The sequence below is a fragment of the Nocardia sp. CS682 genome, from assembly GCF_004634405.1.
Taxonomy (GTDB): domain Bacteria; phylum Actinomycetota; class Actinomycetes; order Mycobacteriales; family Mycobacteriaceae; genus Nocardia; species Nocardia ninae.
The window spans coordinates 5,724,769-5,782,439 of record NZ_CP029710.1 but is presented as its reverse complement, the minus strand read 5'-3'; the positions used below and the strand labels follow the sequence as shown (position 1 = coordinate 5,782,439).

The window sequence follows — 57,671 nt, the reverse complement described above, 5'->3', positions numbered from 1 at the left end:
GGGCGACTCGGCGGTGCCTGCGAGCAGCGAGCCGAGCATCACGGTGGACGCGCCTGCGGCGATCGCCTTGGCGATGTCGCCGGAGAACTGGATGCCGCCGTCGGCGATGACCGGGACACCGGCGGGCTTGCACGCCGCGACGGCCTCGAGGATGGCGGTGATCTGCGGCGCGCCGACACCGGCGACCACGCGGGTGGTGCAGATGGAGCCGGGACCGACACCCACCTTCACCGCGTCCGCGCCCGCCTCGACCAGCGCGGCCGCGCCGGCCCTGGTGGCCACGTTGCCGCCGACGATCTGGATCCGGTCGCCGACCTCGGCCTTGACCTTGGTGACCATCTGCAGCACCTGCGCCTGGTGCCCGTGCGCGGTGTCGACGATGAGCACGTCGACGCCAGCGTCGGACAGCGTCATGGCGCGCGACCAGGCGTCGTCGCCGACGCCGACCGCGGCACCGACCAGCAGGCGGCCGTCGCGGTCCTTGGTGGCGTTCGGGTACTGATCGGTCTTGACGAAGTCCTTGACGGTGATGAGCCCGCGCAGCTTGCCGTTGCCGTCGACGATCGGCAGCTTCTCGATCTTGTGCCTGCGCAGCAGGCCGAGCGCGGCCTCCGCGGTGACGCCTTCCTGCGCGGTGATCAGCGGCGCCTTGGTCATCACCTCTTCGACCCTGCGGTTCTGGTCGACCTCGAAGCGCATGTCGCGGTTGGTGATGATGCCCACAAGGCTGCCGACCTCGTCCACCACCGGCAGACCGGAGATGCGGAAGCGGGCGCACATGGCGTCGACCTCGGCGAGGGTGTCGTTCGGGCGGCAGGTCACCGGGTCGGTCACCATGCCTGCCTCGGACCGCTTCACGGTCTCCACCTGGGCGGCCTGATCGGCGGCGGCCAGGTTGCGGTGCAGCACACCCATGCCGCCCGCCCTGGCCATCGAGATGGCCATCCGCGCCTCGGTCACCGTGTCCATGGCCGAACTGACCAGCGGGGTCCGCAGCCGGATGTCCCTGGTCAGCTGGCTGGAGGTCTCCACAGAGCTGGGGATGAGATCCGAGGCGGCGGGCAGCAACAGCACATCGTCGAATGTGAGGCCGAGCATGGCGATCTTGTTCGGATCGTCACCACCCGTAGATGGGCGGACAGCGGTGCGTTCGCCCGATACGGGATTACTCATTCGGATCGACCCCTCCTGGACGTCGACAGCGACCGACGCCGGGGTCACCGGCGCCGCGCGCAGTTGATGGGATGGACTGGTGGCTCCGGGAATCGTGTCGGGTGCTCGCCGGGGCCTGACACCATGGTATCTGTCCCGCAAACTCATCGACGAAGTGAGCCCACCGGCGAAACTTGCGGCCTACATAGCTGGCGCAGACCACCCTGTTCTGCGTACCGTGGGGATGTGCGTGACCATCTACCACCTGGCTTGCCGCCGGATCCGTTCGCCGGAGACCCCTCCGACCCGTCCGCCGCGCTCGACGCCATCGAGCCCGGTGAGCCGCTGGATCCCCACGAGCGCCTTGCGGTCGAGGAAGATCTCGCCGACCTCGCTGTCTACGAGGCGCTACTAGCGCACCGCGGTATCCGCGGACTCGTGGTCAGCTGCGAAGATTGTCGGCAGGATCACTACCACGACTGGGACATGTTGCGCGCCAACCTACTTCAACTGTTGGTCGACGGCACCGTGCGCCCGCACGAGCCCGCCTACGATCCGACGCCGGAAGCGTATGTCACCTGGGACTACTGCCGGGGATACGCGGATGCCTCGATGAACGAGGCCTTCCACGGCGACGGATTCGACGGATTCGACAACTGAGGTTCGAGCCACCGAACCGATGACGCGTCCCCTTCGGGGCTCGCGCACTGCGGCATACAACGCTGTGATTTTCGCCGCACCGTCACGGGGGCGTGACACCCGGACAACAGAAAACCGACTGCCCGTTGGCAATCGGTTCGCGTCCTGTTGGAAAAGTTTCTCGGTGGTTGCCGGTGTCGTCGGCTAACTGGTGGTCCCCGCGCCGCCGGACCCGGTGGGTACGACGAACGTGGTGCCCGGATTGCCTTGCGTCGGTACCCGAGTCGGCGCGCCGCCGTTGTCCGAGGTCGGCTGAACCGCCGTCGGGTCGGCCACGGTGGTCGGGGTCTGCGGCGGCTGGGTGACGGTCGGCTCCACCGTCGGCGGCGGTGTGGTCACCGTCGGCGGCAGAGTCGGCTTGTCGTTGGTCGGGGTCGGCGGATCGGTGGGGTCGGTCGGCTGGTCGCTCGGATCGGCAGGCTTCGTCTGCTGCACCGGCGGCAGCGTGGCGTCGACCGGCGGTACCGGCTTCGGCTTGGCGCTGGTGCTGGTCACCGGGCCGGTCGGCTTGGTCGAGGTGCCCTGGTCCAGCTGATCGGCCAGGTCGTTGTACCCCATGGCACGCAGTTGGCTGACGAGTCGCTTCCACTCCAGCATCAACTGGTCGTGCTTTTCGGGGCTGTCGACCTGATCGGCGTTCACCCGCGCCTGCTCCAGGCGTTCCTTGGCCTGAACCGGGTTCTGATTGATCAGCTTCGCCGCTTCGTCCAGATCGGTGCCTGCCCGCTGCGCCACGGTGCTCTGGGCCGCCTGATTGAAGACGACCTCCTTGACCCTCCACAGCGGATCGCCGGGCTCGGAGTTGTAGGAGAACGCCGTCATGCCGCCGAAGACCAGGGCGAGCGCCGCCGCGGCGCCGAGCAGCGGGCGAACCAGCCGCAGCCGGCCACCGCCGCTCTGTGCGCCGACGCGCACCTGACGGGCGCCGATCTCCTGGTTCACCGCGGCAACGATCGCATCCAGATCCGGCGCCGCGGTCATCGGCGGTGCGATGAGTTCGGCCCGCCAATCCGCGAGCATGGCCGCGAGTTGATATTCCTCCGCGCTGTCGGTCCGTACCGGGCCATCGCTTGCGATGGCGTCGATCAACGCATCGTCGCGGCGTACCGCGGCGATATCGACCGGGCCGGTGTCTCCGGACGCGTCGGCGTAGGGACCGCTGTTTCGCGATCCAAGCCGCGCTTTCCAGTCACCCCGACCGCGCTCGCCATCCCTAGCCATACATTTCACCTGCCCTCGCCACTTGAGACTTCAGTTTTGCGAGTGCCCTGTGCTGGGCCACTCGTATCGCCCCCGCCGTACTGCCCACGGCGACTGCGGTTTCTTCGGCTGACAAACCCATGACCAATCGCAGGATCAAGATCTCTCGATGTTTTTCGGGGAGTGTCGCGAGCAGACGGTTCATCTGCCTGCTCGTCTCCGATTCGAGAGCTCGTTGTTCCGGACCATGGTCGGTGGATATGACATCTGGTACTTCGGCCATTGCCTCCGCCTTGTTACGGGCGGCATTGCGATGGGCGTCGGCGACCTTGTGCGAAGCGATTCCGTAAACGAAGGCCATGAAGGGCCTGCCCTGGTCTTGATACCTGGGCAAGGCTGTCATCACGGCCAGACAGACCTCCTGCGCAACATCATCCGCGGAGAGCTGCCCACGCTCCGCGGCTCCGATCCGCGCGCGGCAATAACGCACCACGAGCGGGCGGATCATCTCCAGTACCTGAGCTAAAGCGGATCTGTCGCCCTGCGCAGCCGCAGCGACGGCGAGGTCCAACTCTTCGCCCATGTTCGTCATCGTCAGAGAGATTCCCGGCGTTACAAGTGGCACGGTCGTGATGACCAGTGCTTCCGCCGAAGCGGCGGAACGGAACTAACAATAGCGATACAGCGCCCGGAACAAGGCAACACGGTCACCGTTGGAACCATGGGCACCGCACAACCTGATGTAGTCGGGCTTAACGCCCCACGGCCCGCTACCCCGCCGTGCTCGGCCGGAACCGGCCGCCACGTCGAACGATGGTTGCGGCACAGTCCTCGGCCTCCGCCGCGGCGCCCGCAACGGCCAGCCCCGCACGCAGCATGGCGCTCGCCCAGCGCAGCGGCAGCAGACCGTGTTCGCGGCACTGTTCGGCAACCTCGTCGGCGAGCGCGCGTGACCGGTCGTGGTCGCCCGCCACCGCGGCCGCCGCGGCGACCAGCAATCGGGATTTGACCAGATGCCGCACCGACGGCGCGCGCTCGGCGAGCGCGAGCGCGGCCGCCGCATGTTCGGTCGCGGGCTCGACAGTGCCTGCGGCAAGCGCGGTTTCGGCGCTGACCCACTGCCTGCGGATGGCGGGCCGCCAGCCGAGCTCGGCGGCAGGCCGCACCGCCTCGCTGCGCGCGAGGAGCCGCCAGGCCAACGCCACCCGCCCGATGCCGAGCGCGTCGGCCGCGAGGCCGGTCAGCGCGTCGCTGATCGCGTCGCCCCGCTCGAACGGCAGCTCGGGTCCGACGGCATCCGTCGCGCGGTCGCCGAGCGCTCGCGCCGAGATCAGGGCCGCGGCCCGCCCGTCGCAGGCGGCGGCGCGGGCGTGCCAGCCGAGCTGGCGCAGCAGCGAACCCTCGGTGCTCGCGGCCAGCGAAAGCAGCACCGGATCGGTGCTGCGGGCGCGGACGATGCGCAATTCGGCACGGGCCGCGGCATAACGACCCTGGCCGCCGAGAATCACCGCTCGATACCAGGACCCGAGCGCGTCGGGCGTCGTCGGCAACTCGGCAGCGGCGCGGCCGGGGCGGGCGCCGAAGGCACTCTCAGCGAGGATCTCGAATCGGGTATCTCCGAGCGGAGCAGGTACGAACACGGCCGAAACTCTAGCCGGGGTGCGCTGGAGATGGCCGGGAGAAAGACCTGAGCCCACCAACCGGCAACCATTCAGCATTTCCAACACTTTGCGATGTTTCCATCAGGTAAATCTCGCCCCGGCAATCCCCGAGCGCTCACGATCGGAATTCACACGCGTTTCGCGCAATTAACCTCTGCGCCCCGTTTCCGCCATCTCGGATCTGCTCGCACCACATGCCGTCGCGTGCCACTGTGACCACCCCCACCCGGCGGCCGATGGACTCTGACCGGGCCGATGCCCCTGAAAATAGGGTCTACCAGCGGAAATAAGTCCTGCTCCGGAGCAGCGCCGAGCCATCGGCCACTGGTCAACCGATCAGTATCGCCGGAACCAATGCGAAAAGTAAACAGCTCGGAGGTTAAATTTCGCAGCCTAAGATTTGGGAAACTACTGCGCCGAACTATTGACGGAATTTCGCGGCTGGACCTAACGTAGCTCATCGCCACGGTCGGCGCCGCGCGAAATTGCAGCGACCGCAACGGGCGAGCACAGGGGCACCCGCCGACACAGCGCCGTGGCCTACCACACTTTGCAGAACAACTGCTCGACAACGCTGACGAGCTCGCACCACGAGGAGTTCACACAATGCCCATGCCGACCCACCTCCCCGGGCCGAACGCCGATGTCTGGGATTGGCAGATGCGAGGGTCCTGCCGCGGGCAGGACTCGGCCGTGTTCTTCCATCCCGACGGCGAACGTGGCCGAGCCCGTACCGCGCGCGAGATGCGCGCCAAAGAGATCTGCCGGGCCTGCCCGGTGCTGATGCAGTGCCGCAGTCACGCCCTGAAGGTCAGCGAGCCCTACGGCATCTGGGGCGGCATGTCCGAGACCGAACGCGAGATGCATGCCCGGCGCAATCGGCGCCGGATGGCGGTTTAGTTGAAGTTCTTCCCATCCATACGGCGCGGTGCGCCGAATCCCTAGCAAACAACCGGCAGGCAATACGCGGTCACCTCCGCCACGCCTGCGGCGGCGACCACCCGAAGCCGCACACCCTGTCGAGCCCTGCGTTTCGCGGTTAGCTATCGGCGTGTCACGGCGTGTCTCTTGCGCGAGCCACCCGGCGTGTCGAAGTTTTCCGCAAAGTCGCTGGGCCACAGGTGGTTTGCCGACACCCCAGCCGAAAGGAGGTTATAGCGGCACGCTACGGTGGTGACCGATGACACAGAATGGAGCGTTGTGACAACGCGGCAGCCGGCCGCAGAGGGCGACTCGTTCCGAAGAGATGCCTTCCCACCCGGTGTGGATTCTGCGGTTACGGCCCGCGCCGCCGAGAGCATCGAACTCGCCCTCCTGCTACATCGTTGCGGCGAGTCCGACCAGGAAGCCTTTGCCGAGCTATATGACCGGACGTCCGCGCGCGTCTTCGGTCTGGTGCTGCGCGTGCTGCACGACCCCGGCTATGCCGAGGAGACGACGCAGGAGGTCTACCTGCAGATCTGGCGCACCGCAGCGAGTTTCGACGCGGACAAGGGGTCGGCCGTGACGTGGTTGATGACGCTCGCCCATCGGCGCGCGGTGGACCGGGTACGCGCCGAGCAGGCGCACACCCAACGCGAGGTCGCCTACGGAATACGGGTGCTCGGTAACGAATTCGATGAAGTAACCGAAGAGGTAGAGCGAAGGCTCGAACAACAGGCCGTCCTCGAGGGACTCGCGACACTGACCGAGACCCAGCGGGAGGCCATCTCGCTCGCCTACTACGGCGGGCGGACCTACGCGGAGGTCGCGCATTACCTCGGAGTAGGGTTACCGACCGTTAAGTCCCGAATTCGGGACGGATTGACACGACTCAAAAGAAGTTTGGGGGTGACGTGAGATGAACGAACGCCAGGTCGATCTCGCGCACACCGTCGCGCTCGGATCGATCGACGACGTAGACCACCATGAGGTGCAAGAACTGCTCGACACCGAGGACCCCGCTCTACGCGCGGAGTTCCTCAGGGAGATCGGGCAGACGAGAGAAGCACTCGCCGTGCTCGCCACCGCGACGGCGACCCCACCACCCGCCACGCTGCGCACCCGGTTGCTCGCCGCCATCGCCGCCGAACAACCGCCCGTCGCCTCCTGACCTACGAAAAACGAAGGCCCCCGGACTCGATGTCCGAGGGCCTTCTCTGGTTTCGGTCCCAGCTCAGTGGCTGTGGCCGTGGTGACTGTGGTCGGGCGCCTCGTCGGCGGGCTTGTCCACAATCGCACTCTCGGTGGTGAGGATCATCCGCGCCACCGACGCCGCGTTCACGACGGCCGAGCGGGTCACCTTCACCGGGTCGACGACACCGTCGGTCAGCAGGTCGCCGTAGCTGAGGGTGGCGGCGTTGAAGCCTTCCTTGCCCTCGGCGACCTTGCTGACCACCACGGAGCCGTCCACGCCCGCGTTGGTGGCGATCCAGAACAGCGGCGCCGACAGTGCGGTCCGCACCACCTCGACGCCGACGGCCTCGTCGCCGGAGAGCGAGTCGCGCAGCTCGACCAGCTTGGCGGCCGCCTGCACCAGCGCGGAGCCGCCACCGGGCACGATGCCCTCCTCGACGGCGGCCTTGGCCGCGCTCACCGCGTCCTCGACTCGGTACTTGCGCTCCTTGAGCGCGGTCTCGGTGGCCGCGCCGACCTTGATCACCGCGACGCCACCGGACAGCTTCGCCAGGCGCTCTTCGAGCTTCTCGCGATCCCAGTCGGAGTCGGTGGCCTCGATCTCGCGGCGCAGCTGCGCGCTGCGGGCCGCGATGTCCTCTTTGGTGCCGACACCGTCGACGATGGTGGTGTCGTCCTTGGTGACGACGATGCGCCGCGCCTGGCCCAGCACGTCCAGGCCGGCCTCGCGCAGGGTGATGCCCAGGTCCGGGTTGATCACGGTGCCCGCGGTGACCACGGCCAGGTCGTCGAGGAACGCCTTGCGGCGGTCACCGAAGAACGGCGCCTTCACGGCGACGGCCTTGATCGTCTTGCGGATGGAGTTGACCACCAGCGTGGACAGGGCCTCGCCCTCGACGTCCTCGGCGATGATCAGCACCGGCTTGCCGGATTCGGCGATCTTCTCCAGCAGCGGCAGGAAGTCCGGCAGCGAGCTGATCTTCTCGCGGTGCAGCAGGATGAGCGCATCCTCCAGCACGGCCTGCTGGCTGTCGGTGTCGGTGACGAAGTAGGGCGAGAGGTAGCCCTTGTCGAACTGCACGCCCTCGGTGACCACGAGCTCGGTCTGCGTCGTCGAGGACTCCTCGACGGTGACGACGCCGTCCTTGCCGACGACGGTCAGTGCCTTGCCGACCATCTCACCGATTTCCTCGTCCCGCGAGGACACGGTGGCGACCTGGGCGATCGCCGTCTCGCCGGACACCGGGGTGGCCGCGGCGAGCAGCGACTCGGAGACCGCGTCGGCCGCCTTGGCGATGCCGGAGCCGAGCGAAATCGGATTCGCGCCCGCGGCAACGTTCTTCAGGCCGGCCCGGACCATCGCCTGGGCCAGCACGGTCGCGGTGGTGGTGCCGTCGCCCGCGACATCGTTGGTCTTGGTGGCGACGCTCTTCACCAGCTGCGCGCCGAGGTTCTCGAACGGATCTTCCAGGTCGATCTCGCGCGCGATGGTGACACCGTCGTTGGTCACGGTCGGGCCGCCGAAGGCCTTCGCGAGCACCACGTGGCGGCCGCGCGGGCCGAGGGTGACCTTGACGGCGTCGGCGAGCTTGTCGACACCGCGTTCCAGAGCCCGGCGAGCCTTCTCGTCGAACTCGATCTGCTTTGCCATAAGTCCTATTCCTTGGATTTAAGAGCTGAGACGACTCTGCCCCGGTCCCCGCTCAGGGGAACCGGGGCAGTGTCATGACGACTCGATCCCGGCGGTCGGGTGAGCATGGAACGTCACCACTCGATCCCGGCTCACGCCGGAACGACCGCGCGGAGCGCGGGTCACTTGGTGACGACGGCCAGCACGTCGCGCGCCGACAGGATGAGGTATTCCTCGCCCTGGTACTTGATCTCGGTGCCGCCGTACTTGCTGTAGATGACGGTGTCACCTTCCTTGACGTCGACCGGGATGCGGTCACCCTTGTCGGTGACGCGTCCTTCGCCGACGGCGATGACGGTGCCCTCCTGCGGCTTTTCCTTCGCCGTGTCGGGGATGACCAGGCCGGAGGCGGTCGTCGTCTCGGCCTCGTTGGCCTGGACGAGGATCTTGTCCTCGAGCGGCTTGATGTTCACGCTCGCCACGTTGAGCCCTCCACTTTCCGGGGATGTCGTCCGCAACTGTTGTTCCGGACCATCGGTATCAGGTTTTGGTGCTGACCCTGTCGCATAGCCCCGTCGTCGCGGGTGCCGGGACCCCTGCTCAGAAGTCAAAACTGCTTGGCACAAGCACAGTGCGCCGGACGGGAGAACCGGCCGTACGCGTTCAGCAGTGCCGACTAGCACTCTATACATGAGAGTGCCAGCGCTCAAGGCCGGGATGTGCCAATTTCGGATCGCACGGCTCCGCGCGTTCGCTCGCGCGAGCGCTCCGACAGACACGCGTGGCCGCCGACACGCCCAACGCACGCCCGGAGGGGTTTTCAACAGATCCGGAAAACTGTAACGTTCGGATAACGGATTGTGACAGTATTGACGACGGTCGCTGTCCGACCGCTGTGTTCGTCACGAACCAGTGCCGTCGGAGACCAGGGGTTGTCACAGAACGTACGTCGCTACAGCGCTCGGCGTCACCGAATACCTCAGCGTGATCCGAAGTTCCGGCGTCATCGAACACCCTGCGTCACAGAAGAACCAGCGTCACCCGAAGTACCCGCGCCACCAGAGCTGCATCAGAGAGCTAGCCACACGTGATCCATCGCCGGTCCCCGCGACCTATCCGGACTACGGGACCGCATCGGTTCCGCAATCCGAATCGTTCGTCGAGTACACGGCGACCGGGCAGTCCATTCGAGATGGTCGGCGACACAGAGCGCTCGCAAGGGGCAAGTGCTCGCGCCGCACAGACCATCCGCTCGAAGGGAGGTGAATGAACATGCGAACATCCCTCGGCATCTCGGCCGGGTCCGAGGTCGTGTGCTCGGCGCTGGTCGCCACCGCGTCGAACGGCGCGCAGAGCTTCGACTACCGCGTCGTCTCCGCCGACGCGGCCCACTCCGACCTCGGTGACCTCGTCGCGTCCTCGATCGAGCTGATGACCACCCAGCTGCCGACCACGCAGCTGCACGACGTCGGCTACCCCGTCGGCGCGCGCTTCGCGGGCGCGCACCCACGCACCCCGGAGCCGCCGACCAGTCGCCCGCCCACCAGCGTGGCCGTCGCGTACCGCAGCAAGGAGCAGGCGCAGGCGATCCGCTCGGCCACCGGCAAGCAGCGGGAACTGCGGCTGGTCCCGGAGGGCACCGCGGCGCTGACCTACCTGCGCCACACCGGCCTGCTCGACCGCTACGACACCGTCGCCATCGTCGATCTCGGCGCGACCGGCCTCACCGTGACCGTCGCCGACCAGGCCGACGGCACCGTGCTCCGGTCCGAGCGCACCATCGCGATCAGCGGCAACGCCATCGACGACCTCATCTACCACCACCTGGTCGACCTGCACTACGCCCGGCGCGGCACCCGCCCCAACCGCGGCATGCTGACCAACCGCGGCCGCGCGGCCAAGGAACACCTGTCCATCGCGCCCGCCGTCACCATCGACCACGTCGCAGGCCGGCCGCTCAAGCTGACCAGGGCCGACTTCGAGGAGCTGATCTCCGACCTGCTGCGCGAGACCGCCGTCTTCGCAGCGGCGGTGTTCGCGCGGGCGCCCAAGTTCCCGCAGGCGGTCACGGTGATCGGCGGCGGAGCCAACATTCCCGCCGTCGTCGACACGCTCGGCGACCAACTCGACGTGCCGGTCTTCACCGTCGAGGATCCCGACGCCGTGATCGCGAAAGGCGCCGCGCTCGTTGCCGATTCGGTGCAGCCGTCGGTGTTCCCGGTGGCCGCGCTCGGCGCCGACGCGCCCGTCGGCACGTTCACCAAGGTGGTCGGCACCCTGGCAGGCGCGATCGTGGTGGTCGGGCTGATCATCGGCTACGGCGTGAAAACCTTCGCACCCACCTCGGACGACGAGGTCTCCCCCGCGGGCACCACGAGCAGCGTGTCGCAGCTGCCGCCGGCACCGGGCAACGGCGTACCACCCACCGGGGCGGGCACCTCGACCAGCGGGCGCAATCAGGAGAGCACCAATCGCCCACCCGGCGGCAACCTTCCGCCGATCACCCAGGATCGCGGTCAGCCGTCGAACACCCCGACACCGGTCCCCGTCACCCCGCCGACCCAGCCCACGCTGCGCCCGGACCCCAACCTGCCGGTCATCCCCTTCCCCGAGCTGCTCGGCCCGCTGTTCGGCAATTCCATCGGCCCCCAGGCGGGTTCGTCCGACCAGGACAAGACCAAGCCAGGCACCCAGACACCCACCGCACCGAAGTCCGCGCCGACGCAAGCCCCGGCGCAGTCCCATCTGCCGGTGCTGCCGCGACAGAATTCGGGTTCAGTGCGTCCCGGTGGGACGAATCCGGGACCGTCCAGCGAGACCGACTGATCTCCTTCCTGCTCTCGGGAAAGACCGCAACCCCAATGCCCGGTCGGACCGAGTAAGCCGGGTACGGCAGACACCGCGCCCAGCACGGTGATCGCCGGGCTGCGGCTCAGCTGACGCGGCTGATGGAGACGGGGAGACCGGGATCGGTGGCCACGGTCAGCGCGGACGGCTTTGCGCCGCCTGCGATTACGTGGGCGCCCAGCGCGGCGATCATTACCCCGTTGTCCGTGCACAGGCGAGGCTTGGGCACGCGCAGCGTCACACCGGCGGCCGCGCAACGCTCCTCGGCCATCGATCGGATACGCGAGTTGGCGGTGGCGCCGCCGCCGAGCACCAGCGTGTCCACGCCGACGTCCTGCGCCGCGCGAACCGCCTTCATGGTGAGCACGTCGGCGACCGCCTCCTGGAACGACGCCGCGATGTCCGGGATCGGCAGATCCTCGGCGGTCAGCCCGCTGCGCTGCGCGGACTCGACATAGCGGGCGACGGCGGTCTTCAAACCGGAGAACGAGAAGTCGTAGCGCGCGTCGCGCGGACCGGTCATGCCGCGCGGGAACGCGATCGCCCGCGAATCCCCCTTGGCCGCAGCGGCATCCAGCGCGGGACCGCCGGGGAAACCGAGTCCGAGCAGCCGCGCCACCTTGTCGAACGCCTCGCCCGCCGCGTCGTCGACGGTGCTGCCGAGCTCGACGATCGGCTCGGCCAGATCGGTGACGTGCAGCAGATGGGTGTGCCCGCCGGAGACGAGCAGCGCCACGCACGGCGGCATCGGACCGTGCTCCAGCGTGTCCACCGCGACATGCCCGCCGAGGTGGTTCAGGGCGTAGAACGGCACATCCCACGCCGCCGCATAGGCTTTCGCGGCCGCGACACCGACCAGCAGCGCGCCGGCCAGGCCGGGGCCGATGGTCACGCACAGCGCATCGGGCTTGGCGATCCCCGCCACGGCGAGCGCCCGGCGCATGGCGGGCACGATCGCCTCCAGATGCGCGCGCGACGCGATCTCCGGCACCACGCCGCCGAAGCGCGCGTGCTGGTCCACGCTGGAGGCGACCTCGTCGGCGAGCAGCTCACAGGAGCCGTCGGCGTGCCTGCGCACGATGCCGACTCCGGTTTCGTCGCACGAACTTTCGATGCCCATGATGATCACGAGAGGACCTCGTCCGGGAGAGGCAGCGCGCTGAGCGCGGGCCTGCGCATGGTGTAGGCGTCGGCGCCGCTGGGATGGTAGTAGTTCTTGCGCAAGCCGATGATGTGGAAGCCGTGCTTGGCGTACAGCGCGATCGCAGGCGTGTTGTCGGTGCGTACCTCGAGGAACACGGGCCCGCCGCGTTTGCCCGCCTCGGCGAGCAACGCCTCGAGCAGCAACGTGCCGATGCCCGCGCGCAGACAGGTCGGGTCGACACCGATGGTGTGTACCTCGGCCTCGGGGTGTTCGTCATCACCGAGCAGTGCGACACCGGCGTAGCCGACCATTCGCCCGTCCCCGTCGCGGGCGGTGATGTAGCGATTGTGCGGTGCGGCGAGTTCCGACTGGAACGCCACCGCGTGCCAGGGGTCGTCCTCGGGAAACAGCAGCTGCTCGAGTTCGACGCAGCGCTCGATGTCCGCCGCGACCATCGGCTCGATTCGGATGCTCACCGGCTCACGCTCCCGTCCGGTCGAGCGCGCGGTAGCTCTTCTCGACGGCATCGGGCCTGCGCAGGTACAGCGGAACCAGTGCGGCGGGCACCGCTCGCGCGAGCACGTCGGCCGCGCCTGCCTGCGCCAGCCCGGCGGGCGAGGGTGTCTCCACCGGGAGCACGGGTAGGTCGAAGAAGTCGACGTGCGAGGCGGATCCGGCGACCACCGTGGCCTGCGCCATATCCACGTCGCTCGGCTTGGCCACGTCCGGCCCCGCGACGCGCACACCGTCGCGGTAACGCGCCCAGTACACCTCGCGGCGGCGGGCGTCGGTGACCACCAGCAGTTCACTGCCCGGTGTGAGGTCGGCCACCGCGTCGGCGGCGATCGCGTCGAGACTGCACACGCCGTACACCGGAAGACCAAGGGCATCACCGAAGGCCGCGGCCGTCGCCATGCCGACGCGCAAACCGGTGAACGGACCTGGGCCGATGCCGACTACGATCGCGTCGAGGTCGGCCCTGGAACGGTCTGCCTCGGTGAGACATTCGAGGATCTGCGGGGTCAGCACTTCGGCATGCGCCCGGGGGTCGACGCGGACGCGGGAGGCGAGCGTGCGCGCCTTCGCCGGGACGGCGGCGCCCGGTGCGGCCTGCTCCAGTTCCACCAATCCCGCTGTCACGGCGGGTGTCGCGGTGTCGACACTTAATACCAGCATGATTGACCCAACGATACCGGTTGGTAGCTGCCGTCGGTGCGGAGCTACCTGGTAGTTAATCGACCCATTCCCATTCGGCGGTGCGCACGTCCGAATCCGGTTCGCGCGAGAGCAGCACCCGCAGGTGCCGGTCGGTCAGGTGTTCCACGACCCCGCGACCCCACTCCACCACGACCACCGCTTGATGCAGATCTGTGTCGAGGTCGAGGGCGTCCAGCTCGTCCAGGTCGCCGCCGAGCCGATAGGCGTCCACGTGCACCAGCGGCACCGCGCCGTCGCGCTCGCCGGCCCGGTGCTGGCGGGCGATGATGAAGGTCGGCGAGCTGACCCGCCCCTGCACACCGAGGCCCGCGGCGATGCCCCGGGTGAGCGCGGTCTTGCCCGCACCGAGCGGGCCGTCCAGCACCACCAGGTCCCCCGCGCCGAGGCCGGCGGCGAGCTCGCGGCCGAGCGCCTCGGTGTCGGCGACGGTGGGCAGGATCCGCTGCTGCCGGTCAGCCACTTGTCACCTCCGAGACGCTGTCCTGCGTCGACTCGATCACACCCGCGCGCACGAGCAATCGGTCGAGCGCGTCGTTGACGATATCCGGGAACTGCAGGTGCGGCATGTGCGCGGCGTCGTCGAAGCGGATCAGTTCGCGATTCGGCAGCTGGCGGGCCAGGGCCAGCGAGTTGCGGAACGGGATCACCAGGTCGTGCACGCCGCCGAGTACCAGCACCGGCAGCGGCGCGATGGTGGGCAGCGCGGCCGATTCGTCGTGCAGCTCGATGGCTTTCAGGAATTTCACGACGGTCTCGACCGGCGTCCGGTCGATCATCATGGTGGTGAACCGGGACAGCGTGGGACTCACCGGGCCGTGGAACGAGCTGACGTGCAAGATCGGCGAGATCACGTGGCGCGCAGTGGTACGCCCCGCCTGGGCCAGCGCCGGTGCGGCGAGCACGGCCATTCGCACCCGATCGATCGCGGGATTGCTCAGCAACTGCGTGATGCCCGTCTCGGTGACCTCGGCGGCGGCCGTGCAGAACAGCGCGACACCGATCACCCGCTCCGCGAACAACTCCGGGAACTGTGCGGCGGCGGCGAGCACCGCCATGCCACCCAGCGAATGACCGACCAGCACCACCCGACCGGTCGGCGCGCTCGCCCTGATCACCGCGGCCAGATCGCGGCCGAGCTGGGCGACGGTGCAGCTGTCGGTCTTCGGCGTGCCCGAGCGGCCGTGCCCGCGCAGGTCGAACAGCACGATCCGCGCGCTTGCACCCCACCGCTTTTCGAGGTCGCGGCGCTGAAAGTGGAAAGACTCCATGGTGTTGCAGAAGCCGTGCACGAAGATCACGGTGACCGGTGCGTCGGTGGGCCCGCATTCCCGGGTGGCCAGGCGGACACCGTCCTCGGTGAGCACCGCGCCGGACCGGTCCTCATCGATGAGATCGAAGTTCTCGTCGCGGTATTCGTCGCGGCGAGCGGGCCAGAGCACCCGCGAGCCCATCCGGCGCAAAGCGTGCGCGCCGGCCAGCGCGCCGACCACACCCGCGGTGGCGAGGCCGCCGCGGACCGCGGTGATCCGGCGGCGGCGCTTCATCGGTCACCGCCGATATAGCGGCGGACGGCTCTGCCGCGCGGCGAGCAGACCACCTCGTAGTTGATGGTGTCGAGCCGAATCGCCCAGTCCTCGGCGCGTGGTTCGCCCTGTCCGCCGCCGAACAGGACGGCGACGTCACCCTCGCGGACGTTGGCGGCGTTGTCGCCCAGGTCGACGACGAACTGGTCCATACAGACCCGGCCGACGTTCGGGTGCCGCGCACCGCCGAGCCATACCTCGAATCGTCCACTCAGCGGCCGGAATACGCCGTCGGCATAGCCTGCCGGGATCAGCGCGACCGTGGTGTCGCGCGGGGCAATCCAGGTGTGCCCGTAGGAGACACCCTCACCCGCCGCGACACGCTTGACCTGGACGACGTGCGCTTGAAATGTCATCGCCGGCCGCAACCCGAAGTCACCGAGCTCGGGCACCGGGGACAGTCCGTAGACAGCGATGCCCGGACGGACCATGTCGAAGGCGAGATCCGGCCGGGTCAGCGTGGCGGGCGAGTTGGCCAGGTGCACCAGCTCCGGTTCCAGGCCGTGTTCCTTCGCGGCGGCGATGGCCTCCAGGAAGCGGTCGCGCTGCAGATTGTTGGTCGGGTGCTCGGGTTCGTCGCCGCGGGCGAGGTGGGAGAAGATCGCCCGGAACCGCACCGCCTGCTCGTCGACCAGCGCCCGCAGCTCCGCCAGCGCCTTCGGGTATTCCTCCGTCGACAGGCCGTTGCGGTTGAGGCCGGTGTCCACCTTCAGCGTGACCGTCGCGGTGCGGCCCGTGTACCGGACCGCCGCCTCCACTGCGCGCAACTGGGCGAGCGAGGAGACGCCGATCTCGATGTCGGCGGTGACCGCGGCGGCGTAGTCGGCGCCGGAATTGTTGAGCCAGCTCAAGATCGGCGCGGTGATCCCGCCCCGGCGCAGCAGCAACGCCTCATCGATCGTCGTGACCCCGAGCTGGGCGGCACCCGCGGCGAGCGCAGCCTTGCCGACCTCGACGGCGCCGTGGTTGTAGCCGTCCGCCTTGACCACCGCCATGACGGCCGCGTCGCCCGCGTGGTCACGGAGGACGCGCACGTTATGGGCAATGGCATCCAGATCGACGACCGTCTCCACTTGCGCGTGCATGCCCGCCTCTCTGTTCCGCCTCCCCGGGTATTCAGGCCGGACTCAGGTGCCACGATCGTGACGCCGGCGGCCGGCGGTGAGATGGTGGGTGAGGTCAGCCCGTACCCGACGAGTTACCCATGTGCTTTCGATATCAGTTGTCCCGTGGTGTTCTGTGGAGTCTATTCGCGTGGCCATGGCCGGTTGTGGTGAGTGGTCGCGGCCGTGTCCTGTGGCACAGACGGGCGCGCTGGACTATTACCCGGTGAGATCGGGTCGGGCGAGGGCGCGCAGGGTGCGGATGGCAGGGCGAAGGTGGTGCAGTAGCGGGGTCGCCGAGATCGGGGCGGCCTCGGGGTGGCCTTCGTGCGCGGCGAGGTTGGCGGCGAGGGAGTGGGCCCGGGCGGCGGCCACGGCGGCCCAGGCCGGGGTGTGGCCCGCGGCGAGCAAGGCGCCGATGATGCCGGAGAGGACGTCGCCCGCGCCCGCGGTGGCGGCCCAGGACGCGCCTGCCTCGTTGACGAGGACGGGGGCGCCAGGGGCGGCGACGAGGGTGGCTCGGCCCTTCAGCAGGACGGTGAGCCGCCAGTCCTCGGCGAGTGCGCGCGCCGCGGCCACTCGGTCCGCGCCGATCTCCGCGCCGGTCAGTCGGGCGAATTCGCCTGCGTGCGGGGTCAATACGGTCGGCGCCGAGCGGCCACGCACCAGCTCGGGTTCGGCCGCCAGCATGGTGAGGCCGTCGGCGTCCACCACGACGGGCAGGTCGGTGGCGAGGATTTCGGTGAGCCGTTTGCGGGCGTCGGCATCGGTACCGGCGCCCGGCCCGAACACCCATGCCTGCACTCGGCCGACCTCCGAGACATGCTGGGTGGCAATGACTTCCGGGAACTCGGCGAGCACGTCCGCGCTGCCGGTTCCGGCATAGCGGACCATGCCCGAGGTCGCCAGCACCGCGGCACCGGTGCACAACACCGCGGCACCCGGGTAGTCGGCACTGCCCGCGCAGACGCCGGTGACGCCCTGGGTGTACTTGTCGTCGTGCTCGTCCGGCACCGGCCAGCTCGCGCCGATCGACGCGGGCTCCAGCGCAGCCAGCTTCGGCTCCGGCAGCTGTAAACCGATGGGCACCAGTTCGATTCGCCCGCAGTGCGGCGCGGCGAGCGCGTGCACCGGCTTGTACGCACCGAACGCGACGGTGACGGCGGCGCGGACAGCCGGGCCGGTGATCGCGCCGGTATCCGGATCCACCCCACTGGGCAAATCCGCGGCAACGATCGGGGCCGCCAGTGCGGCAACGAGTTCCGCGGCGGCCGGGCGCAACGCACCGCGACCGGAGATGCCGACGATGCCGTCGATCACCAAGTCGGGCGCGCCGACCTCCTCACGCACCCGCCCACCTGCCTTGCGCAGCGCCGCAAGGCCTTTCGCATGAGCGCGGGCCGGGTTCAGCAGCACCGCGGTCACCGCGACCCCGCGGCGGCGCAGCATCGATCCGGCCCACAGCGCGTCGCCGCCGTTGTCGCCGGAGCCGACGAGCAGGGTCACCGAGCGTCCGGCGACCCCGCCGGTGCGCGCCCGCAGCTCGCCCGCGACGACGGTGGCCAGGCCGTGGGCCGCGCGCTGCATGGGGACACCGTCCGGCACCCGGGTGAACAGCTCGGCCTCGGCCGCGCGCACTTCGTCGGCGGTGAAATAGCCCCGCTGCGTGGACATGGGCGATCCTCCACTGGGTTGTTCGGTACTGCTTGTCGATCACCGCGGGTGTGCCGAGGCGCCGAGAGCGCCGCGCAGGCCCGCAACTCCAGCAGACTACGCTTGGCCATCATGTCTATGGTCAAGCGCCGTGCCAGGTCAACGCAGGTAGTCACCGGATGCGCGCTGGTAGCGGCGCTACTGGCAGCCGGGTGCGGTGGCGGCGACACGGACTCCGCCGCGACCACCACGAAGCGGTCACCGCAGTCGACGACCTCGGCCACCACGCCGCCGGGCGATACGAAACCGGCCGCCGTCACGGTCGCGGTGGACGACATGAAATTCGCCCCCGCGGAGATCACCGTCAAGACCGGCGACACCGTCACCTGGCACTTCGCCGACAAGGCCCCGCACACCGTGCAAGGCATCGGCGACAAGGCCATGGGTCTCAACAGCCCCATCATCGACAAGGGCGACTGGAGCTACACCTTCACCGTCCCGGGCACCTACCGCTACCTCTGCTCGCTGCATCCCGAGATGCGCGGCAGCATCACCGTTCAATAGTCCACGCCTGCGCCAGGTTCCGCCCGACGCCTGACCGCGCGGCCAGGCGTCGAGCAGTCCACTCCGGCAGTTCCGAGACCGTTTCGGGGCACCTGGTTGCACCACGACGCTCAGCGTCGTGCCGCCCCGATGGGTCAGACGGGACGGTACTGACGAGTGCGCGGACTGCGCGCCGAGCTGGTGTTGAGGGCTTCGACGGCCGCCACCAGCGGTGCCAGCTCGGGGTCCGCGGCGGCTTGGCCGAGGGCACTCGCGAGCGCGGCGTCGTGCGTGGGCCTGGCCTGTTCCAGCAGCGTCAGACCCGGCGGGGTGACGTCGGTATAGATGCCGCGACGGTCGTCGGGGCACAGGTAGCGTTGCAGCAATCCGCGGTCCTCCAGCCGGGTGACCAGGCGGGTCGTCGCACTCTGACTCAGCACGACCGCCTCGGCGACCTGGTTCATCCGTAGGTGACCGCCCGGGCCGTCGTGCTGACGGCTGAGCACGACCAGCAGCGAGTACTCGCGGACGCTCAGATCGTGGCCTGCCTGTAGCGCCCGTTCGATGTGCGCCTCGATCCGATCATGCAGCAGCGAGAGTGCGTACCAGCCATCGGCCAGGCCGGTCAGGGCGGCATCCGCGGTCATTGCGTTCCTTCCGCGTAGGGATTGTCCCTCCAGGATAGATGACTATCGCAATAGCCCGCGCTTGCAATTATCACGCGCTTGCAATTATTGTTGACGCCCGTAAGGCTCAGGCGCAACTTATCGTGGAGGCTCCCGCTCATGCCGCTCGCACTCCTCGCCCTGACACTCGGGGCATTCGGAATCGGCACCACCGAATTCGTCGTCGTGGGATTGCTCCCCGACATCGCCGACACCTATGCGGTGTCCATCCCCACCGCCGGGATGCTGGTCACCGGGTACGCCCTCGGCGTCGTGGTCGGCGCGCCGCTGATGACCGGGCTCGGCACCCGGGTCTCTCGCAAGCGGATGCTGCTCGGCATGCTGCTGCTCCTGGTGGCCGGTAACGTATTGTCCGCCGTCGCACCGACTTTCGGACTGATGCTGACCGGACGCATCGTGGCCTCGCTGGCGCACGGGGCGTTCTTCGGCATCGGCGCGGTCGTCGCGGGCGCCGTGGTGCGGCCGGATCGGCGCGCCGGTGCGATCGCGATCATGTTCACCGGACTCACCGTCGCCACCATGGTCGGCGTGCCGGTCGGCACCCTGCTCGGCCAGCACTTCGGCTGGCGGCTCACCTTCCTGATCGTCGCGCTGGTCGGGCTGATCGGCCTGGTCGGCGTCGCGCTGCTGGTGCCCGAACAGCCCGCACCACAGGACGCCAGGCTGCGCACCGAACTCGCCGTCTTTCGCAACCCGCAGGTGCTGCTCGCGATGGCGATGACCGTGCTCGGCTTCGGTGGTGTCTTCGCCGCGATCACCTATCTCGCGCCGATGATGACCGAGGTCACCGGTTTCGCCGACAGCTCGGTCACCTGGCTGCTGGTGCTGTTCGGACTCGGGTTCTTCGCGGGCAACCTGATCGGCGGCAAGTTCGCCGACCGCCACTTGATGCCGATGCTCTACCTGTCCCTCGGCGGCCTGGCCGTGGTGCTCGCCCTGTTCACCCTCACCGCGCACAACAAGATCGCCGCCGCGGTCACCGTCGTGCTGATCGGCGCGCTCGGCTTCGCCACCGTCCCGCCGCTGCAGAAGCGCGTGCTCGATCAGGCCTCCGGCGCACCGACTTTGGCATCGGCGGTCAATATCGGCGCCTTCAATCTCGGCAATGCCATCGCCGCCTGGCTCGGCGGCCTGGTCATCGCGGCGGGTTTCGGCTACACCGCCCCCAACTGGGTCGGCGTCGCGCTGGTGCTCACCGCCCTGGCCCTGGCCGTCTGGTCCGGTGCCTTGGAGCGCCGGTCCACCGCCGAAACTGCTCCGGCTCCAGCAGAATCCCTGGCAGTCACCCACCCCTGACCCGCATGCCGAGGGTGCCGGGTGCCGGGTGCCGGGTGCCGCACCCGAACCCCGGGTGCCGCCGGGTTCGGTGTCGTGAGCGGCCCGGGACAGCAACATCACTCGCACCGTGCCGCAGGGGCTGCGCCACGTCAGAGGAAGGCGAATCCACCCCCGAACGCGAAACGCCCCGAACCACTGGATGGTTCGGGGCGTTTCGGTGAACGGACTATTCGACGGTGACGGACTTGGCCAGGTTGCGGGGCTTGTCCACGTCGTAGCCGCGCGCTTGGGCTACCTCGGCGGCGAAGATCTGCAACGGCACCGTCGAGAGCAACGGCTGGAACAGCGTCGGCGCCGAGGGGATCTCGATGAGATCGTCGGCGAACGGGCGGACCGTGTCGTCGCCCTCCTCGGCAATCACGATGGTGCGCGCGCCGCGAGCCTGGATCTCCCGAATATTGCTGAGCAGCTTGGAGTGCAGCACCGCGCGGCCCTTGGGCGAGGGCATCACCACGATCACCGGCAGCCCCTCCTCGATCAGCGCGATCGGGCCGTGCTTGAGCTCGCCCGCCGCGAAACCCTCGGCGTGCATGTACGCCAGCTCCTTGAGCTTGAGCGCACCCTCCAGCGCCACCGGGTACCCGACGTGGCGGCCGAGGAACAGCACCGTCGACACGTGCGCCAGCTCGCGCGCGATCGCCCGCACCTGCGGCGCGGTCTCCAGCACCCGGGCCACCAGCTTCGGCATCGCCTCGAGTTCGGCGAACTCGCGGGCCACCTCGTCCGGGTACTTGGTGCCGCGCGCCTGCGCCAAGGCCAGCCCGACCAGGTAATTCGCGGTCACCTGCGCCAGGAACGCCTTGGTCGAGGCGACGCCGATCTCCGGCCCGGCCCTGGTGTAGAGCACCGCGTCGGACTCGCGCGGAATCTGCGCGCCATTGGTATTGCAGATCGCGAGCACGCGCGCCTTCTGCTCCTTGGCGTGCCGCACCGCCTCTAGCGTGTCGGCCGTCTCGCCCGACTGCGAAACCGCCACCACCAGCGTCGACCGGTCCAAAACCGGGTCGCGGTAACGGAATTCGCTGGCCAGCTCCACCTCGACGGGCAGCCTGGTCCAATGCTCGATCGCGTACTTGGCCAGCAGTCCCGAGTGATACGCACTGCCGCAGGCGACCACGAAGACCTTGTCGAAGTCGCGCAGTTCCTGATCGGCGAGGCGCTGCTCGTCCAGCACGATCCGGCCGCCGCCATCCTGATCGTGGGTGAAATGCCCGATCAGAGTGTCCGCGACCGCGGCGGGCTGCTCCTCGATCTCCTTGAGCATGAAGTAGTCGTGGCCACCCTTCTCGGCGGCGGCCAGATCCCAGTCGATGGTGAACGGGCGGGTGCGCGCTGTCGCGTCGTCGCCCGCGAAGTCGGTGACCGTGTAGCTGTCCGCGGTGATCACCACGGCCTGGTCCTGCCCGAGCTCGACCGCCTCGCGGGTGTGCTCGATGAACGCCGTGACATCGGAGGCGATGAACATCTCGCCCCGGCCGACGCCGACCACCAGCGGTGTCGACCGGCGCGCCGCGAAGATCAGATCGGGGTGATCGGCATGGGTGAAGACCAGCGTGAACGCGCCTTCCAGCCGGCGAACCACCGCGAGCGCGCTGGCCGCGAAGTCGCCTGCCGTCGGCCCCTCGGCGTAGGCCCTGGCCACCAGGTGCACGGCGACCTCGGTGTCGGTGTCGCTGCGCAGCTCGACGCCGGCTTCCTCCAGCTCGCGGCGCAGCGGGGCGAAGTTCTCGATGATCCCGTTGTGCACCACGGCGACCTTGCCGCTGTCATCGCGGTGCGGGTGCGCATTGCGGTCGGTCGGCGCGCCGTGCGTCGCCCAACGCGTGTGCCCCATTCCGGTGGTGCCCGCGAAACTCGACACCCCGATTTCGGCGAGCTCGGCCTCCAGATTGGCCAGCTTGCCTGCCTTGCGTTCCACTGCCAACGCGCCCGCGCCGTCGACGATCGCCACACCCGCGGAGTCGTAGCCGCGATATTCCATGCGGCGCAACGCGTCAACGACTACGCCGAGCGCGTCCCGGTATCCGACGTACCCCACGATTCCGCACATGGCTCACCAGAGTACTTATCGGATAACGTTCTTGTCGTGTCGGCGTCTGTGAAATCGCTCCTGAGCACCCTGACCAGCCGCGGCCCCCATCGGGTGCTGCGCGGCAATCTGGCGATCGCCGGGCAGCCGGGGGTGGTGTTCACGCCCGAATCCGGGCTCAACCTGCCCGCCGTCGCGTTCGGGCACGGCTGGCTGACCGGCGCCGCCAACTACCGTGCGCTACTCGAGCATCTCGCGTCCTGGGGTTTCGTCGCCGCCGCGCCGGATACCGAGCGCGGCCCGATTCCGTCACACCTGGGCCTGGCGACCGATCTGCTCACCACCCTGGACATCTGCACCGGCGTGCGGCTCGGTGACGGCTCGATCAGCGTGCATCCCGACCGGCTCGCCCTGGTCGGGCACGGCATGGGCGCCGGGGCCGCCGTCATCGCCGCGACCCAGCGGGAGGTCGCCGCAGTCGCAGCACTGTTCCCCGCGCCGACCGCACCGTCCGCAGAGAACCTCGCACCCGACCTCGACACGCCCGCGCTGATTCTCGCCGGTGCCACCGATCTCGCCTCGGTCAGCTCCAACGCCATTCCGCTCGCCACCGCATGGGGCGGCCCGTCGGTGTTCCGCGCGATCGACGGCGCCTCGCACAACGGCATCATCGAGGGTCGTCGCGTGCTGGCCGCCGTCGGCGCGGGCAAGCACGAATCCAAGACCGCCCGCACCACCCGAGCCCTGCTCGCGGGTTACCTGCTCGCCACCGTCACCGGCGACAAGACCTACCGCCCCTTCGCCGACCCGGAGGCGGAGATCCCGCACACGGTGGTCGTCGATCCGGAAGCCGAGGACGAGACCAAGCCGCCGAAGTTGAAGGTCGGCCAGCTCGCCAGCTTGCTCCGCCGCTAGCGCAACTCCACGTCGTCCGCGCGGGCGGCTCGTCCGCGCGGGCGGCTCGGCGGCTCGGCGGCTCGGCGGCTCGGCGGCTCGGCGGCTCGGCGGCTCGGCGGCTCGGCGGCTCGGCGGCTCGGCGGCTCGGCGGCTCGGCGGCTCGGCGGCTCGGCGGCTCGGCGGCTCGGCGGCTCGGAGCAAGCTGCCGCAAGTTCGTTCCGCACACCACCTGGCAGTCGCCGGCGACTCGATTCACCGTGTCGACACTCGGATAGTGCAACACCGCGCGATCCGCTGGACGGCCGGAGGCGACAGGCCGCAGCGTCATCCCGCACACCACATGGCAGTTGGCTGGCGGGTTAGATCAGCCAGGTTTCGCGCTGGTAGAACGCGGCTTCTTCGTCTTCCTGGTCGACCGGGAGCACGTCGCGGTTGGCTTTGCGGGCGGCGATGGAGCGGGCGACGGCTTCGCGTTGTTCGCGGGCCTCAGTTTCCAGGCGTTCTTTTTCTTCGGCCTCGGCTCGCGCCTTCTCCAGCTCGGCGGAGTGCGCTGTCCAGAACTCGCGCAGGTCGGCGGTTGACTTATCGGTGAGTTCACGGCTGGTGTCCGCGGTCTTGCGGTTGATCTCGTCGAGTTCGTCCAGCAGCTGTGCCGAGCGGCGGCGGCATTCCTCGGCGACGCGCTCGATCTCCTCGGCATAACTCACGATGTCGATTCTCCCCGATCCGCAGGTGGACATCAGCTCGCGGCTCCGCACCGCCGCTCGACCGGACCACTATCCGAGCGCACCGGGCTGACCGAGCGCTCGCTCACTTCCTGACTCGACCGCACCTCAGGCCTCCGGCTCCGCACTGCGCGGTGGCGTGCTCACAGCGGACCCGCTTCGGCCAGGTCGCCCATCGGGCCTGCCTCGGCCAACTCCGCGCCGCTGTCGAAGGGCGCCTCCGCATTCTGTTCGCCCGGCATGCGTTTGGGCGTGTGCTCGCCGTCTTCCTCGCGCCGCATGGGCGGGGCACCGGGGCGACCGCCCGGTTGGCCGGTGTTCTCCTCAGCGGCGTTGGGCCGCTCGACCGACTTCTTCTGCTCCGGCGCGGCCGGGGCGGGGTCGGCGGCCGACGACTTGTCCGCGGGCGGCACGGAGGGGCTGGCGTCGCTGGGTGACTTACCCGCGGGCGGCACCGAGTCGGTGGGTGACGGCTGCTCTGTCGATGGCGCGGGCGGGCCGGGATCGGTGGGCGACGGTTTGTCCGCAGGCGAACCATCTTTCGGCTCGCTCATCTCGAGGACCGGCATGCCGTGCTCGTCGAGCCGCAGACTGAACTCCTGCGTCTTCCCGTCGGCTTCGGACATCATCAACGTCAACTGGCCGTCCGGCCCCATCTCGAACTTCAAATGCTTACCGGCAACATCGAACTCGGCGGCGGGCTTACCGTCCGGCTTCCCGTCGTGATCCCGGTCCGCCTGGCTCGGGTCGATGACGTCCTCGACCATCTGTACCGCGCCGTCGACGCCGTCCTTGATGATCCCGGTCAGTGAGCTGATCCCCGCCTCGACGAGGTTACCGATCCCGGATGCCAACGGCGACAGCTGATTCGCCACCTGGCTGAGCGCCGGTAGTCCCTCCAGCGACGAGGTGTTCGGCACCTGCACGGTCGGCGCAGTGGGTGTCGCCGGCACGCTTGGTGTCGCCGGAGTGACCGGGCTCGACGGCGAAGCCGGAGTCGACGGCGATTCAGGTGTCGCTGGCGTAGCAGGCGCACTCGGCACCGACGGCGAAGCGGGCGACGAAGGCGTGCTCGGCGTCGGCGAGGCAGGCGCACTCGGCGCGGGCGAGGCAGGTGTCGCCGGCGTGCCGGCCGGAACGGTCGGCACCGTGGGATTCCCGGGCTGGGTGGGCACTGCGGTGTCCTTCGGCGTGCCCGCACTCTTCGGCTGCTCCGGCATCCCCGCCGGACGCGGATAAGCCGTATCGGGAACCTGATTCAGCGCACCGATGAGCGGCTCATAGACGTTCTCGACCCCTTGATCGGTCAGGTCGCAGACATCGGTGAACTTGCGCACCTTCGCCGTGTAGTCAGGCTGGAACACCTTGTCGAGCCAGTCGCGACACCGCTGCTGGATCCGATCCCGATAGTCGGTGCCCGGAATCAACAGCACGATGTCTTGCGCGACGTTGCCCTCGGCGAGTTCCGGGAAGATCCGCCACAGCTTGCTGAGCAGACTTTTCTGGGTGATGTTGCTGAAGGAGATCGACGTGCCCGAGATGATGTCGTCGACGTCTTCCGGGGTCTTCCCGTCGATCTTCACCGCCTCGCCGTGCTCCAGAATGTGCGCCACGACATCGGCTTTGATCTTCACCGCGCTGCGCAAGGCGGCGATCGAACCGGCCAGTGCCCGCCAGGCCGCCCCGGCCGTCTTCCAGTCGGCGTCGGCCCGCCCGACCTGCTGATTCAGCATGTCGATCGCGGCATCGGCGGCCTGCCCCTGCCACAGCGACGGCAGCGCCTGCGCCGAAACGCGCTGGCTGTCCACTTGCACCCCGGCGTCCTGCAGCACCTCCTGCAGCCTGGCCGAGGCGTTGTACAGCTTGTCCTCGTTCAGCCCGTTCTGCTCGTAGAAGCGCTGGTGCAGCTGCGCATAGCTCGCGAGGTCGGCGGGCGACTCACCGAAGGCGCGACGGTAGCGCGGCTCGAAATGCTCGAAGTACAACAGACTTCGGGAGCCGATGTCGAGGTACTCCTTGATCGGCGCGTGTGCGGGCACGGTGAAAACCACGGCTACTCCCCTGCCGTCGCGGTGTCGGCGTCCCGGCGCTCAGGGCTGGATGTCACGGCCGGCCTTCGCGATGTCACCGGCGGTCTCCTGCACGGTGTCGGAGTACCGGACGACCGAGGCGCCGAGTGCGTCCGCCGTGGTGATCGTCGCTTCGGCCCAGTTCTGCATCCAGTGCGCGATCCGATCGAAGCCCTGCTGGATCTGCTTGCCGTGCTCGGCGTAGTGCGCGCCTGCGTCGCCGGGTCCGAACGCGTTGTCGGTCACGTCTTTCGATCGCTGCGCCACGACCTGCCCGGATATTCGTAAATCGGCGGCGAGCCGTCCCAACTCCCCCGTCTGGACCCCGACCATGCCGCTCGGATCGCCGGTCATCTACGCCCCTCCGTGTTCGCCGAGTGCCGCCATACTTCCTTCGACGCGCGCACCCGGCGTTCGGTTCCATCGAATCCGCGGCGTCGCGACGACCCCGCCGACGGAACTACCTGCCGATCTTCCCGTGGTCGGTCCGCACCCACTCCGACGACCCGTCCGGATGCCGGTGGAATTCCCAGGCGGCGTAGTCGCCGTCCTTCTCCACGACGGTGACATGGTCCGCGAGACCGTCGTGGTCGTAGTCGGTCCACACCTGCATGGCGTCGGCACCGTTGGTGGTGATGGTGTCGAGGGTGCCGTCACCGTCGATGTCCTGGGTGGGGTGGTGCAGTTCGATCGCGCCGAGACCATCCAGCGACGAGGATGCGTCGATGCCGGGCAGTTCCAGACCCGGCAATTCACCCGAGGTGATCATTACTCCTCCTCAGCAGGACTCGTGATGCTGTTCATCCGGTCACCCGACAACAGCGCTATCGCTCCATCCTGACATCCATGGGAGCTCGACGCAGCCCCCTGTGCCTCACTTCTTCGGCATCAGCAGCCACAGCACCAGGTACAGGATGAACTGCGGGCCGGGCAGCAGGCACGAAACCACGAAAAGCAGGCGCACGACATTGGCATTCCAGCCGAGGTACTCGGCGATGCCGCCACAGACTCCGGCGATCCACTTGTCGTGGCTGGAGCGGGCGAAACGGCGGGCAGGTGCGGTCATGATCTTCCCTCTCTGGTGGTGATCTCTTCGAACTCCACTCTGCCCAGCCGCACGTCGTCGCGCATCGCTCCGTGGACCGATACCTACCCTGATTTCCCAGTACCCCAGTTCAGGGTGTGACCCCGAGCTAAGTCCGACCAGGTGCATGGCAGGCAGCCTTGACACGGCAGACTTGAGAAAGTGAGTACCACTCTGCATGCGCGCGGCCTCTCCGCAGGCCACGGCGAACGCACCCTGTTCGACGACCTCGATCTCACCCTGGCACCGGGTGACGTGATCGGCCTGGTCGGCGCGAACGGCGCGGGCAAGTCCACGCTGCTGCGCATGCTCGCGGACCGGCACACCCCGACCGGCAGCATCACGCTGAGCCCACCCGACGCCACCGTCGGCTATCTGGCGCAGGAACCCGAGCGGGTGCCCGGCGAGACGGTTCTCCAATTCCTGGGTCGCCGAACCGGTGTCGCCGAAGCCCAGCGCACCATGGACGCGGCCGCCGAACGCATCGCCGACGGCGGCGAAGACGAGTATTCGCCTGCACTCGAGCGCTGGCTAGCCCTCGGCGGCGCGGATCTGGACCAGCGCGCCGCGGAGATCGCCGCCGATCTCGGCCTGATCGCCAGCCTGCCCAGCGGCCTCGACACCCCGATGACCGGCCTGTCCGGCGGCCAGGCCGCACGCGCGGGTCTGGCCTCGGTGTTGTTGTCGCGCTTCGACATTCTGCTGCTGGACGAGCCGACGAACGATCTCGATCTGGACGGCCTGGCCCGGCTGGAGCAGTTCGTCACCGGTGTCCGGGTGCCGCTGGTGGTGATCAGTCACGATCGAGAGTTCCTGGCGCGGACGGTGAATCGCATCGTCGAGCTGGATCTGGCCCAGCAACAGGTAGGCCTCTACGACGGCGGCTACGAGGCGTACCTGATGGAACGCGAGATCGCCCGCCAGCACGCGCGCGAGGCCTACGAGGAGTTCGCCGACACCAAGGCGGGCCTGGAGGCGCGGGCCCAGATGCAGCGCAACTGGCTCGAACACGGTGTGCGCAACGCCCGCCGCAAGGTGCGCGACCCGAAGAAGGTCGACTCGGACAAGGCGGGCCGCAAGATGCGCGCCGAGTCCACCGAGAAGCAGGCCGCCAAGGCCAGGCAGACGCAACGGCGCATCGAACGCCTGGACGTGGTCGAGGAACCACGCAAGGAGTGGGAGCTGCGGATGACCATCGGCGCCGCGCCCCGCAGCGGCTCGGTGGTGGCCACCCTGTCCGACGCGACGCTCACCCTGGGCGATTTCACCCTCGGCCCGATCAGCATCCAGGTCGACTGGGCCGACCGGATCGTGTTGACCGGCGCGAACGGGTCCGGCAAATCCACCCTGCTCGCGCTGCTGCTCGGAAAGATTCAGCCGGACAACGGAACTGCCTCGCTCGGGTCCGGCGTGCAGATCGGCGAGGTCGATCAGGCCCGCGGCTTGTTCCGCGGAACCACCTCGCTGGCCGACACTTTCGGCGCGCAGATGCCCGACTGGCCGGACGCGGAAATCCGCACCTTGCTCGCCAAGTTCGGCCTGCGCGGCTCACATGCGTTGCGCGCCTGCGAAACCCTGTCCCCCGGCGAACGCACCCGCGCAGCCCTCGCGCTGCTGCAGGCTCGCGGTGTGAACCTGCTCGTCCTGGACGAACCGACCAACCATCTGGACCTGCCCGCGATCGAACAACTCGAGCAGGCCGTCGAATCCTTCACCGGCACACTGCTGCTGGTCACCCATGACCGGCGGATGCTGGACACCGTCCAGTCCACCCGTCGCTGGCACATGGACTTCGGCAAGCTCACCGAAACCACCTGACCGGCGGCGCATCACTCGATGTGCCGCCGACCGGCGTGGCTCAGACCGAGGCGACGCGCTTGGCGAGATCGTCGGCGAGTTGCCTGGCCTGCGCGGGATCGGTGGCCTCAACCATCACCCGGACCAGCTGCTCGGTTCCACTGGGACGCAGCAGGACTCGGCCGGAATCACCGAGGATGCGCTCGGCTTCCTGTACCGCGTCGCGGATTTCGGGCGCCGCCGCGACCACGGCTTTGTCGCTGACCGGCACGTTCACCAATACCTGTGGCACCGTCTGCAATACGGTGGCCAGCTCGGCGAGGCTGCGCCGGGTACGCGCCATCCGGGCCATCAGCTTGAGGCCGGTGAGCACGCCGTCGCCGGTGGTGCCGAACTTCGGGAAGATCACGTGCCCGGACTGTTCCCCGCCCAGCGTGAACCCGCCGCGACGCAGTTCCTCCAGCACGTAGCGGTCGCCAACAGCGGTGGTGAGCAAGGTGATTCCGGCCTCGCGCATCGCGATGTGCAGGCCGAGGTTGCTCATCACGGTGCCGACCAGGGTGTTCTTCGCCAGCTCGCCGGCCTCGTGCATGTCGAGGGCGAGGATCGCCAGGATGACGTCACCGTCGACGACATTGCCGTCGGCATCGGCCGCGAGGCACCGGTCGGCGTCACCGTCGAGGGCCAAGCCCAGATCGGCGCCGTGCTCACGCACGGCCTGCCGCACCGTGTCCAAATGCGTTGAGCCGCAACCATCGTTGATGTTGAGGCCGTCCGGCTCGGCGTTGATCGCGATCACCGTCGCGCCCGCCTCACGGAAGGCGGCGGGCCCGACCTCGGCGGCCGCGCCGTGCGCGCAGTCGACCACCACGGTCAGCCCGGACAGATCCTGCGCGGTCGCCTCGACCAGGTGCTCGACGTACCGCTCGTGCGTGCTCGCGACGCTGTACTGCTCCGGAATGGCCAGGCCGTGGTCGCGCGCGCCGGACGCGTTGACCACGCGCCCGATGCCGCGCCCGGTCGGCCGCAGCGGGGTGTCCTCGGCGAGCAGCGCCTCGATGCGGTCCTCGATGGCGTCGTCGAGCTTGTGCCCGCCCGCGGCGAAGATCTTGATGCCGTTGTCCGGCATGGGATTGTGCGAGGCGGAGATCATCACGCCGAAGCACGCGTCGTAGAGGCCGGTGAGGTAGGCGACGGCGGGCGTCGGCAGCACGCCGACCTGCAGCACGTTCACCCCGGCGGCAGTGAGCCCCGCGGTCACCGCGGCCTCGAGCATCTCACCGCTGGCGCGCGGGTCGCGGCCGACCACCGCGAGGGGACGCTTCTTGCCACTGCTCAAAATCTGGGCGGCCGCACCCGAAACGCGCAGCGCCAGTTCCGGACTCAACGACTCGTTGGCCAACCCACGGATTCCGTCGGTGCCGAACAAACGTCCCATACCTCAGCCCCTCATCGGTGGATCCGCGGCGTGCCCGAAGGCCACAGCCTGTTGCCACGAAGGGCCCCGAGAACGCCGCGGGTTGATCTGCGACGTCCGCGTCAGGCCCGGAGGAGGCAGCCTGTGTAACCACGTAGGGCCCGTGGGCGCCGCAAATTCTATACAGCACGAGAGCAGGCGACCAGCCGTGCTGGGCGCCTGCTCTCGTACAGCTTGCCCGCCGACCACACCGCCCCCGGCACCTCCAGGGTGCCGGATGACGGTAGTCGACGAGGCCGAAATCAGCGCTTCGAGTACTGCGGCGCCTTACGCGCCTTCTTCAGACCGTACTTCTTACGCTCGACGGCACGGGGGTCACGCGTCAGGAAGCCGGCCCGCTTCAGCGCGGGGCGGTCGTCCGGGGTGACCTCGATCAGCGCGCGGGCGATGGCCAGACGCAGGGCGCCTGCCTGTCCCGACGGGCCGCCGCCGTGCAGCAGGGCGACGATGTCGAAGTTCTCGGCCCGCTCGACGGTCACCAGCGGCGACTTGACCAGCTGCTGGTGCACCTTGTTCGGGAAGTAATCCTCGATGGTGCGGCCGTTGAGCACGAAGTTGCCGGAGCCCGGCACCATGCGCACGCGGACGACGGCTTCCTTACGGCGGCCGACGGTCTGCACCGGGCGGTCGATCACGACCGGGGCGAAGGTCTCCGCAGCGACCTCGGCCTCTTCGTAGCCTTCGCCGTCCTCGACAACCTCAACGGCGTCGAAGTCCTCGACAACGGCTTCCTCGTTGAACTCCTCAGGAGCGGTCACTGGGCCACCTGCTTGATCTCGAACGGAATGGGCTGCTGAGCGGCGTGCGGGTGGTTCGGGCCTGCGTAGACCTTCAGCTTGCCCGCGATCGCGTTGCCGAGCTTGTTCTTCGGGATCATGCCCTTGACGGCCTTCTCCACGAGCCGATCCGGACGGCTCTCCAACACCTGACCGACAGTGCGCGACTTGAGGCCGCCCGGGTGCCCGCTGTGGTGGTGGATCAGCTTGTCCGCCTTCTTGTTGCCGCTGATGGCAACCTTCTCGGCGTTGATGATGATGACGAAATCGCCACCGTCGAAGTTGGGTGCGTAGGTCGGCTTCGTCTTGCCACGCAGCAGATTCGCTGCCTGCACGGCGAGACGGCCGAGCACTACGTCAGTGGCGTCGATGACGTACCACTGACGGGTCACGTCACCCGCCTTGGGGCTGTACGTAGGCACAGTGCTTCCCTGTCTGTAGTCGGTGTTGCCGGCCAGGCATGTGGTCGAAGCTCCCGGCGGCCGGTGGAGACCCGGGTTTCGATTGCACAGCCGGTTGCCCGGCCATCCATACGCCAACGAGCCACAATACCAGCCCGGATCGGACGGTCTAAATCGCGTCAGATCTGGATCGGCGGACCGGGATCGATGGCCCGCCGCGGCCCGGGCAGCAGGTAGCGCAACGTGTCGATGCCCGGCTGCTCGCAGTCCTGATCAACAACACCCCGATCGTTGCGCCGACCACCCGCCGCATGCCCGCGGGCGGACGAGATGCCCGGCCGGACCTCGTTGGTCACGTAGGGCGTCAGCGGACAGGCGATCGGGTCGGCCGCGGCGAGTGGTCCCGGTGCCGCCGTCAGGGTCACCTCGGCGGCGGTCAGCTCGACGCGATCACCGCCGCCCGGCAGCGCGACCACGGCCAGCGCCACCGCGCCGACCACCGTGTGCGCCCCGAACAGGTTGTCCTTCATCTTGTTCCAGAGCTTGCCTTTGCGGGGCCGGTCCTCGTCGTCGTCGGATTCGGGTTCCTGCCACGGCTTGGGCCGCTCCGGCGCGGCATCGGACTGCGGCGCCTGATACGAGCGCTGGCCGGGCGGCGGCCCGCCCTGGCTACCCGGATCGGCGGGCGGCCGAGCCGGCTGGTTCTCGGGGTACTGCCCCGGCGGCCGGGTGAAGCGGCCGCCCAGCTCGGCGAGATTCGGCGGAAGTCCACGCGGCACCTCGTCGCGGCTGATCCGCGTAGTCGGATCCTCGCCGGTCGTCGGGTAGCCGGGCCCGTACTGCACCGGCGGCACCGTCCGCGACGACGGATCCATGTGGGGTTGCGGCAGGTCCGTTCGGCGCTGCGACGACTCCGCTTGGCGCTGTGCCGACTCGGCCTGCCGATGCGCGGCACCGGCCTGGCGCTGTCCGGGCGCGGCCTGCTGCGGCGCGGACTCGGCCCGGTAGTGCCCGGCCGGATCGCGGAACTGCGGGCCGGGATCCTGGAATTGTGTGGGGTCCACCCGAGGCTGCGCGGGCTCGGCGTGCCTGCCCACCGGCTCCGGCTCTGCCGATTCGGTATCGGTCACCAACAGGTGGGCCGCGCCCAGCACCAGTGCGTGCATCGGATGATCGGCGACCTGCAGCCGATGGCCGAGATGATTCTGGAAGGCCAACCGCAGCGCGTCGTTGAAACACACGTTGCCCGACAGCAGCACCGTCGAGGTGTCCGCGCCGATCGAGCGGGCCGCGGCCATCACCTCGATCACCACGTTGTCCGCGGACCTGGCGTCGCGCATGGACTCCACGGTCACCGGCACGTCGACCGACTCGGTCGGCTGTTCGTCGTCGCCGTGCACCGCGACCACCAGCATCGTCCGGCCGTCGGAGTACACACCAGTCGCGCCGATGCCGTGCGGCCTGGCCTGATCCGGCGGGTGCACCAGCCCGAGCGCGCGCACGTACCCCGACAGCGCGATGCTCTCCGGCAGCGGCTCGACGGTCACGTCGAGCTGCTCCACCAGCGCGGCGTACACCTCGACCTTCTCGTCCGGCCAGCCGTCCGGGTACGGCAGCGCCACCAGGTCCGGCTTGCCACGCAAGTGCTTGCCGATGGCGGCGAGCGGGTTGTACATCCTGGCCCGGAACACCAGCTCCGCGGGCCAGGTCGCGCCGGCCACCACGATCTGCGGGTGGCCGAGGATGTCGCGCACGTCGGCGATGGCCATGCCGAGGTCCGGGCGCTGCCGGTCCACGCCGGCGGTGTGCAACCGTCCCGACGAATCCGCCAGCAGATATGCCGGCGGTGTCCACATGCCCTCCACCTGAACCGGGCGGATCGGTGTGCCACCGCCACCCGCGGCCACGGACACCACATCCCAGCCGAGATGTACCGCCCCTACTCGCACCGTCACAGGCATAAGTGTGCCTGGTGTGCGGCCGAGATGCTTGCCGTTGTCCGGAGCCCCCGGTCGGGGCCGCAAAATCGCTCGCCCATCACGCGGCCGAGGACTTCAGTCGCAGCCGTCGCCAGGTGATGACGGCGAGCACCAGGGTGATCAGCAACAGCACACCGACGTCCAACGCCCAGATGCTCGCCGTGTGCTGCCACAGCGTGTCGGGCTGTGCGTTGAGGAACACCTCGCGAATGTTCACCGTGGAGGCTCCGGCCGCATACCCCCAGCGCGCCGGGAACAGCCAGGACACCTGCTCGAGCACGACGCGACCGGTGACCGGGATCAACCCGCCCGCCATCACCAGCTGCACCATGATGGCGACCACCAGCAGCGGCATCACCTGTTCGTTCGACTTCGCCAGCGACGAAAGCAGCAGTCCGACAACGACACAGCACACCGCGGTCAACGCGATGTCGATGTACAACTCGGCGCTGCCGGAGGCCAGCACCGCACCCTCGCCCGGCCGCTTCTTGCCCGCGAGCACGATGCCGACCAGCACCGCCGACTGCAGCAGCGCGGTGATACTGAACACCGCGATCTTCGCGGACAGGTACGCCGACGGCAGCAACCCGACCGCGCGTTCCCGCTGGAAGATGGTGCGTTCGCCGACCAGGTCGCGCACGGTGAGCGTGGAGCCCATGAAACAGGCGCCGAGGATCAGCACCACCAGTAGCTGCTGGGTCTCGCCGCCGCCGGTCGGCACGAAGGTGCCGTCCGGCAACGCCTTCAACGCCCCGCGCTGGAAACCGTCCTTGCCCGGCACCACCAGCGACAGCGCGCCGAGGATGAACGGCAGGATCACCAGGAACGACAGATAGCCGCGGTCGGCCAGGATCAACCGGATCTGCCTGCGGCACAGCGTCGAGAACTGTTTGCCGCCACTGGATTGCGGCGGCGAGCCCGCGGGCCCGTACTGCTGCGGCGGCGGTGGTGGCGGTGGCGCGAACGCCTGCCTGGATCGATACGCGGCGAACGCCTGATCCGGATTGGCGGCCACGTTGGCGAAGATCTCCGCCCAGTCGGTGGTGCCGAGCGCGGCACCGACGCCGGCCGGGTTGCCGCAGTAGGCCGTCTTGCCGCCGGGCGCGAGCAGCAATACCTGGTCGCACATGTCCAGGTGCGCGATGGAGTGCGTCACCACGATCACCACGCGGCCCGCGTCGGCGAGCTCGCGCAGCATCACCATCACCTGCCGGTCCAGCGCCGGATCCAGGCCCGAGGTCGGCTCGTCCAGGATCAGCAGCGACGGTCCGGTGAGCAGTTCCAGCGCGACCGACGCGCGCTTGCGCTGGCCGCCGGAGAGCCGGTCCACCCTGGTGTCGGCGTGCTCGGTCAGCGAAAGTTCTTTCAGCACACCGTCGATCACCTGCTGGCGGTCGGCCCGGCTGTTGTCCGGCGGCAGCCGCAGCTCGGCCGCGTAGCCGAGCGCCTGGCGCACGGTGAGCTGACGGTGCAGCACATCGTCCTGCGGCACCATGCCGATCCGGGAGCGCAAGGCCTCGTATTCGGCGTGCAGATTGCGGCCCTCGAAGGTGACCACACCGCCGGAGGGCTGTGTGGTGCCCGCGATCAGCCTGGACAGCGTCGACTTGCCCGCGCCGGACGGACCGATCAGCGCGGTGAGTGTGCCCCGGCTGGCCTGCATATTGACGTCGACCAGCAGCTGCTTGTTGCCCTCGACGGTGAATCCGACGCCGTGTACCGCGAGCCCCTGCTCGGCCACCGGCTTCTGCCGCAGGACCAGCGTGCCCTGCTGGACGACGAAGTCGATGTTGCCGATGGTGATGATGTCGCGCTCGCGCAGCACCGCCCGCTGTTGCCGGTGGCCGTTGACGAAGGTGCCGTTGGCCGAGCCGAGGTCCTCGATGGTCAGCCCGTCGGCGGCCGCGACCAGACGCGCGTGCTTGCGCGAGGCCAGCGGGTCGTTGACGACGATCTGGTTGTCGGTGGTGCGGCCGATCGACAGGCCCCCGGCGGGCAGCCGATCGGCCCTGGCGACCGCCGCGGTGGAGGCCCTGGCGCGCACCGGCGGCATGTTCGAGGTGTCGGCCCGGGTCGTCATATTGATATTGACCTGCGGCGGCGCATCCTGCGGCGGTTGATAAGCCGGCCGCTGGAACTGCTGGGCGGGCCGCTGCCCCGACATCGGCTGACCCGGCATGGGCTGACCCGGCATGGCCTGGCCGGGCATCGGCTGGCCGGGCATCGGCTGCTGACCCGACTGCGGTGGCCGCACCGAAGGGCGCTGCGGGGGTTGCGGATTAGCGGGCAGCAGATGTAGCAACGGCCCACTGATCGCGTCGCCGAGCCGCACCTGCGTGGGCCGATCGATCGAGACCGCCTGGGTCAGCCTGCGCGCGTCGACGAACACGCCATTGGTACTTCCATTGTCCGACAACACCCAGGCGCTACCCTGCCATGCGAGCGTCGCGTGCACCCGCGAAACGAGCGGGCTGTCGACGAACAGCGTCACCTCCGGCGCACGACCCATGGTGACCTGCTGGCTCGAATCGAAGACTCGTTCGTTTCCATCATGGCGCACGGTGATGGTCTGCGCCCCCGGTGAAGACATGCAGCGGATACTATTCCATCACCCGGACATCGGCGGTGCCCCCGACGCGCCTCATACCCCGATCCGGCGACCGATGTGAACGCGATACCGGCCGATTAGGGGGATCCTTGCCGAAAGCCCGTGCGACGGCGACCATTACCGCCGCGCTGATCGTCGTGCTGCTGGTCGCGGGCTGCACCCGACTCATCGACGGCCGCGCCGTCTCGATCTACGACGACCCGTTCAAGGTGGCAGGACTGCCAACCACCAGCGGTCCCAGCGGCCCCCGGCCCGGCGTCGAGGACAGCTCGCTGAAGGCGACCAACGGGGACGGTAGCGCCGAGGACATCCTGGCCCTCAACGCAGTCGAGGACATCCAGACCTACTGGCGCACCGAGTTCGGCAAAGAGTTCCAGAACGCCGATTTTCAGCCGGTCGAGAAGCTCATCTCCTGGAGCGCGAAGGCGACGCGCAGTGATTCCGTCGAATTCTGCAAGGAAACCACCTTTCATCTGGTGAACGCCGCGTACTGCCGGTTGGACAACTCCATCGGCTGGGACCGCTCGGTACTGCTGCCCGCCATGACGGAGACCTTCGGCAAGATGGCCGTGGTCATGGTGCTCGCGCACGAGTACGGGCACGCGGTGCAGACCATGGCCAAGCTGGTCGGCGCCAAGGATCCGGTGATCGTCAAGGAACAGCAGGCGGACTGCTTCGCCGGTGCGTTCATGCGCTCGGTCGCGGAGGGCAAGTCCAAGCACTTCACCATCAATACCTCCGACGGTCTCAACTCGGTGCTCGCCGCCACCGTGGCCATCCGCGACTCCGACCCCGACGATCCGGAGAGCGTGCACGGCTCGGCCTTCGAGCGCGTCACCGCCGTGCAGGTCGGTTTCACCGACGGCCCGAAGGGCTGCAAGCGCATCGACATGGACGAGATCACCCAGCGGCGCGGCAATCTGCCGAAGGACTTCAAGGACGACACGGGCCGCGGCGAATACGAGATCAACAAGGAAACCCTGATCGAGCTCAGCAAGGCCCTCGCCGCGCTGCTGCCGACCAAGCCGTCCCCGACCTACGACTACTCCGGCGCCAAGATCACCTGCCGCAACGGGGTGCCCACCGAGCCGGTCAGCTACTGCCCCGAGAAGAACACCATCGGCACCGACATCCCCGCCCTCGCCCAGCGCGGCGCCTCCAACTGGGATGTGGACGACCCGCTGCCGCTCAAAGTAACCGGCGACTACAACGGCTACATCGTCTTCATCTCCCGCTACACCCTTGCGGTGCAGCAGAACCAGGGCCAGCAGCTCGTCGGCCCCAAGACCGGCCTGCGCGCGGCCTGCCTGTCCGGCGTGATCACCGGCAAGCTCGCCCAGCCGGGCCGGACCTCCGGCCAAGGCGACATCAGCCTGGCCGCAGGCGATCTCGACGAAGCCGTCTCCGGCCTGCTCACCGACGGGCTGGCGGCCAGTGACACCGAGGGCAACACCGTGCGCAGCGGGTTCGCCCGCGTCGACGCCTTCCGCGCCGGTGTGATCAACGGCGAAAAGACCTGCATGTCAAGGTATTCCTGACCTGAAGATCGGTTCGCGTCTCAACCGCCGAACGGCGGCGGGGCCATCGGCTCGAAGCGCAGCACCCGATTACCGAGCATGACCTCGGCGCCCGGGACCAGCACCATGGATTGGTTGGGGGCCAGGCGAATCCAGTCGCGGTAGCCGGGCAGGCGGGTACGGGTGCCGTTGGTCGAGCCGCGGTCCACCACGGTCACGTCCCAATTCATGAGGTGGATCTCGGCGTGCGCGCGGGACATACCGCCCGAGGAGTCCTCCACCCGCCACGGGACCAGGCCGCGTTGCGCGGCATCGGAATGCTCTGGGTCGCGGCCGATCACCGCGTCCGCGGCGAGCACGAAGGTGATGCCGTCGTCGAGGATCAGCATGCCGAGCGGCGGCCGGACCACCTCGATCAGCGGCTGGGTCTGGTCCACCGGCATGCCGCACACCGTGCAGAACGCCGCGCGTGGATCGCTGGGATGTGCTCTGGCGCACTTGAATCCCATCACCTTGACGGTGAGCGCGGTGGACTTCGCGGTGGCTTCCAATCGGCGCTGCAGGTCCGGGTCGGGCGGCGGGGCCGGCGTGGTGCCGCGCAACTGGGTCGGCGCGTGCTGCGGTTCCGGTGCGCCGCCGGTCCGGTGCGCGGCGGTCGCCGCCTGACTTCCGGTGGGCGGCGCCGCTTCTCGCTGCTGCTCCGGTGGCGGGTCGTGGTCGATGCGCGCGGTCGGCAGCGGCGCCTCCTCGTCGCGGCGGTGCGCCCCTTCGCGTACTGCACCGGACCGGGCCCGCGCACCGTCGGACCAGATGATCGCCCCACCCGCCTGTGCGATGCCCTCGACCAGCCAGCCGATGCCGCGCTCCGCGGGCAGTTCGGGGATGCGCCCCTTCGCGTCGTCGACGAACAGCGCGACGGCCCGGGCGGGCACGCCGGCCACCCGATCGACGGTGAACGCCGCGTCACTGCCCCGGTACCGCTCGACCGCGCCGTCCCCGGCCAGCACCGCCGTCACCGCACCGTGCAGGAAAATCGCCACCCCACCGTTGTCCGCGGTGGACAGAATCCCGAAATCGATCGGCTCCCCCGGGCTGATCTGCTCGGCATGCTTCATCAACCAGCGGGTGGCCTCCCGCGCCACCAACGCCCCCGGCCCGTTCGGCTCGTGCTCGGTGGCCGTACGAACCAATTCGGCCAGCGATTCCAGGGCCAGCGCGGCCGGCGAATCCTGGGTCGGCCTGCCCCGTCCGCGGTGCGCGACCACCACCACCGACCCCGCGACGCGCGCCACCGCGTGACTACCGACAACGACCTCGACCTGCCGGTCCATCAAAGGAATCGGCCTCGGCGAAGCGGGCGCTGCGGGGTCGTTTGCACACGACCCAGGGTATTGCAATCCCACAACTATCGGGCCCCCTGCCCGGCGTCCGTCCGGTAACTTCAGTGACAGCACGTGGAGGAAACGAGGGGCCGGTCATGGTTCGGACATCACGTATCGCGCTGGTCGCATCGTGTATCACAGTGGCTGGTCTGCTGACCGGATGCGGCGGCGTGCCAGGCACCGCCACCGCCGGTGAGATCGACGTGCGCCAGCTGGAAGTCGGCACCTACGCGGTCGACCGCCACCGGTACGACCAGGACGCGGGCGACAAAGCCGCGCTGGTCGAGGGCATGCGAATGTCCGACGCGGTGGTCCCGACCGTGCAGATCGACCCGTCGCTGAAGGTCGGCCGAGGCAGTGCGGTGGTTGCCGACGCCGAGCAGGCGCTCGATTTCGTCGCAAAGTCATCCAAGCCGGTCTTCGACGACCGCAAACTGATCACCGGCTACGCCGCCAGCGGTGCCGATCGCCCCGACCCCGAGGGACAGACCAACCCCGCCCCCGAAGCCACCGCGGTCACCATCGCGTTGTTCCGCTTCCCGGACCAGGCGATCGCGAAACTCGCCGCCCGCGAGCTCGAGGACGTCGACATCGCGATCTCACCGGAGAACCGCAAACTGCCCTCCACCGCCTACCCGGACGCCTACATCCATTGGCGCCCCGGCGTTCCCACCGTCGGCACCTTCATGGCTCACAAGGAGTTCGTCATCTCCTTGTTCATCCAGCGCCCGCGCGCCGACAGCACCGATCTGGTGGAGTGGGTCGACAAATCGCTCGCCGCCGAGGTGGCCCAGTTGGACAAGTTCCAGGCGACGCCGCAGGAGAAGATCGAGGATCTGCCGGTCGACCCCGAAGGGCTGCTCGCCCGCGTCGCCGTCAGCGACCGCAAGAACCGCACCCCCGACACCGCCACCTTCGCCATTTTCGGCCCGCACCACATGGTGCACCGCGCCGACGACGAATCGGCACACCTGCGCCTGATCCAAGCGGCGGGCGTGGACCGTCAGGCCATCGCCGACGACAGCTACGTCGCGCGCACCAGGGATAGCGCCGCCGCCCAGGAGCTGGCCGCCGGTTTGATGGAAAGCGAAGGCGCACACTACGACACGCTCGGAGCACCGAAGGACGTGCCCGGCGCGAAATGCCTGCAGCTCAACAGCAAGGGCAATCCGGAACGCGAATACAAGTTCCGGTGCTACGTCGCGTACAAACGTTATGTGGGTGTCGTCACCAGCGACAAAGAACCGGATGTCCGGCAGAAGGTGGCGGCCGAATACGCGCTGCTCGCGAACAGTCTGTGAGGCGGTCCCGCAACATTATGGTCAGGTGCTGCGGCACGCGGTGACGTAGGATTCCGCGGGAACCACAGTCGTCAGGGGAGGGACCTTGCAGCTGCACGCGAAGACGATGCCGCGCCGAACGACGTATGCCCTGGTTGCGACGGCAGCACTGGTGGTCGTCAGCGGTGGCTGCGGATCCGAAGAGCAGCGTGCGAACAACCCACCTCCGTCCATCGATCTCAGTAGGCTCGATGTGGGAAATTACGATACGAAGCCGCGTCGATTAGGCACCGTGAAAAGTCTCGACCAGGCTCGAATTATCGAAGCGGAACGGCTCGGCAATTTCGTGCCCGCGGCATTGGACATCGATCCCCGCTTCGTGCACGGCAATCCGTTCATAGCGACGGTGTTCGTCGATCCGGAAGCCGCCCTCGGCAAGGTGATGGCGGTGGACCGGTTCGCCGAGGCCGCTCCGGATTTCGTCGCCGGCTTTCAGAGCTTCGGCCGCACCGAGGCCGAGAACCGAGGCGTTGATCTGATGAACGCGGTCATGATCTTCCCGGACGAACAGAAGGCCAAGGATGCGGCCGCGGCGCTGGAGCGAGTCGACTACGCGGCAGGCGATCGCAACACCGCCGTGCCGATACCGAAATACCCGGCGGCACACGCCCATTGGCAGCCGAACCAGCAGTCGATCGGATCATGGTTCGCCACCGGCAAATTCGTTGTCTACACGTGGGTCTACGACTATCTGAAGATCTATATCGAGAAGGTCGATCTGCCCGCCCTGATCGCGCTGGTGGAGAAGAGCCTCGACACGGTGGTTCCGTCCATCACCAAGTTCACCCCGACCCCGCCCGACCAGCTGATGAACTTGCAGATCGACCTGGACGGCATGCTGAACCGCACCATCGCACGCCCCAGCGAAGATTCGTGGCTCAATCCGCCCGGTGCGTACCACGGCCGCACCGCTATCCATTTCGCCAATAACGCCGCCGATGTGCTGCGCGACATCGAGAAAGCGGGCGTCGACCGTTTCGCGGCGAACGGGATCGACCTCTATCGGGCCCGTGATGCCGCCGCGGCCACGACCTTGCAGCAAGATCTCGGCGGGCTCACGAAGCGATTCAAGAAGGCCGACTCCCCCGCCAACCTGCCGGTCGCCGAATGCAAGGAGTACATCGGGCGCGGCAACCTGGCGATCCGCTTCTACTGCTCGGTGTCCTACGACCGCTACGCCGCGTTCTCCGCGTCGCACCAACTATTGGACGCCCAACAGCGGATCGCCGCCGAGTACACAGTGCTGGTGAATGCCCGATGAGGCGCGCGTTCCTGATCCCCTTCGCCGCCTTGCTCGCGGCGGGCCTCACGGCCTGCGGATCCACCATGCCGGGGACCGTCGAACCCGCCGAGATCGACATTCGCACGCTCGATACCGGGTCCTACCCGACCGAGCCGCTCAATGCGCACGACGACGACTACAAACCGGATTTCATCACCATGCCGCACATCGCGGCGATGCGGTTGTCGGACTACGTGGTACCCGCCTACGAAATAGACCCGAAACTGAAATACAGCCAGCTGCCGTTCGAGATCACCCGCGGCTCGCTGCCGTCCGAACTCGGTATCGAACCCGACCTGAAACCGATCGCCGCGCGGCACAAACTACTGTTCGGCTTCCGGACAACCGGTTTCGATCAGAAGACATCGATCATTCCATCCGGGTGGCCGGTCAAGACCCGGCAGAACACCACGACCATCTCGACGATGGTCATGCAGTTTCCCGACGTCGAGCGGGCAACGGCGGCAGCGGCCGAGTTCCATGACGCAGACCTGGCCGCCAACCGCGACAACCAGCGGGTGCCGCTGCCGAAGTACCCGGCCGCCCGGGCACAGTGGCGGCCGGACGCGCCGTTCCTGCGCACCACCCTGGCCCACGGCCCTTATGTCGTCGCCCTGCTCGTCTCCTCCAACGGCCCGGACCTGCCCGCACTGACGGCACTCGCCCAAAAGACCTACGACGTGCAGCTTCCCGTGCTGGACCAGCTGAAGCCGCTCACCGAAGAAGAGACCTATCAGCTGCCATGGGACCCGGATCATCTGCTGAGCCGCGCATTGAATCCGAACAAATTCGAACGACCGGCGATAGGCACGCAAGCGCTCTACAATTTGCGCGGAATCATCCAGTACGCCGATGATTTGAGCGTCGCGAAACAGCGCTTCAGCGCGATGAACGCGGACCGCTTCGCCGTATCCGACGGAACAATCGTGGCCCGCACGCCCGACGCGGCCGCGGCGAAGAAGATTGTCGCCGAAAGGCTCACCCCCGCTCCGGTCGCGAACGATGCCGCAGCACCACCGAATGTGCCGGATTCGGCCTGCGTCGAGCACAGACAGGATGCCTTCAACTTCGACATCAAGCGATTCACCTGTGTCGTCGCTTACCGCCAATACGCGGGATTCGTGACCGGTAACCAGTTGCTCGACGTCCACCAACGCGCCGCCGCGCAGTACGCAATCTTCGCCAACAGCCGGTAATGCGACGCGGCCGTCCCATCCCGAGCGGTCCAGTATGCTGCCGCGTGGGGAGCACCGACTCAGGAGATTGTGGATCATGGCGATAAGCCCCGGCACCATCGTGGGCGGGTACCGCATCCAGGGCGTGCTCGGTGCGGGCGGCATGGGCACCGTTTACCTGGCCAAACATCCCAGTCTGCCGCGAATGGACGCGCTGAAGGTGCTCAGCGGCGAACTCAGCAACGATCACGAGTTCCGGACCCGCTTCGAGCGCGAAGCCAATCTCGCCGCCGGACTCGACCATCCGAACATCGTGTCGGTCTACAACCGCGGCGAAGAAGACGGCCGGCTGTGGATCGCCATGCAGTACGTCGACGGCACCGACGCCTCCGCGGAACTGACCCGCGACCGGCATTCGATGAATCCGCTACGCGCGCTACGCATTACCACCGAGGTGGGCAAAGGCCTCGACTACGCGCACCGAAAAGGCTTGCTGCACCGCGACGTCAAGCCCGCCAACTTCCTGCTCTCCTCCAGCGAGGGTGACGAAGAACGCGTCCTGCTCACCGATTTCGGCGTCGCCAAATCCAACGACGACACCACCGAACTCACCCAGACCGGCAGCTTCGTCGCCACCATCGCCTACGCCCCGCCCGAACAGCTGGTCGGCGGCCACCTCGACCATCGCGCCGACATCTACAGCCTCGCCTGCGCCTTCTTCAAGCTGCTCACCGGCCGAAACCCTTACCCGGCAACGCAACCCGCGCTGGTCATGATGGGCCACCTGCACGAGCCCCCACCCCTGGCCACCGCCGTCGACCCCGGTCTGCCGCCCGCCATCGACCACGTCTTCGCCAAGGCGCTGGCGAAAGACCCCACCGACCGGTACAACACCTGCCGCGAATTCACCGACGCGGCCGCGAGCGCGCTCATCCCGGGGCACAACCCCGCCCCCACGAACACCTCGCCGACCTATCCCATCCAGGTCTTCGATCCACGGCCGAATACCGATCCGCGCGTTTCTGTTTCGTCGCCACACGCACTGGTGTCCGCTCCGCCCAGTTCTCGTAAACGGTGGTTCGTCGGCGCGGGTGCCGGTGCCGTCGTCGTCACCTTGGCCGTGGGCATCGGGATCTGGACGTTGGGCGGGAACGACTCCGCCAATACCAGCGCCGCCACCGGCACGGCCTCGGCCGGTTCCACCGTCGCGGTGAGTTCGTTGCCCTCGATCGAACAGGCTCGGGCCACCAATCCGGCATTCCGCGGCAAGACCATCACGGTGGTGGATGTGCCACGGAGCAAACAGGTTTCGATTTTCCTGGGTGGTTCGGCGCAGACGAAGTTCCTCGAAGACTTGGGTTTCGTCTACAACCCGAACTATCCGAAAGAGGGTGATGAAGCGTTGCGCGTGCTGCCCAACGCGGATTCGCTCGAGGTCAATGCCGACAGCTTCGTGCTCGCGGTAAGGACCGACGAAGACGCCGGCAGCGGTGGGCTGCGTGGGCTGCCGTATCAGGTCGCGGGGACTCGGGCCACCGTCATTCCGCTCGATGATGCCGAAGCTGTAGCGGCGTTCCGCAATTGGAGTGCCGACTCGGAGAAGGTGCTGCTCGATAAGCTGGTGCCGCTGCTGCAGAAGCGGGTGAAGTAGCTCCGACCGGTCTCGGCAATGTCGCGGACCGAGCGATCCAAGTGCTATGTTGCCGACTGCGATACGTCAGCACCGCAGGCTTGACCAGCGCGTGAACGTATTCCCGGGGGATCGCTGTTCGTCGGATGCCCTCTTTGCCGGTCGATGGAGGGAACGATGCGGAGACCACTCAGAACGCTGGCAGCCGGACTGACCGCCCTCACAGTGGGCACAGCTGGGTGCGGATCGGATTCACCGCCACCGCCCGTCGTTGATGTCAGCCAGCTCGACGTCGGTAGCTATGCCACCGCCCCGCGCGAAATCGGCAAACCCGGATACGACCGCGCGAGATTGAGCGAAGGCCAACGCCTCGCCAGCTTTGTCCCGTTGCCGATGGACATCGACCCGCAGTTCACCGTCCAGTCCAGCGCCGGGACCAACATCACCCTGGGATTCATCGAAAGCCTCTATAGCCTAGAGCTTTCCGCCGACTCTTTCCGTGCGGTTACACCGGGGTTCATAGCGGGGTTCTACAGTCTCGGATACTCCGAGAGCGATGCGTTGATCGCCACCTCCTTCACGAACACCGTGCTGTTGTTCGCCGATCAGCAGGCCGCCGCGTCGGCGGCCGCAGCCCTCGCACAGGCAGTCGCCGAGAAGAAGGGGTTGAGCACACCCGTCGCCATCGGCAACCGGACGAATACTTTCGCGTTCTGGAAACCTGGGACTCAAGAGCTTTACGCGTTCCAGGCGACCGGGCAGCACGTCATCTACACCACCGTCAAAGACCGAGCCAAGATCATGCTGGAGACCACTGATCTACCCGCCATGGTCGCGCTCACGGAGAAGAGCTTCGACACGGTGGGCGCCCGGCTTCGCGAGTTCCGCCCGACACCGCCGGACAAGCTGACGGATATCCCCCTCGACCACGACGGCATGCTCGGGCGCTCACTGACCCGACCGAGAGAAGACGACTGGAGTAATCCGCCCGGTCTCTACGACCGCATCGGCGCGCTCCATATGAGCAGTGATCCGGTAAGCGATAAGAAACTCTTCGAGGAAGCCGGGGTCGATTGGCTGGCGAACTCCGCCGGAAATGTCTACCGGGCCGAGGATTCGGACGGCGCCCAACTCATTCGGGACAAGCGCAGTGAACTGAGCAAGGTGTATCGCCGGATCGACCCGCCGAAGAATCTGCCCGACGCTCGCTGCCGTGAGTTCCGTGCGAAGAATTCGCTCGTCCTCAGATTCCATTGCGTAGCGTCCTATGACCGCTATACAGCAGAGGTGTGGTCGGATCAGCTGATCGATGTGCAGCAACGGATCTCGGCGCAGTACGCGATTCTCACGAAAGCTAAGTGAGCCGCATGATCAACTTACGTATGCGGCATACATCCGCTACCCTCGCGCTGCTCATCATCGCCGGGTGCGCCGCGCCGATGACCGGGACACCGCAGCCCGGTGAGATAGATGTCCGTTCGCTCGACGTCGGCCAATATGCCACGGAGCCCCTGGACACCTACTCCGAATACACACACTCGGTGCGCAGCGGAACATCCCTGGCGATCTCCCGCCTGGCCAACCACGTAGTGACAGGCATCGACGTCGACGCCAAGCTGCGCTACGGCACCGGCGTGCAGGAAATCACCAAACCCGACGACGTCAAGAACGTCCTGGCGGAACAGAGCGTACCGATCGCTGCTCGACACAAGATGTTGTTCGGCTTCGCCTCCGGCAGTAGCGATGTTCGGGCAGAGCCACACGTTGCCGTGCCTGCGGACTCGACACTCACCACCGTGACCGTCATGCAGTTTCCGGACCCCGAATCCGCCGAACGGGCGGCGGCCGAGTTCGAAGACGCCGACTTCTCGGTAGCACCGGAGCAAAACGAGCGCGTGCGGCTCGCGAAATATCCCCGTGCACATTCGCATTGGCGCCCGGGAACGCCGACGATCGGTTCTGTCGTCGCCCATGGGAATTATGTGGTCAATACCTTTATCGCCACCTCCCAGCCCGACCTCACCGGCCTCACCGCCCTTATCGAGCAGGTCTACGCAGCCCAGTTGCCGATGCTGGACACACTCCCCCCGCTGACAGCCGAACAGGCCCTACGGTTGGACCTCGACCCAGAGGGCGTAATCCGCCGAGTGCTCAACCCGGCCAAGATCGCCGTTCCCGGCGTCGGCAGTCTCGCGACATACGAACTACAAGGGTTTCTGCACTGGCAGACGGATCGCGCGGCGGCAAAGAGTCTTTACGCAAACGGCGAACGCTTCGTCTTTTCGTACGCCTATTCGGCGACCACGAACAGCTACACCAGAGGAATAGCCCAAAGCTTCGGGAAGGGTATCTCCCGGTTCTTGGACGGAGCTATCTTGATCAGGGCACGGGATACCGGGTCGGCCCGAGCACTGTGGTCGACGATTCTCGATGCGCCGGATCTCGGACTGGCGCCGCCGAACGTTCCGGATAGCAAATGCGCCGAGCTGCCGACGGACAGATACGTCAAAGACTGGGTTTGCGCCGTACGGTATCGCAACTACGTCGGCTATGTCTGGAGCACTCAACTGCAAGACACCCAGCAGCGGGCGGCAGCTCAGTACGCTGTGCTCGCCAACAGCCAGTAGCGCCTGACCACACCCCCACGCCCCGTCGCTTTCCTTGCCGATATACCCACGATCTGCTGTAGCGGCAGCCATAGTGGTTGGGTAAGGTACAACCAGCCAGCCCACTCGCCAATCAAGACATCAGCGAGCAGGGGGAAGGAGGGGAGCCGAGCGCTGGCGCTGCAAGCATGCCAAGTCGACCACGTCCGTAGCCTGACGAGCGGCCCATACGCGGCCCCGCCAGCACGGACGAGCAAGTCGAAGGACACTGGGGTCTGATCTCCGTTGGGGGAGATCCAAACTTTCTCGAGTCGGATGGAACCGATCAGACCTACCGAGCGTCCAATCAGATGTACAGGCCAACTGGGGGCTTCTGCCGTTGGCCGAGACGGGAAACCGAGAAGGAGCCGAAATGGCAGGACAGCTCGAAGCGAACGAAATCCTCATCGAGAAGTTCGCACAAAACGCCAGGGATCGCCACGCTGAGCTGGTGAAGGCGATCCAGATGCTGGATACGAAGTCCGACGAAACCACCCGGACCTGGCAGGGCCAGGCGCGGGGCGCCTTCGATGCGCTCATGGACAACTACTTCGCCCAGGCGCGCAAGCTGAACGACACGCTGGACCAGACCGCCGACAAGCTCAGCAAGGCGGGTAAGTCCTTCGCCGCTCAGGACGAGCAGTTCGCCCAGCAGGTGGCCCAGCAGGCCTCCAGCCTGAACCTCCCCTGATCGCTCAGCCGAACCACCAGATACCAAGGAGAAGCTCCAGATGGTAGCAAACGACCCAAGCACAATTTCCTCTAACTTCGGCGCGGTCGAGGCTGGCGCTCAGTCCATCGTGTCCGAAGCACGGAACATCACGGCCATGCTCGAGGATTTCCACAAGCAGGTCACCGACTTCGTGACCAACTACTGGAAGGGTGACGCCAACGAGGCGTTCGCTCAGCTCCAGTCGCAGTGGAACACCAGCGTTACCCAGCTGAACGCCACGCTGGAGACCGCCGGTCGGGCTGTCAGCACCGGTAACACCGATCTGCAGGCCACCGACACCAGCCTCGCAGGCCTTTTCTGAGATCCTGTCTCGGCCAATTCGGGCCCCCGGCAAGCACTTTGCCGGGGGCCCGAATTATGTGAACTGCCGCGGTGCTACCCGCGCCAGAATTCAGGGAATGACGCGGACAGAACTACCGAAGTTTTCACACGTGGTCGACAGCGCCTGCCAATTATTGTCGGCATATTGGCAGCCGATGCTGACCTGAATTCCGTACTCCAGCAGCACATGCCAGCGGACAGTAGAACCGTCGCCGGGACGTTCGGTGTACGCGAGAGTGGAGCGCCCTCCGTAGACGACATCGCGTTTCAGCTCGGACATCACCCCGGCCGGTCGTTGCTTCATCTGCGTCTCGAGTCGCGCCGCAACCTGCTCATAGCTCGACCCCGGAGCTACTGGCGTTTGCGTCACTGTGACACGTAGCCGGGCACCATCGTCCGGGGACAGCTCGACCCGGGACCTACCGCTAGCGTCGGGAGCCGACGCCATGTGCCAACCATCCGGCACCTGGAAACGAATGCGCCCATACGTTTCCGGCCCGACGGCAACAGTGCTGCTAGGTGGGCCGACGGTACTGCTCGGCAGCGATTCGCTACTCGGCGCCGCGGTGCCGGGCGCGGCGGTCGGACCGTCATCGGGTCCGTTCAGCAGCACAACCCCACCGACGATCGCGGCACCGACAACGACGATCGCGGCAACAGCCGCGCCCACATAACCGAGCCCGTTGCGCCGAGGCTGTTGCGCCGCAGCCCGTTCGCGCAGCGGCTGCATCCATTCGGTCTGCGGCAGCGCGGACGGCAACTCGGGCTGATGGATCGGTTCGGTCTGGTGCCCGCGGATCAGATCGGGCCCGGTCAGCGCCCGCAGCGCGACACCAGGCCCGCACCGCTGCTGCACGGCCGCGCGAAGCACGTCGAGTTTCGCCGCATCGGTGACACCCACCGATTGCGCCAGATCGGCAGGCTGACCATCGAGCAGCCGGTCGAGCAGCGCGCACAGGGTGGTGAAGCCGCTCGATTCCGGCAGTATCTCGGCGAGCGCGAGAGTTGGTGCGTGCTCACACGATTCGACGTGCACACCCTGATGGCTGCGGATGACCGTGCTCGCGGTGGTGGTGAGCGCACCGAATTCCAACACCAGCGTGCGACGGCTGTGGCTGGTGCCTTCGTCCGCCGCGACGGCCCGCACCGCCAACTCCTCGAACACCACATCCCCGGTGAACCGCCGAGCCGCCTGGTCGAGCACCGAACGCCGCGACGCACCCCATTCCGTCGGACAGATCACCGTGATCCGCTCGCACGGCGCGCTGACGCGCAGGTTCTCCAGCACCGCGCCGAACACCGCGACCAGCCCCTCGACCACGGACGGAACGCGCGGCAGCAACGCGACGGCCTCGGCAGGCACGTACTGCACCACGGAACTCACCTGTGTCGGCGGGGTCAGCGACTCACCGACCACCAGGTCGAACCCGTTGCTGCCCAGCACGATCGACGGCGCCACGTCCCAGTGCGTCGTCGCGCCACGCGCCCAGACGCGCGTGTCGGTGACCACCAGCTCGACGGTAGCCATCAGGTTTGCGGCGGCATCCAGGCCGTTTGGATCAGACCCTCGGTGTTTCGCGTGACGTACGTGCCGCGGCCCGGCGGCATCGGGCTCGGCCGCGTCGTCCCCATCAGCACACCCTCGTCCCGGCTGCAGCTCATGATCAGGCCGGCCGACCCGAGGTCCTTCATTCTGGCCAGGGTGGCCTCGAACATGGCACGTCCCGCGCCACCGGAGCGCCGCGCGATGATCAGATGGAAGCCGAGGTCGCGGGCGTGCGGCAGGTGCTCCACCAACGCCTGCACCGGGTTACCACTGGAGGTGGCCACCAGGTCGTAGTCGTCGACGACGACGTACAGCTCGGGGCCGCTCCACCATGAGCGATCCTTCAGTTGCTGCGGCGTCACGTCGGGACCCGGCGTCCGGTTGCTCACATACGCGGCGAGATCGGCCATGTTCTGCGTGAATTGGGGTGCGGTCGAACCGTAGCCGGCGAGGTAACCCTCCGGCACCGTGCCGAGCATCGAGCGGCGGTAGTCGCCCATGATGATCCGCGCCTGGTCCGGGGTGTTCGACGCGGCGATGCCCTCGATGATGGAGCGCAGCAGCGTCGTCTTTCCCGACTCGGTGTCGCCGATGACGATGAAGTGCGGGCTCACCGTGAAGTCGAGGTAGACCGGGGCCAGCTCGGCTTCGTTGATACCGATCGGGATTCGCATGCACTTGACCGACTGGTCGACCTGCGACGGCCAGTCGCCCGCCAGGTAGAGCAGCTGCTCACGCGGCAGCTCCTCGGGCAGCATGCGCACCGGCGGGGCCGGCCGGCCCGGGGTCAAGCGGGCGATGGTCGAGACCGCCTCGCCGACTGCCTGGCCGATATTGGTCGGGTCCGAACTGCCATCGATCCGTGGCAGACCGGTCAGCATGTGCAGGCAGTCCGGCGTCATACCGCGGCCGGGGCGGGCCTGCGGAACCATCGAGGCGAACTTGCGGCCGAGGTCGGAATCCATCGGATCACCGAGGCGCAGTTCGATTCTGGTGGCGATCTGGTCCTTCAGCGCGGGCCGCGCCTCCGCCCACCGGTTCAGCGCGATGACGATGTGCACGCCATACGACAGACCCTGCACCGCCAGGTTCATGATCACCTGTTCGAGCATCTCGAAGTCCTGGCGGATGGAGCCGAAGCCGTCGATCACCAGGAACACATCGCCGAACGGATCCTCGTGCGCGCCGGTCGCGGCCGGGCTGCTGGAAGGATCCATCGCGCGCAGCCTGCGGAACTCGGTCATCGACTCGATGCCGAGCTGCCGGAACCGGGCCTCGCGCTGCCGCACGATCGTGGTCATCTCGGCGACGGTGCGCCGGACCTGGTCCGCGTCCAATCGACTTGCGACGGAACCGACATGCGGCAGGCCCTGCAGGCTCATCAGCGTGCCGCCACCGAAGTCGAGGCAGTAGAACTGCACCTGCTCGGCGGTGTGCGTCAACGACATGGCCATGATCAGCGTGCGCAGCGCGGTCGACTTACCGGACTGCGGGCCACCGACGACGGCGACGTTGCCGCGCGCACCGGACAGGTCGACCACCAGCGGGTCGCGCCGCTGGTCGTACGGCCGGTCGACGATGCCGACCGGCGCGCGCAGCGTGGCCACCGCGGAGTATTCGCCGGTGAGGATGGAGCGCGGGATCAGTTGGTCCAGCGTCGGTGCCTCGTCCAGTGGCGGCAGCCAGATCTCGTGCGCGGGGCGGCCGTGGCCGTTGATCCGCGAGACCAGCATGTGCACGTTGGAGACCTGCTCGCCGTCCTCGGCCTGCTGGTCGGCGGCGCTGGGCTCGGCGGGCAGCGGAACCCGGTCCACCGCACGGAAATCCACGTGGGTGGCGGTGAACGGCCGGGCCTTGATGTCGATCTCGCCGGACTGGGTGGCGACGGTGATGTCGCGCTGCGAACCGCCGCCGACGTAGGGGCCGGAGACGTAGGACGCCTGGAAGCGCACGATCTCGCCGGAGTCCGACTTCAGGTAACCGCCACCGGGGTTGTTCGGCAGGTTGTAGGCGTCGGGCACGCCGAGCACCTGGCGGGATTCGTTGGCGGAGAAGGTCTTCAAGCCGATCCGGTAGGACAGATGGCTCTCCAGGCCCTTCAGCTTGCCCTCTTCCAGGCGCTGCGAGGCGAGCAGCAGGTGCACGTGCAGCGAGCGGCCGAGCCTGCCGATCATCACGAACAGTTCCGCGAAATCCGGGTGCTGGGTGAGCAGTTCGGAGAACTCGTCGAGCACCACGAACAGCGCGGGCAGCGGATCCAGGTCGGCGCCTGCCGCACGGGCCTTCTCGTATTCGGAGACGTTGGCGAAGTTGCCCGCCGCGCGCAGCACCTCCTGGCGGCGGTTCATCTCGCCGGCCAGCGCGTCTTTCATGCGGTCGACGAGGTCGGCTTCTTCTTCCAGGTTGGTGATGACGGCCGCGACGTGCGGCACGCTGTCGAGTCCGAGGAAGGTCGCGCCACCCTTGAAGTCGACGAGCACCAGGTTCAGCTGGTCCGGCGAGTGGGTGGCGAGCAGGCTGAGCACCAGCGTGCGCAGGAACTCCGACTTGCCGGAGCCGGTGGCGCCGATGCACAACCCGTGCGGGCCCATGCCGTTCTCGGCGGCTTCCTTGATATCGAGTTCGACCGGCAGGCCGTCGGCGCCGACGCCGAACGGCACCCGCAGCCGCTCCCGGCCGTAGCGCGGACGCCAGGCATGTTCGGGGTTGAACGAGCCGATGTCGCCGAGGCCCATCAGCTGACTCCAGGTCGAAATGACCTCGGAGTCATCGGTTTCCACGTCGCTGCTGCGCTGGGTCGCCGCCCGGTACGGCGCGAGCCTGCGGGCCACCTGCTGCGCCTGCTGCGGGCTGATCCGGTCGATCAGCGCGAAGCGCTCCTGGTTACCGGTCGCGCCGCGGCCGACGCACTCGCCGTTCTCCACGATCATCTTGATGCCGCGCGAGACCGCCAGTCGCGGTGCGTACCCGCACAGGTCGATGATGGTGACGCCCTCGTAGCCGGATTCGCGCAGCTGATCTTCCTCGGCTTCCAGCAGTCCGCCGTCCACGATGATGACGATGTGCACCATGTTCGCGTTGGCAGGCTGGTTACGCGAGTAGCGGACCCGGTTGCCGAGCAGCGGCTGCAGGCCGGCCATCGCCTCCCGGATCGAGCCGTAGAACATGCGCTGGGTGCCGATGCCGTCCTGCGCGTCGGGGTGCTGGGTGTGCGGGAGCCACTTGGTCCACTCCCACTCCCGCGCGGTGTCCGGGCCGCAGACCACCGCGACCAGCACCTGGTCCGGCGCCTGGAACATGCACAGCTGCAACAACATCGCGCGGGTCATGTCCCGCGCCTCGACCCGGTCGCCGTCCAGTGCGATGGTCGCGAAACCCTTGACCGCGATCGCCGTCGGCAGGTCGGGCACGGTCGAGTGCGCGCGCACGAAGCGGCGCAGCGAGACGGCCGCGATGGGCTCGAGCTCTTCGACCGGTCCGGTCTCCGGCGCGACCAGGCGGGTCGCCAGTCGCTGGCCGCCGACACCGATGCGGGCGTGGCAGAAATCCTTGTCGCCCGCGCGGCGCTCCCACATGCGGCTGGTGCCGGCGAGCATCCAGATCAGGCCAGGCTCGGGATGGCTCCATTCAACCGAGGCGCGCTGCTGGGTGGCCGTGTTGTCCACGTCCCGGCGCACCTGGTCGAGGTAGCGCAGGTAGTCCTTGCGGTCCTCGTTCGCCTCGGCGGCCTTGGCCCCCTTGCCGCCGCCCTGACCTGCGAACATGCCGACCATCGAGAACATCATCATGAGCGGGAACATCATGCTCATCGGGTTCGATCCGATGCCGCCGCCCTGGGTGAACAGCAGCGCCATCATGCCGACCATGCCGATGATCATCACGACCGGCATCAGCTTCATCAGCAGATTGCCGGGTGTCACCCGGGGGATCTCGGGCGGCGGCTGGAGGGTGACCTCGCCGCCGGGCGAGCGCGGCATCTCCCTGCGCGCGCGGCGCTGGAACCGGACGGTACTCATTCCCGCACCTCGCTACCGCCCGGCGCCGGAATGCGCGGGCACATGATTCGGACGCGACGCTCCCTCATGGTGCGAGAATCCCCCTCCTCGACTGCTGTGATTCCGGCTCAGTGTAGAGGCAGCAGCGGACATGTCGTACAGTTCGACCAGCATTCTGCTGCCCGAAACGTGGGTTCGCAAACTCGACGTCGGCTCTCGAGTTTGCGAAAATACGAGGTAGAAGACGAGTTGGGGGAAGCTTGACGCACGCGCGACTTGACCACATCGATGAAAACTCCGCGCACGGCATCGTCCGCGCACCGGATCTCGCCCGGGTGACGATTCTCGCCAAACACACCCAGGTAGATATGGCGATCCCGGTCGACGTGCCTGTTGCCCTGGTGATCCCGAGCGTCGTCGATATGGTCGCACAGCACAGCCGCACCAACGACTTCGACAACGAAGGCGAGCGCTTCGAGCCGGCCGAGTGGGTGCTCGCTCGAATCGGTCATCCCCCCTTCTCCAATTCGCTGAGCCTCGGCGAGCACGGTGTCCGCGACGGCGAGCTGCTCATGCTGGAGAGCGCCTCACATACCGCGCCGACGCCGTTGTTCGACGACATCATGTACAACGTCGCGATCGCCGACACCGACCATTACCGCAGCTGGACCCCGAAGGTCGCGCGGATCACCGGTTCGGTGCTCGCCGCGCTCACCATGCTCGTCGGCTGTCTCGGTCTGCTGCTCTCCCCCGATGCCCTGCCTTCCTGGGTCAGCGGTTCGATCGCGCTCGCCGTCGCGATCCTGCTCGTCATCGCGTCCATGGTGCTCAGCCGGATGTACGGCGACACCTCGACCGCACTCGTGCTCGGCGGCTGCGCGCTGCCGCCCGCGCTGACCGCGGGCATGCTCTACGTGCCCGATCACTACGGCTGGCCGCACATCCTGCTCGGCGCCGTATTGTTCGGCGCCACCGCGGTTTTGGCGTGGCGGGTCAGCGGCGTCGGCCTCGCGCTGTTCATCGGCGCGGCCACCCTCGCGCTCTACGCGGTACCCGCCGCCCTGGTCGGGATGCTCACCGGGCAGCCGGAACGCGCGATCGGCGCGGGTGCCGCGGCCCTCGGACTCGCCGGCCTCGCCCTGGCACCCCGGATCTCCATGCTGCTGGCCAAACTGCCACTGCCGCCGGTCCCCTCGCCCGGCACCCCGATCGATCCCACCGAAGACGACCCCGACGATCACCGCGCGCTGCCCACCATGGAAGCACTGCGGGTGAAGTCCGAGCGGGCCCGCATGTACCTGGCCGGCCTGGTCGCCGCCACCACCCTGGTCACCGTCGTCGGCGCGCTCGCCAGCACCGACCCGGAGGCCGAGAACCCGTACTGGCAAGGCATCGCGCTCGCCCTGGTCTGCGCGGTGGTCCTGATGTTCCGCAGCCGCACCTACGCCGGCGCCGAACAAGCGGTCGTACTCATCGCGGGTGGCGCGGGCATCGTGCTGATCATGCTGATAGGCGCCGGTTTCGCGATGGACCAGCCCCTCGCCGTCTTCGGCGCCGCCATGGTCATCCTCATCTCAGCCCTGATCCTCGGCATCATTATCCCGAACCAGTCGGCCACCCCGCCGATGCGCCGCGGCGTCGAACTCCTCGAATACGCTTTCGTAGCCGCCGTCCTCCCCCTGGTCTTCTGGGTGGCCAGCCTCTACTCCCTCGTCCGCGGGCTGTGAACCGGATCCTGCGCGCCGGTGCGGCAGCGGCGGTGCTCGCACTGAGTGTCTCGTTCGGGGTGGGAGCGAGTCAGGGTGTGGCACACGCTGATCGGCCGCCGCCGGTCAATCCGGCATTGCTGCCGCCCGGTGACCCGGCACGTCCGCCGGACAAGACCGAGCAGAAGTCCAACACCCCGTGCGTGAGCACTCAGCAAGGCGGAGAAGGCCTCGCCACCCCCGCACCGCAGCTGGCGCTTGATCTTCCACGCGCCTGGGAATTCTCTCGCGGCGCGGGACAGCTGGTTGCGGTCATCGATACCGGCGTTTCGCGCCATCCACGCCTGCCCGACCTAGATGCCGGTGGCGACTACGTGGCCGAAGGCGGTGACGGGACAAGCGATTGCGATGGGCACGGCACCGTTGTCGCCGGCATCATCGGCGCAAGACCCATTGCTGACCAAGGCTTTTCCGGGGTAGCGCCCGATGCGCGAATCTTGACGATCCGGCAGACCAGCAAAGTGTTCCAGCGCGAGGGCCGGTCCGGTGAACAGCGACCCGAGGATCAACCTGACGGCTATGGCGATATCAACGCGCTGGCCTCCGCGGTCCGGCGAGCAGCGGACTGGGGCGCGACGGTAATCAATATCTCGCTGGTCCTGTGCACCGACGGTTCCTACAATCCCGCCGACGGACCGCTGGGCGCCGCACTGCGATACGCCACGCTCGAGCGCAACGCCGTCATTGTGGTCGCCGCAGGTAACAAGGAACAGAATTGCAATGCAGGCAACCCTGGGATCAATCCGCTCAACCCGAGCGGTGACCTGTGGAAGAACCTGAGCACCAACGTCACCCCAGCTCGCTACGACGATTATGTCCTCACCGTCGGCTCCATCGACCGTAACGGGCAACCATCGGCTTTCAGCGTGCCCGGACCGTGGGTAGGTGTGGCAGCACCCGGTGAGGACATCGTGTCCCTCGATGCCCGCGGCACCGGCACCATCACCGGCTTCGTCAATCAACAAGGTGGTGTCACGCCGCTGAAAGGCACCAGTTTCGCCGCGCCGTACGTCGCCGGTGTCGTCGCGCTCGTGCGCGCTCGTTTTCCAGAGCTGACCCCGCTGGAAGTAATCAAACGCATCCAAGCCACCGCGCACGCACCCGCCGAAGGCTGGAATCCCTATGTCGGATACGGCGCGGTCGATCCGGTGGCAGCGCTGACCAACGAGGTTCCGCCCACGCTGCCACCGAAGCAGCCGACCAGTCCCCGCAGCATCCAACTCGCAGTCCCCGCCCCCGCGCCGCCGCCGGACAACCGAGCCCGCAATATCGCCCTGGTCGGCAGCGCAACCGTCGCGATCCTGCTCACGCTCGGCATGCTCGCGTCCTTCCCGATCCGCCGCAGATTCGGCGTCACCGGCGACGACATGTAATCAGCAGGGCCTCAGCGAATTCCGCCGCGGCCCTTCTGATCAAATCGAGCTGGTTGATACTTTCCTGGATTCGATCGCGCCCCGTCGACGACGAGGCTCGGATCGGCGACTCGCGGGTTCGACCGAGCAATGGCCGTAGGGCATGTAGCGTCTGCACAGCGAACTGCGGTACATAAGGTGCCGGATCCGATCAACGCAGGTAGTTCCCATGAAGCAGCAAGAACAAGCAGCCGACGGCACGACCGATACCGAGAGGTTGAGTCGGCGAGAGGCGTGGGAGCAGGCCACCGGCGTGCCGATGATGCTGCTCGCTGTGCTGTTTCTCGCCGTCTACGCCTGGTATGTGCTGGATACCGGCGCCTCGCCACAGCTGGACTCATGGCTCAACCGCGTCGACATTGCGATCTGGGCTTTGTTCGCGATCGACTTCGGGACGCGATTCGCGTTGTCCACTCGACGGTGGGAGTTCCTGCGCACCCATCCCATGGAGTTGCTGATTGTGCTGATTCCGCCGTTTCGCCCGCTACGGCTGGTGCGAGCGGCGGTGCTGGT

The 57,671-nt window shown here is 67.8% G+C and carries 50 protein-coding genes (2 of these 50 only partly in view); 21 read left to right on the top strand and 29 right to left on the bottom strand.

The features are described 5' to 3' along the window. Positions 1-1,173: the 5' portion of an IMP dehydrogenase gene (gene guaB, locus DMB37_RS25925; protein ID WP_135234891.1), read on the bottom strand. Its footprint begins 372 nt before the window's first position; 1,173 of the gene's 1,545 nt are visible here — the first part of the coding sequence; its start codon is at positions 1,171-1,173; its stop codon lies off the left edge, out of view. 225 nt (positions 1,174-1,398) lie between these two features. Between guaB and DMB37_RS25920 the strand changes: the two genes are divergently transcribed. Continuing rightward, positions 1,399-1,812, top strand: coding sequence for a DUF5319 domain-containing protein (locus DMB37_RS25920; protein ID WP_022567296.1), 414 nt, complete (start codon positions 1,399-1,401; stop codon positions 1,810-1,812). A 183-nt stretch (positions 1,813-1,995) separates the two neighbouring features. Here DMB37_RS25920 and DMB37_RS25915 read toward each other — a convergent pair whose 3' ends face one another. From DMB37_RS25915 to DMB37_RS25905, 3 genes are all read right to left on the bottom strand, one after another. After that, on the bottom strand, positions 1,996-3,072 hold the full coding sequence (locus tag DMB37_RS25915; RefSeq protein ID WP_135234890.1) for an anti-sigma-D factor RsdA: 1,077 nt from the start codon (positions 3,070-3,072) through the stop codon (positions 1,996-1,998). Next, positions 3,065-3,643 carry a sigma-70 family RNA polymerase sigma factor gene (locus DMB37_RS25910; RefSeq protein WP_107654257.1) on the bottom strand — a complete coding sequence of 193 codons (579 nt, stop codon included), beginning with the start codon at positions 3,641-3,643 and terminating at the stop codon, positions 3,065-3,067. Before DMB37_RS25910 ends, DMB37_RS25915 begins: the two co-directional genes overlap by 8 nt. A gap of 178 nt (positions 3,644-3,821) precedes the next feature. Then, positions 3,822-4,691 carry a hypothetical protein gene (locus DMB37_RS25905; RefSeq protein ID WP_135234889.1) on the bottom strand — a complete coding sequence of 290 codons (870 nt, stop codon included), beginning with the start codon at positions 4,689-4,691 and terminating at the stop codon, positions 3,822-3,824. A 627-nt stretch (positions 4,692-5,318) separates the two neighbouring features. Here DMB37_RS25905 and DMB37_RS25900 point away from each other — a divergent pair. The 3 genes from DMB37_RS25900 (at position 5,319) to DMB37_RS25890 (ending at position 6,804) form a co-directional block, all read left to right on the top strand. Beyond that, positions 5,319-5,612 carry a WhiB family transcriptional regulator gene (locus tag DMB37_RS25900; protein WP_014981828.1) on the top strand — a complete coding sequence of 98 codons (294 nt, stop codon included), beginning with the start codon at positions 5,319-5,321 and terminating at the stop codon, positions 5,610-5,612. A 363-nt stretch (positions 5,613-5,975) separates the two neighbouring features. Continuing rightward, positions 5,976-6,551: a sigma-70 family RNA polymerase sigma factor gene (locus DMB37_RS25895; RefSeq protein ID WP_107654256.1), complete on the top strand. Its 576-nt coding sequence runs from the start codon at positions 5,976-5,978 to the stop codon at positions 6,549-6,551. Between the two features lies 1 nt (position 6,552). Further along, a complete protein-coding gene (locus DMB37_RS25890; protein ID WP_107654255.1) occupies positions 6,553-6,804 on the top strand; it encodes a hypothetical protein in 252 nt (83 codons plus the stop codon). A gap of 63 nt (positions 6,805-6,867) precedes the next feature. Here the strand turns inward: DMB37_RS25890 and groL are convergent, their stop codons facing one another. Both groL and groES read right to left on the bottom strand, forming a co-directional pair. Beyond that, a complete protein-coding gene (groL, locus tag DMB37_RS25885) occupies positions 6,868-8,478 on the bottom strand; it encodes a chaperonin GroEL (RefSeq protein ID WP_135234888.1) in 1,611 nt (536 codons plus the stop codon). Between the two features lie 161 nt (positions 8,479-8,639). Continuing rightward, entirely contained in the window at positions 8,640-8,939 is a 300-nt protein-coding gene (gene groES, locus DMB37_RS25880; protein WP_014981824.1) for a co-chaperone GroES, read from the bottom strand. 790 nt (positions 8,940-9,729) lie between these two features. On the opposite strand from groES, the gene DMB37_RS25875 reads away from it, so the two are divergent. Next, the gene (locus DMB37_RS25875) at positions 9,730-11,283 is read left to right on the top strand and encodes an Hsp70 family protein (RefSeq protein ID WP_167768938.1); all 1,554 of its coding nucleotides are present in this window, start codon (positions 9,730-9,732) and stop codon (positions 11,281-11,283) included. A 106-nt stretch (positions 11,284-11,389) separates the two neighbouring features. Here DMB37_RS25875 and tsaD read toward each other — a convergent pair whose 3' ends face one another. The 7 genes from tsaD to DMB37_RS25840 form a co-directional block, all read right to left on the bottom strand. Next, positions 11,390-12,433, bottom strand: coding sequence for a tRNA (adenosine(37)-N6)-threonylcarbamoyltransferase complex transferase subunit TsaD (gene tsaD, locus DMB37_RS25870; RefSeq protein ID WP_135234886.1), 1,044 nt, complete (start codon positions 12,431-12,433; stop codon positions 11,390-11,392). Continuing rightward, the gene (gene rimI, locus DMB37_RS25865) at positions 12,430-12,924 is read right to left on the bottom strand and encodes a ribosomal protein S18-alanine N-acetyltransferase (RefSeq protein WP_107654252.1); all 495 of its coding nucleotides are present in this window, start codon (positions 12,922-12,924) and stop codon (positions 12,430-12,432) included. The genes tsaD and rimI overlap by 4 nt, the downstream gene beginning before the upstream one ends. 4 nt (positions 12,925-12,928) lie before the next feature. Continuing rightward, a complete protein-coding gene (gene tsaB, locus DMB37_RS25860) occupies positions 12,929-13,624 on the bottom strand; it encodes a tRNA (adenosine(37)-N6)-threonylcarbamoyltransferase complex dimerization subunit type 1 TsaB (protein WP_135234885.1) in 696 nt (231 codons plus the stop codon). A 55-nt stretch (positions 13,625-13,679) separates the two neighbouring features. Then, entirely contained in the window at positions 13,680-14,126 is a 447-nt protein-coding gene (tsaE, locus tag DMB37_RS25855) for a tRNA (adenosine(37)-N6)-threonylcarbamoyltransferase complex ATPase subunit type 1 TsaE (protein ID WP_107654250.1), read from the bottom strand. Continuing rightward, entirely contained in the window at positions 14,119-15,210 is a 1,092-nt protein-coding gene (locus tag DMB37_RS25850) for an alpha/beta fold hydrolase (protein WP_135234884.1), read from the bottom strand. The genes tsaE and DMB37_RS25850 overlap by 8 nt, the downstream gene beginning before the upstream one ends. Then, on the bottom strand, positions 15,207-16,334 hold the full coding sequence (gene alr / locus DMB37_RS25845) for an alanine racemase (protein ID WP_135234883.1): 1,128 nt from the start codon (positions 16,332-16,334) through the stop codon (positions 15,207-15,209). The genes DMB37_RS25850 and alr overlap by 4 nt, the downstream gene beginning before the upstream one ends. Before the next feature lie 237 nt (positions 16,335-16,571). Continuing rightward, complete coding sequence (locus tag DMB37_RS25840; RefSeq protein WP_135234882.1) at positions 16,572-18,026, bottom strand: NAD(P)H-hydrate dehydratase; 1,455 nt, start codon at positions 18,024-18,026, stop codon at positions 16,572-16,574. Positions 18,027-18,137: 111 nt separating this feature from the next. Between DMB37_RS25840 and DMB37_RS25835 the strand changes: the two genes are divergently transcribed. Further along, positions 18,138-18,569, top strand: coding sequence for a cupredoxin family copper-binding protein (locus tag DMB37_RS25835; protein WP_240771658.1), 432 nt, complete (start codon positions 18,138-18,140; stop codon positions 18,567-18,569). A gap of 134 nt (positions 18,570-18,703) precedes the next feature. On the opposite strand, the gene DMB37_RS25830 is transcribed toward DMB37_RS25835, so the two are convergent. Beyond that, complete coding sequence (locus tag DMB37_RS25830) at positions 18,704-19,195, bottom strand: MarR family winged helix-turn-helix transcriptional regulator (protein ID WP_107654246.1); 492 nt, start codon at positions 19,193-19,195, stop codon at positions 18,704-18,706. 138 nt (positions 19,196-19,333) lie between these two features. On the opposite strand from DMB37_RS25830, the gene DMB37_RS25825 reads away from it, so the two are divergent. After that, positions 19,334-20,530, top strand: coding sequence for an MFS transporter (locus DMB37_RS25825; protein WP_135234881.1), 1,197 nt, complete (start codon positions 19,334-19,336; stop codon positions 20,528-20,530). Between the two features lie 208 nt (positions 20,531-20,738). On the opposite strand, the gene glmS is transcribed toward DMB37_RS25825, so the two are convergent. Continuing rightward, positions 20,739-22,622 carry a glutamine--fructose-6-phosphate transaminase (isomerizing) gene (gene glmS, locus DMB37_RS25820; RefSeq protein ID WP_135234880.1) on the bottom strand — a complete coding sequence of 628 codons (1,884 nt, stop codon included), beginning with the start codon at positions 22,620-22,622 and terminating at the stop codon, positions 20,739-20,741. Positions 22,623-22,658: 36 nt separating this feature from the next. Here glmS and DMB37_RS25815 point away from each other — a divergent pair, with 36 nt between their 5' ends. Further along, positions 22,659-23,516, top strand: a complete 858-nt coding sequence (locus DMB37_RS25815) for a dienelactone hydrolase family protein (protein ID WP_135234879.1) — start codon at positions 22,659-22,661, stop codon at positions 23,514-23,516. Here the strand turns inward: DMB37_RS25815 and DMB37_RS25810 are convergent. The 6 genes from DMB37_RS25810 to DMB37_RS25785 all read right to left on the bottom strand — a co-directional run bounded on the left by DMB37_RS25810 (position 23,513) and on the right by DMB37_RS25785 (position 27,358). Next, positions 23,513-23,722 carry a hypothetical protein gene (locus DMB37_RS25810; protein WP_135234878.1) on the bottom strand — a complete coding sequence of 70 codons (210 nt, stop codon included), beginning with the start codon at positions 23,720-23,722 and terminating at the stop codon, positions 23,513-23,515. The two genes, DMB37_RS25815 and DMB37_RS25810, sit on opposite strands and share 4 nt — an antisense overlap. A gap of 135 nt (positions 23,723-23,857) precedes the next feature. After that, a complete protein-coding gene (locus tag DMB37_RS25805; protein ID WP_135234877.1) occupies positions 23,858-24,205 on the bottom strand; it encodes a hypothetical protein in 348 nt (115 codons plus the stop codon). 161 nt (positions 24,206-24,366) lie between these two features. Continuing rightward, positions 24,367-26,274 (bottom strand): hypothetical protein, encoded by a 1,908-nt coding sequence (locus DMB37_RS41435; RefSeq protein WP_135234876.1) that lies wholly within the window; start codon positions 26,272-26,274, stop codon positions 24,367-24,369. A 39-nt stretch (positions 26,275-26,313) separates the two neighbouring features. After that, positions 26,314-26,646, bottom strand: a complete 333-nt coding sequence (locus DMB37_RS25795) for a hypothetical protein (RefSeq protein WP_135234875.1) — start codon at positions 26,644-26,646, stop codon at positions 26,314-26,316. Between the two features lie 106 nt (positions 26,647-26,752). Continuing rightward, positions 26,753-27,061: a DUF6802 family protein gene (locus DMB37_RS25790; protein WP_135234874.1), complete on the bottom strand. Its 309-nt coding sequence runs from the start codon at positions 27,059-27,061 to the stop codon at positions 26,753-26,755. A 105-nt stretch (positions 27,062-27,166) separates the two neighbouring features. Continuing rightward, the gene (locus DMB37_RS25785) at positions 27,167-27,358 is read right to left on the bottom strand and encodes a PspC domain-containing protein (RefSeq protein WP_107654236.1); all 192 of its coding nucleotides are present in this window, start codon (positions 27,356-27,358) and stop codon (positions 27,167-27,169) included. A 180-nt stretch (positions 27,359-27,538) separates the two neighbouring features. Here DMB37_RS25785 and DMB37_RS25780 point away from each other — a divergent pair, with 180 nt between their 5' ends. Next, positions 27,539-29,194, top strand: coding sequence for an ABC-F family ATP-binding cassette domain-containing protein (locus DMB37_RS25780; protein ID WP_135234873.1), 1,656 nt, complete (start codon positions 27,539-27,541; stop codon positions 29,192-29,194). 40 nt (positions 29,195-29,234) lie between these two features. On the opposite strand, the gene glmM is transcribed toward DMB37_RS25780, so the two are convergent. From glmM to DMB37_RS25755, 5 genes are all read right to left on the bottom strand, one after another. Then, on the bottom strand, positions 29,235-30,611 hold the full coding sequence (glmM, locus tag DMB37_RS25775) for a phosphoglucosamine mutase (RefSeq protein WP_135234872.1): 1,377 nt from the start codon (positions 30,609-30,611) through the stop codon (positions 29,235-29,237). Positions 30,612-30,892: 281 nt separating this feature from the next. Further along, the gene (gene rpsI / locus DMB37_RS25770; RefSeq protein WP_107654233.1) at positions 30,893-31,408 is read right to left on the bottom strand and encodes a 30S ribosomal protein S9; all 516 of its coding nucleotides are present in this window, start codon (positions 31,406-31,408) and stop codon (positions 30,893-30,895) included. Further along, on the bottom strand, positions 31,405-31,848 hold the full coding sequence (gene rplM / locus DMB37_RS25765; protein WP_135234871.1) for a 50S ribosomal protein L13: 444 nt from the start codon (positions 31,846-31,848) through the stop codon (positions 31,405-31,407). The genes rpsI and rplM overlap by 4 nt, the downstream gene beginning before the upstream one ends. Positions 31,849-32,006: 158 nt before the next feature. Beyond that, positions 32,007-33,788, bottom strand: a complete 1,782-nt coding sequence (locus DMB37_RS41430) for a hypothetical protein (protein WP_240771657.1) — start codon at positions 33,786-33,788, stop codon at positions 32,007-32,009. Positions 33,789-33,864: 76 nt separating this feature from the next. Continuing rightward, a complete protein-coding gene (locus tag DMB37_RS25755) occupies positions 33,865-36,396 on the bottom strand; it encodes an FHA domain-containing protein (RefSeq protein WP_135234870.1) in 2,532 nt (843 codons plus the stop codon). 107 nt (positions 36,397-36,503) lie between these two features. On the opposite strand from DMB37_RS25755, the gene DMB37_RS25750 reads away from it, so the two are divergent. Further along, a complete protein-coding gene (locus DMB37_RS25750; protein WP_135234869.1) occupies positions 36,504-37,952 on the top strand; it encodes a metallopeptidase in 1,449 nt (482 codons plus the stop codon). Between the two features lie 20 nt (positions 37,953-37,972). Here DMB37_RS25750 and DMB37_RS25745 read toward each other — a convergent pair whose 3' ends face one another. Continuing rightward, positions 37,973-39,262, bottom strand: coding sequence for an FHA domain-containing protein (locus tag DMB37_RS25745; protein ID WP_135234868.1), 1,290 nt, complete (start codon positions 39,260-39,262; stop codon positions 37,973-37,975). 146 nt (positions 39,263-39,408) lie between these two features. Here DMB37_RS25745 and DMB37_RS25740 point away from each other — a divergent pair, with 146 nt between their 5' ends. From DMB37_RS25740 to DMB37_RS25705, 8 genes are all read left to right on the top strand, one after another. After that, positions 39,409-40,614, top strand: coding sequence for a hypothetical protein (locus DMB37_RS25740; protein ID WP_135234867.1), 1,206 nt, complete (start codon positions 39,409-39,411; stop codon positions 40,612-40,614). Between the two features lie 271 nt (positions 40,615-40,885). Next, positions 40,886-41,914 carry a hypothetical protein gene (locus tag DMB37_RS25735; RefSeq protein ID WP_240771656.1) on the top strand — a complete coding sequence of 343 codons (1,029 nt, stop codon included), beginning with the start codon at positions 40,886-40,888 and terminating at the stop codon, positions 41,912-41,914. Further along, the gene (locus tag DMB37_RS25730) at positions 41,911-43,131 is read left to right on the top strand and encodes a hypothetical protein (protein WP_135234866.1); all 1,221 of its coding nucleotides are present in this window, start codon (positions 41,911-41,913) and stop codon (positions 43,129-43,131) included. Before DMB37_RS25735 ends, DMB37_RS25730 begins: the two co-directional genes overlap by 4 nt. A 76-nt stretch (positions 43,132-43,207) precedes the next feature. Then, positions 43,208-44,761, top strand: coding sequence for a serine/threonine-protein kinase (locus DMB37_RS25725; RefSeq protein ID WP_135234865.1), 1,554 nt, complete (start codon positions 43,208-43,210; stop codon positions 44,759-44,761). Positions 44,762-44,917: 156 nt separating this feature from the next. After that, entirely contained in the window at positions 44,918-46,102 is a 1,185-nt protein-coding gene (locus tag DMB37_RS25720) for a hypothetical protein (protein ID WP_135234864.1), read from the top strand. Further along, entirely contained in the window at positions 46,099-47,367 is a 1,269-nt protein-coding gene (locus DMB37_RS25715) for a hypothetical protein (RefSeq protein WP_135234863.1), read from the top strand. Before DMB37_RS25720 ends, DMB37_RS25715 begins: the two co-directional genes overlap by 4 nt. A gap of 391 nt (positions 47,368-47,758) precedes the next feature. After that, complete coding sequence (locus DMB37_RS25710) at positions 47,759-48,076, top strand: WXG100 family type VII secretion target (protein WP_135234862.1); 318 nt, start codon at positions 47,759-47,761, stop codon at positions 48,074-48,076. A 40-nt stretch (positions 48,077-48,116) separates the two neighbouring features. After that, a complete protein-coding gene (locus tag DMB37_RS25705) occupies positions 48,117-48,419 on the top strand; it encodes a WXG100 family type VII secretion target (protein WP_135234861.1) in 303 nt (100 codons plus the stop codon). A gap of 90 nt (positions 48,420-48,509) precedes the next feature. On the opposite strand, the gene DMB37_RS25700 is transcribed toward DMB37_RS25705, so the two are convergent. Then, positions 48,510-49,949 carry a type VII secretion-associated protein gene (locus DMB37_RS25700; RefSeq protein ID WP_167768934.1) on the bottom strand — a complete coding sequence of 480 codons (1,440 nt, stop codon included), beginning with the start codon at positions 49,947-49,949 and terminating at the stop codon, positions 48,510-48,512. A 17-nt stretch (positions 49,950-49,966) separates the two neighbouring features. Further along, positions 49,967-54,001 carry a type VII secretion protein EccCa gene (gene eccCa, locus DMB37_RS25695; RefSeq protein ID WP_135234859.1) on the bottom strand — a complete coding sequence of 1,345 codons (4,035 nt, stop codon included), beginning with the start codon at positions 53,999-54,001 and terminating at the stop codon, positions 49,967-49,969. A gap of 239 nt (positions 54,002-54,240) precedes the next feature. On the opposite strand from eccCa, the gene eccD reads away from it, so the two are divergent. The 3 genes from eccD to DMB37_RS25680 form a co-directional block, all read left to right on the top strand. Next, positions 54,241-55,707, top strand: a complete 1,467-nt coding sequence (gene eccD, locus DMB37_RS25690; RefSeq protein WP_135234858.1) for a type VII secretion integral membrane protein EccD — start codon at positions 54,241-54,243, stop codon at positions 55,705-55,707. Then, entirely contained in the window at positions 55,704-57,119 is a 1,416-nt protein-coding gene (gene mycP, locus DMB37_RS25685; protein WP_240771655.1) for a type VII secretion-associated serine protease mycosin, read from the top strand. The genes eccD and mycP overlap by 4 nt, the downstream gene beginning before the upstream one ends. A 208-nt stretch (positions 57,120-57,327) precedes the next feature. Continuing rightward, positions 57,328-57,671 carry the 5' end (the start) of a potassium channel family protein gene (locus DMB37_RS25680; protein WP_135234857.1) on the top strand. 457 nt of this gene lie beyond the right edge of the window, so only the first 344 of its 801 coding nucleotides appear in the window; it begins with the start codon at positions 57,328-57,330; its stop codon lies off the right edge, out of view.

Excerpts from the sequence above, each read along its gene's own strand:
- DMB37_RS25710 (WP_135234862.1), top strand. The coding sequence starts at position 47,759 with ATGGCAGGACAGCTCGAAGCGAACGAAATCCTCATCGAGAAGTTCGCA.
- tsaB (WP_135234885.1), bottom strand. The coding sequence starts at position 13,624 with ATGCTGGTATTAAGTGTCGACACCGCGACACCCGCCGTGACAGCGGGA.
- eccCa (WP_135234859.1), bottom strand. The coding sequence starts at position 54,001 with ATGAGTACCGTCCGGTTCCAGCGCCGCGCGCGCAGGGAGATGCCGCGC.
- glmS (WP_135234880.1), bottom strand. The coding sequence starts at position 22,622 with ATGTGCGGAATCGTGGGGTACGTCGGATACCGGGACGCGCTCGGCGTA.
- DMB37_RS41430 (WP_240771657.1), bottom strand. The coding sequence starts at position 33,788 with ATGCCTGTGACGGTGCGAGTAGGGGCGGTACATCTCGGCTGGGATGTG.
- groL (WP_135234888.1), bottom strand. The coding sequence starts at position 8,478 with ATGGCAAAGCAGATCGAGTTCGACGAGAAGGCTCGCCGGGCTCTGGAA.
- DMB37_RS25825 (WP_135234881.1), top strand. The coding sequence starts at position 19,334 with ATGCCGCTCGCACTCCTCGCCCTGACACTCGGGGCATTCGGAATCGGC.
- DMB37_RS25730 (WP_135234866.1), top strand. The coding sequence starts at position 41,911 with ATGAGGCGCGCGTTCCTGATCCCCTTCGCCGCCTTGCTCGCGGCGGGC.
- DMB37_RS25910 (WP_107654257.1), bottom strand. The coding sequence starts at position 3,643 with ATGACGAACATGGGCGAAGAGTTGGACCTCGCCGTCGCTGCGGCTGCG.
- DMB37_RS25915 (WP_135234890.1), bottom strand. The coding sequence starts at position 3,072 with ATGGCTAGGGATGGCGAGCGCGGTCGGGGTGACTGGAAAGCGCGGCTT.
- DMB37_RS25875 (WP_167768938.1), top strand. The coding sequence starts at position 9,730 with ATGCGAACATCCCTCGGCATCTCGGCCGGGTCCGAGGTCGTGTGCTCG.
- DMB37_RS25830 (WP_107654246.1), bottom strand. The coding sequence starts at position 19,195 with ATGACCGCGGATGCCGCCCTGACCGGCCTGGCCGATGGCTGGTACGCA.
- DMB37_RS25720 (WP_135234864.1), top strand. The coding sequence starts at position 44,918 with ATGCGGAGACCACTCAGAACGCTGGCAGCCGGACTGACCGCCCTCACA.
- DMB37_RS25785 (WP_107654236.1), bottom strand. The coding sequence starts at position 27,358 with ATGACCGCACCTGCCCGCCGTTTCGCCCGCTCCAGCCACGACAAGTGG.
- DMB37_RS25795 (WP_135234875.1), bottom strand. The coding sequence starts at position 26,646 with ATGACCGGCGATCCGAGCGGCATGGTCGGGGTCCAGACGGGGGAGTTG.
- DMB37_RS25745 (WP_135234868.1), bottom strand. The coding sequence starts at position 39,262 with ATGGACCGGCAGGTCGAGGTCGTTGTCGGTAGTCACGCGGTGGCGCGC.
- glmM (WP_135234872.1), bottom strand. The coding sequence starts at position 30,611 with ATGGGACGTTTGTTCGGCACCGACGGAATCCGTGGGTTGGCCAACGAG.
- DMB37_RS25840 (WP_135234882.1), bottom strand. The coding sequence starts at position 18,026 with ATGTCCACGCAGCGGGGCTATTTCACCGCCGACGAAGTGCGCGCGGCC.
- DMB37_RS25890 (WP_107654255.1), top strand. The coding sequence starts at position 6,553 with ATGAACGAACGCCAGGTCGATCTCGCGCACACCGTCGCGCTCGGATCG.
- DMB37_RS25705 (WP_135234861.1), top strand. The coding sequence starts at position 48,117 with ATGGTAGCAAACGACCCAAGCACAATTTCCTCTAACTTCGGCGCGGTC.
- DMB37_RS25725 (WP_135234865.1), top strand. The coding sequence starts at position 43,208 with ATGGCGATAAGCCCCGGCACCATCGTGGGCGGGTACCGCATCCAGGGC.
- DMB37_RS25740 (WP_135234867.1), top strand. The coding sequence starts at position 39,409 with ATGGTTCGGACATCACGTATCGCGCTGGTCGCATCGTGTATCACAGTG.
- DMB37_RS25900 (WP_014981828.1), top strand. The coding sequence starts at position 5,319 with ATGCCCATGCCGACCCACCTCCCCGGGCCGAACGCCGATGTCTGGGAT.
- DMB37_RS25790 (WP_135234874.1), bottom strand. The coding sequence starts at position 27,061 with ATGATCACCTCGGGTGAATTGCCGGGTCTGGAACTGCCCGGCATCGAC.
- DMB37_RS25850 (WP_135234884.1), bottom strand. The coding sequence starts at position 15,210 with ATGAAGCGCCGCCGCCGGATCACCGCGGTCCGCGGCGGCCTCGCCACC.
- DMB37_RS25835 (WP_240771658.1), top strand. The coding sequence starts at position 18,138 with ATGTCTATGGTCAAGCGCCGTGCCAGGTCAACGCAGGTAGTCACCGGA.
- alr (WP_135234883.1), bottom strand. The coding sequence starts at position 16,334 with ATGCACGCGCAAGTGGAGACGGTCGTCGATCTGGATGCCATTGCCCAT.
- DMB37_RS25755 (WP_135234870.1), bottom strand. The coding sequence starts at position 36,396 with ATGTCTTCACCGGGGGCGCAGACCATCACCGTGCGCCATGATGGAAAC.